Origin of the sequence: Olivibacter domesticus (assembly GCF_900109575.1) — a bacterium.
In the GTDB taxonomy this organism is placed as follows: Bacteria; Bacteroidota; Bacteroidia; order Sphingobacteriales; family Sphingobacteriaceae; genus Olivibacter; species Olivibacter domesticus.
The window spans coordinates 403,700-461,370 of the sequence record NZ_FOAF01000003.1 but is presented as its reverse complement, the minus strand read 5'-3'; the positions used below and the strand labels follow the sequence as shown (position 1 = coordinate 461,370).

Genomic DNA, 57,671 nt, shown 5'->3' with positions numbered 1-57,671 from the left:
ACCATTTACAATGGCAGTTCCCAGACCAGTTTTAGCATCTAAACTTTTGGAATTAAGATCAAGCGCCTTTTGGTAGGCTTTTTGAGCATGTTGGGTGAGCGCTGGGGCAACAACAGTATCTTGAAGATTTTCATAAGCAGCAGTAAAGGCATCTCCTGCTTTTAGCCAATTTTCATATGTGGGATCTAAATTGGCGATTTCTTCATAAGAAAAACCTAAGGGAGCCGGTTTCGCAACATCATCCCAGTGGCCTGCCAATTTTTTTAACAAGGTTAAACGATCTGTACCAGTGCTTCCAGGTAACGCTTGCTCAATATCAGCTATCTGCTTAACCAAACTTGCATCCAGTCCTTGCTTTGCAACAATAGAGACCGATGCAAGATTCACTTCAGCATTACTAGCATTGTTTGTGGCTTGCTGTTCTGCCTGTTCGGCTTTATCTTGCTTAATCAACCCTTTAATAGGCTGTGCAAGTAACACACCCATAAGGGCTACTACGAGCACAATTACTATTATTTGTTTTGATTTATGCATGATAGATAATACTTAAATGATTTTAAGCAGATTATTTATTGCCGTTTTTTACTCTCTCAACAAAAACTTTTGCTGGTTTAAAGCTTGGAACGAAGTGCTCTGGAATAATGATAGCGGTGTTTTTAGAAATGTTACGAGCGGTCTTTTTAGCTCTTTTCTTTACAACAAAGCTACCGAATCCTCTAACGTAAACATTTTCACCTTCGATCATAGCACCTTTTACTACTTTAAAAAATGCCTCAACAGTTTCCTGTACGTCTACTTTTTCTAAACCTGTCTTGTTAGAAATCTCTGCGATAATTTCTGCTTTAGTCATGTTATATTCTTCTAATTGTTTTTCTTTTAACTATACGCCAGATCATTCGATTTGGGGATGCAAAAGTATTGCTTTTAAATGATTTACAAAAATAAAACATCAATTTTTCTGTAAAATATCTATAACCTATCCTTTTTAAGCAAAAAAATAAACTATTTAGCTATGTTTTAAGGGATTGCGAAACGACTAAATGTTTTCGTTTAAACGATGAGTTATGAACGATGAGTTATGAACCGTCCGATACGGCTGTCTTAGATCTTAATACTTGTGTCTTGATACCTCGTTCAATAGTTGAATCGTTAAGTAGGTCGTTAATCAGTTAAATTGTTAAGTAGTGGAATAGACAAATTGTTAAAGGAGCTTGGAGTATGACCATTAATTTAAGCGAATCAAGACCGTCATCAGAAACTAGTAAAACGAATAACTCACAACTCGTAACTAACACAGTCTTGATACTTAATACTGATATCTTGCTACTAATAACCAATAACAAACAACTAATAACTATTTTTGCCCAATGTCATTTTCACAAGAAATAATTAACTGGTACCATCCTAACAAACGAGATTTACCTTGGCGCCATACAACAGACCCCTATATAATTTGGCTTTCCGAGATAATTTTACAGCAAACACGTGTAGAGCAAGGACTCCCCTATTTTTATCGTTTTGTAGAGCAATACCCCAATATAGCCACTTTTGCTGCTGCTGAAGAGGGCGAGATATTAAGATTATGGCAGGGCCTTGGTTACTATTCTAGGGCAAGGAATATGCATAAAGCGGCGAAAATGGTTATGGACAACCATGATGGCATATTCCCTACTACTTACGACAGCTTAATAAAGCTCAACGGAATTGGCGGTTATACCGCAGCGGCTATTGCCTCTTTTTCAGCAAATGAAGCAAAGCCGGTATTAGATGGAAACGTGTTTAGAGTATTATCACGGTATTTTGGAATAGAAGAAGCCATAAATACACCCAAAGGCAAAAAATTATTTTATGAACTGGCATTAGAAATGCTCGATAAAGAACAACCAGCAATCTACAACCAGTCTATTATGGAGTTTGGTGCTTTACAATGTAAGCCACAAAATCCTGATTGCCAAATTTGCCCTTTACGCACCAGCTGTTATGCAAAACAGACAAACAAAGTAAATTCCTTACCTGTTAAAATAAAAGGCCGCATATCAAAGGATAGATACTTCTATTACTTCGTCATTATGGATGAGAAGAGCGGTAGCATTGCGATAAGAAAAAGGGGGCCAAAAGATATTTGGGAGAATATGTATGAATTTCCACTGATTGAACAGGCAGCACCTCTTTCAATAAGTGAACTAAAAAATACGAAAGAGTTTAATGAATTATTTGGAAGGGGCGCTGAATTGCACATTATAAGTACCCCTAAAAAACACATTCTAAGTCATCAGAATATTTATGCAACTTTCTTAGAAGTATCTAAAATTTCAAAAGACTCAAATAAAAAAGGCGAGTGGGATTATGTTTTGTTAAAAGATTTAGATACATTAGCTAAACCTAAATTAATTTTCGCATTTTTAAGAGATTATAATTTGCAATAACTAACACTTATAAGCTATGTCAGGAATTAACAAAGTTATTTTGGTTGGACACTTAGGCAAGGATCCTGAGGTTCGCCACTTAGATGGAAACGTATCTGTTGCAAGTTTTCCTTTGGCTACATCGGAGACCTTTAACAAGGACGGAAAGAAAATAGAACAGACTGAATGGCATAATATTGTAATGTGGAGAGGACTTGCGGATGTTGCTGCCAAATACCTTCAAAAGGGAAAACTTGTTTATATTGAAGGCAAGTTACGTACGCGCTCTTATGAAGACCGAGAGGGGGTAAAACGGTATACAACGGAGATCGTAGCCGAGAATTTTACGATGTTAGGCAGGAAAAGTGACTTTGAACCCAGCCCTGCGAATGGCGAGAACAGACCCGTTAGCGGAGGTTCGACAGACCCAAGTTCTACTACAGTAGACTTTAATGAAAATAAAGAAGATGATTTACCCTTTTAATAAAATAACAGAAAAATAAGAAGGGTTCCGGCAGACTGCCGGAACCCTTCTTATTTTATCAATAAATTTGCTAATTTTTAACCGCAATTTTCAGCTCATTTAATTGCTCCTGAGCGATAGTACTTGGAGAATCGATCATTACATCTCTACCAGCATTATTTTTAGGAAAAGCTATTACATCTCGTATCGTATCCAGTTCGGCAAAAATAGACGCAAGTCTGTCAAACCCAAAGGCAATCCCTCCGTGTGGCGGAGCCCCATAGGTAAAGGCTTCTAACAGAAACCCGAACTGCTTCTGTGCCTCCTCCTCGCTAAAGCCTAAGTGTTTAAACATCAGTTGCTGTAACTTTTTATCATGAATCCGAATAGAGCCACCACCAACTTCGGTACCATTGATCACCATATCATAAGCATTTGCACGAACCGCTCCAGGTTCACTATCCAATAGCCTTATATCTTCAGGTTTGGGTGATGTAAATGGGTGGTGCATAGCATGGTAACGAGCGGTTTCTTCATCCCACTCTAGCAAAGGAAAATCCACAACCCAAAGCGCCGAAAACTTATTTTTATCACGTAGCCCTAGTTGATTACCCATTTCAAGTCTCAATTCATTCAACTGTTTACGTGTTTTATCAACTTCACCCGCCATGATTAAAATCAAATCGCCAGGCTCGCCTCTAAAGGCCGTTGCCCACGTCTTCAATTGTTCCAGATCAAAAAATTTATCTACTGATGATTTCAACGATCCATCTTCATTTATGCGCAGATAGATCAATCCTGTTGCCCCTATCTGTGGACGCTTAACGAAGTCCGTCAATGCATCCAGCTGCTTCCGAGTGTAAGAGGCACATCCTTTCGCATTAATCCCAACAACGAGCGCGGCGTTATCAAAAACTGGAAATCCATGGCCTTTAGCAAAATCGGTTAATTCAAAGAACTCCATTCCGAAACGTGTATCAGGTTTATCAGAACCATATAAGCGCATTGCCTCCGCATAAGTCATGCGGGGGAGCCCGCCTATTTCGACATTTTTTACCTTTTTAAATAAATCGCGGATAAGTCCTTCAAAAATATTTAAAATATCCTCTTGCTCAACAAAAGACATTTCGCAATCAATTTGTGTAAATTCAGGTTGACGGTCCGCACGTAAATCTTCATCACGAAAACATTTAACTATCTGAAAATAACGATCAAACCCCGAAACCATCAGCAGCTGCTTGAATGTCTGTGGGGATTGTGGCAAGGCGTAAAACTCTCCCTGGTTCATGCGGCTTGGCACCACAAAATCACGCGCTCCTTCTGGCGTAGATTTAATCAACACAGGCGTTTCTACCTCAATAAAGGCCTCATTATCTAAAAATGCTCGAACCACCTGCGCCATTTTATGGCGTAGTATCAAATTAGACCTTACAGGATTTCTACGTAAATCAAGATAGCGATATTTCATACGCAAATCTTCTCCTCCATCGGTCTCATCTTCAATTAAGAAAGGCGGCAGCTTAGCTGCATTGAGCACTTCCAATGAAGAAACGCTTATTTCGATTTCCCCTGTAGGAATTTTCAAATTTTTACTAGAACGTTCGATGACAGTTCCTTTAACCTGGATTACATACTCCCTGCCTAGTTCTCTAGCACGCGCGCGAAGGGTTTCATCATCATCTGTATTGAAGGCTAGTTGCGTTAAACCATAGCGGTCACGCATGTCAACAAAAGTCATTCCGCCTAAGTCACGCGATTTTTGTACCCAGCCACACAGGGTAATTTCTTTACCTAAATCAGCGATCGTTAATTCTCCGCAAGTATGTGTTCTATACATATTTATATATTTAATAGCTGCACTCTAGAAACAGCAAAAAAGATTTTAGTAATTTATTTGTCGGATTGCGATGTTTCTGTAGCTACCCAGCCATGGTGCTGGTTTTATGTCCAACAGAAAACTTTTTAACCGCTGCAATGATACCGCCGGCATCGTACCCACATTCTGCCCATAATTGATTCTGCTCGCCATGCTCTACAAATCTGTCTGGAATTCCTAAACGAAGAATATTTGCTGTGTAATTATAATCCGCCATAAATTCAAGTACGGCACTTCCCATTCCTCCTTGTATACAGCCATCCTCCACCGTTATTATTTTTTTGAACTTACGAAAGACCTCATGAAGTAATTCTTCGTCCAAAGGTTTGATAAACCGTAAATCATAATGTGCCGGATAAATCCCCTCGGAGTTCAAACTTATACTTGCTTTGACCACTTCGTTACCAATATGACCAATACTTAATACGGCTAAATCCTCCCCGTCGCAAATTTTCCGTCCTTTACCGACCTTGACTTCCTTAAAAGGTCTCCTCCAGTCGGGCATAACGCCTTGTCCTCTCGGATAGCGAATCACGAAAGGCCCCCTATCTTCTAATTGGGCAGTATACATAAGGTTCCGGAGTTCCTCTTCATTCATAGGAGCAGCCACCTGCAAATTTGGGACACAGCGCATATAAGCCAAATCATAAGCTCCATGATGCGTTGGACCATCTGCACCTGCTATGCCTGCCCGATCTAAACACATTACAACATTCAACTTCTGTAAGGCCACATCGTGGATCACCTGATCATAGGCTCTTTGCATAAAACTGGAATAGATATTACAAAAGGGCACCATTCCTCGCGTCGCTAAACCAGCAGAAAAAGTGACCGCATGTTGCTCGGCAATACCTACATCAAAAGCTCTGCTAGGCATCGCTTTCATCATAATATTCATAGACGAACCAGAAGGCATGGCCGGGGTAATACCCATGATCTTGCTATTAATTTCTGCTAGTTCAACCAGCGTGTGACCAAAAACATCCTGGTATTTAGGCGCTATAGGCTTATCACTAACAGCTTTCTTTATCTCTCCTGTAATTTTATCAAACAAGCCGGGGGCATGCCACTTCGTTTGATCTTTTTCCGCTAAAGCAAAGCCTTTTCCCTTAACGGTAATACAGTGTAATAACTTCGGTCCTGGTATATCGCGTAATTCATCAATAATCTTAACCAGTCTCTTTACATCATGTCCATCTACAGGGCCAAAGTATCTGAATTTTAGCGACTCAAACAAATTACTATTCTTGAGTAGAGTACCTTTAATACTTTTCTCTATTTTCTTCGCCAAACCCAGGGCATCGGGGCCAATTTGTGATATTTTGGTTAATACCGTCGCGATGTCATCTCGGAAACGATTGTAAGGTTTCGATATGGTAATATCCGTAAGGTATTCCTTTAAAGCGCCTACATTGGGGTCTATAGCCATGCAGTTATCATTTAAGATAACCAAGAGGTTCGACTTTTCAATACCTGCATGATTTAATGCTTCAAATGCCATGCCTGCAGTCATGGATCCATCACCTATTACGGCAACATGTTGTCGATCATTTTCGCCTTTATAATGAGAAGCTACCGCCATCCCTAGCGCTGCCGAAATAGAAGTTGAGGAATGTCCCACACCAAAAGTATCGTATTCACTCTCCCCCCGTTTAGGGAAACCGCTGATCCCGTTGTATACCCTATTGGTATAAAATACGTCCCTTCTTCCGGTGAGAATTTTATGCCCATAAGCTTGATGGCCCACATCCCATACCAGCTGATCATACGGCGTATTAAGCACATAATGTAAAGCAACAGTTAGCTCAACCACTCCTAAGCTAGCTGCAAAATGGCCTCCATAAACGGAAACTACATCAACGATATATTGACGCAGTTCTTTGCAGACTTGCTCTAAATCTGACTCTTTAAGTTTTTTTAGATCAACAGGGCTATTTATGTCCTTTAGTAACGTTCCTGGTTCAAAATCCATATTTACAGGTTTTGACGAACTAACCCAAATAATCGGGCCAAATTCTTTGCATTTTAATATGCAAAATTAATCAATAAAAAATGTCTACAAAGTAAAGGATAATTATTTAGATTGTAGGATCTATTGTAGTCTAAAACAAACCATTCTCACCATTGTTTTTCCACGAACCGCTAATAGTCACTTTTTGTCCGTTTATAATTTAGCAAAAACGTCGTACCTTTGGCATATGCAAGCTGAGGGTTTTGAAATCAAATTGCCGCAATTTGAAGGTCCTTTTGACCTATTATTATTTTTTATTGAAAGGGATGAGCTCAATATCCATGAAATTCCCATTGCAAAAATAACCGATGATTTTTTAGGTTACATTCACCACATGAATGCCTTAAACATGGAGCTGGCAAGTGAGTTCATATTTGTTGCGGCAACTTTAATGCGCATCAAAGCAAAGATGTTGCTACCTAGACCAGAGCTGGATGAAGAGGGCAATGAAGTAGATCTCAAGAAAGACCTTGTACAAAAGCTTATCGAGTACAAAAAGTTCAAAACCGTATGTGAAGAGTTAAAAGCTTTAGAAGACACCCGCTTTTTAATTGAAAAAAGAGGAAATATTGCATTTAATCTATCACTCGCCTCAACTGATGCTGAGCCTGGTGAAGAATTAAACTCGTTTGATCTTTATAAGCTCATGAAGGTATATGACCGCTTAATGAATAACCATTTTAATAAGTCGAACGAGATTAAACACACTGTTATTCAATATCCTTACACCATTGAGCAACAAAAGAAAGCAATTGCATCGTTATTAACAATCAATAAAAAACTCGATTTTAAGGCCATTCAACTACACTCAGAAAATCGGGTACATTTTGTTTACAATTTTCTGGCAATTCTTGAAATGCTTCAGCAACAAATACTTGAGCTGCAGTTAGGACTTGGTTATAACAATTTTTGGGTACAAGAGAAGGCGTAGAGCAGAAAGCAGTAATTTGCATATAAAAAGCAATTTATCTAAGTTTGCGCAACTATCTAAAACTGATACTTATATCATTAATTAATGGAAAGAGACAACATCATATTTGACCTTATTAAAGAAGAGTTAGAGCGTCAAGAAGAAGGCATCGAACTTATTGCCTCAGAGAATTTTGTTAGTAAACAAGTGATGGAGGCTGCCGGCTCTGTGCTAACGAACAAGTATGCTGAAGGGCTTCCGGGAAAACGTTATTATGGCGGATGCGAAGTGGTGGATGAGGTTGAACAGATTGCTATTGATCGCGCTAAACAGCTTTTCAATGCTGCATGGGTAAACGTTCAGCCACATTCTGGTGCACAGGCCAATGCTGCAGTATTCTTAGCCATCCTTAAGCCGGGTGACAAAATTTTAGGGTTTGATTTATCACATGGAGGGCACCTTACACATGGTTCACCCGTAAATTTTTCCGGCAAACTCTATGAGGCTCATTTTTATGGTGTTGATAAAGAAACAGGATTAATAGATTACAAAGCGCTCGAGGAGACCGCTTTAAGAGAAAAACCTAAGGCGATAATTGTAGGTGCATCTGCCTACTCGCGTGATTGGGATTATGCTTTTATCCGTCAGGTTGCAGATAAGGTTGGCGCCTTAGTGGTGGCCGATATTTCTCACCCTGCGGGTTTAATTGCGCGTGGCTTACTAAGTGACCCTCTTCCTCACTGCCATATTGTGACGACTACCACTCATAAAACACTGAGAGGTCCTCGAGGTGGTATGATTATGATGGGTAAAGATTTCGAAAATCCATGGGGCTTAAAGACGCCAAAAGGTGAAATTCGTATGATGTCATCCTTATTAGACATGGCTGTTTTCCCAGGTACCCAAGGCGGGCCTTTAGAGCATATTATAGCGGCGAAAGCAATTGCCTTCGGTGAAGCATTAAGTGACGATTATTTACATTATGTTGTTCAAGTAAAGAAAAATGCAGCAGCAATGGCTGACGCATTTGTCCAAAAAGGATATCAAATTATCTCTGGAGGAACAGACAACCATTCCATGTTGATTGATTTACGCAACAAAGGGATAAGTGGTAAGGCAGCTGAAGCGGCACTAGGCCAAGCAGATATTACCACCAACAAAAACATGGTTCCTTTTGATGATAAATCACCCTTTGTTACTTCCGGCATCCGTATGGGAACAGCAGCAATCACCACCAGAGGTTTAAAAGAGCCCGAAATGGTAGAAATTGTGGAATTGATTGATAAGGTGATTACAAACCCGGAGAACGAAGAAATATTAGAGGAAGTACACGAAGATGTACTTCAATTAATGGCAAAATTTCCTCTTTATAAATAATATTTATAATTATCACCTACATCAACGGGCATTCTCTGGTGGAATGCCCGTTTTGTTTACCGTTATATCGTTTTATTCTCCGCTGACTTCCTTTACTCCATACTCGTACTATCTTTGATATTAATTATGTATTTATATAGTGGTAAGCTAGTATTTATAGGGAGTTAACAGAGGTATTACCTTTGTTAATACTTTGTTTAATATGGAAGGAGATACGGAGATGTCCCGAACCAGAGGCGAAGTTTACTCGTCCTGTAGCTGAAGATGTCCGCACAACTCCTGAAGCATGCCGCATGCATCGACATTAATAGCTTTAGCTATTAAAAAGAGCTCGTCGGCCCGAAGTTTAGCCGTATCATTTAATGTTAATTCATTTATGCGCGGTTTACTTAATCCTGTTCGCCTTGCTACCATGGATTTATTAACCGACCGTCTGGCCAAATATTCTCCTAGTCTAGTCATAATATATAGTTCATCAATACATATGTACAGATAAATATGACTATTGTGAATAAATTCTTTACAATAATTTTGCATTTACACTTCTATTCTATATGTTTGTATAGAAAATCTATACAAACAATGAATCAAATTTATGAAAAGTCAACAGGAAGCCCTTGAAACATTTAGCTACGAAGCTAACATTTGCAGATTTAATGTAGATGTCGTGTACAGAGCACAACGATTTACATGAGTAATCGTATTATTAACTATTTAGTATAAGCCAACGTAACTACACTCACCTTCACATCAGGTATTTCTAATAATTTATTAGCGCAGGCCTCAATAGTAGCCCCGGTAGTCAACACGTCATCGACTAGCAATACATGTTGGCCCTTTAATCTCTCTGGATGGTTTATCTTAAAAATTGATCGCATATTTTCGTAGCGCTCATAACGTTTTTTAGTTGTTTGAGATTCTGTCAATGTATGACGAACCATGTTCTCCACATCTAAAGGGATATTCATAGATGTACTAAGTCCTCGTGCAAAAGATTCGCTTTGGTTATATCCGCGCTTTTTTAATTTTTTCGGATGGAGCGGTACGGGCATAATAATATTAACGGCATTGAAATCCGAGTCTTTTAACAATAATCCGTACCGTTCACCAAGTACAATTCCAATTTCTGCTCTCGAAAAATATTTTAGATGGTGCATAATTCTCTGCACGATGGATTCTTTGGCAAAATATAGATATGATGCAGTGCGTTCCAAATTAACTCTTCCCCATAACTGTTTAGCGGCAGCATTCTCTTCATCCATGTGGAAATTAGTAACAGGAAGGCTATACCAGCAATAGGAGCAGAGAAAAGTTTCATGCTTATACAGGGATCTACTACATCCTAAGCAAAGCGGGGGAAATAACAAGGAAAAGAAATCATTCAAATAGGTTTTTAAGCTCATTTGGATTGGCTATTGTCAATTGGCTATAAATATTCATATCGCGATACAGGAATTAGTATCACGATTTAGGTATTATCACTAATAATTACTTTAGCCTGCGACCGCCTGCTTCTCCTTAACCGCCAACTGGCCACAAGCGGCATCAATGTCTTTACCCCTGCTTCGCCTTACATTGGTAATAATTCCTTTCTTTTTTAGATAGGCTGCAAAACGTTCAATCTTATCTCCTTCTGCATTTTCAAAATCGGCAAACGAAATAGGATTATATTCAATTATATTTACCTTGCAAGGTAGATGTTTACAAAAAGCGGCTAATTCAGCTGCATCCGATAATTCATCATTGAAATTATTGAATACAATATATTCATAGGTAACAGGGTTTTTAGTTTTAGCAAAATAATACTTAAGTGATTCAGCCAATGCTTTCAATGAATTTTGTTCATTAATTGGCATAATTTCGTTGCGTTTAGCATCGTTGGCTGCGTGCAGGGATAATGCCAAATTAAATTTCACTTCATCATCACCTAATTTTTTTATCATTTTGGCAATACCCGCAGTTGAAACTGTAATTCGCTTAGCAGCCATGTTCAATCCGTCTGGTGCAGTAATTCTTTCAACTGATTTCAAAACATTAGCATAATTAAGTAAGGGCTCCCCCATTCCCATATACACAATGTTGCTTAAGGGCATTTGATAATTTTCCTCTGCCTGTTTACTGATAAGCACTACCTGATCATAAATTTCATCTGCGTTCAAATTTCGCTTTCGCTCCATATAACCTGTTGCACAGAATTTACAGGTAAGGCTACATCCAACCTGTGAACTTACACAGGCAGTCATCCGTTCAGGTGCAGGAATTAACACTCCTTCAATGAGATGATCATCAAAAAGTCGAAAGGTGCTTTTTATAGTTTTATCAGCGCTGAACTGCGATTTATTAACAGTTACGGCATGAATGATATAGTTTTCGTTTAGTTTATCACGTAAAGATTTACTGAGATTGCTCATTTCATCAAAACTTGTGCACGACTTTTTCCAGAGCCATTCATAAATTTGTTTTGCCCGAAATTGCTGCTCCCCTAGTTCTCTAAGCTTTTCTTTCAACTGATCTAAACTTAAAGACCTGATATCTACTTTCTTTACAATATTATTCACGGTGCAAATATACCTCTTTTTTAACACAATTAATCATAATCCTTTGTTGTTCAAGTGTATTATTAAATAAAACAAATTTCGTAAGTTTCATATTTTTTCATAACATTGCCCATTATTATTAAAAAAAGTAGACTAATTCTTTATAACTTCATTGAATTTTAGGCGTCATGGTGAACTACTACTCGGCAGACTATATTCTTCCCGTTTCTGATAAACCCATTCAAGGAGGTGTGATTGGGGTAGATAATAACGGTGAGATTATAGGTGTATATGAACCAAATGCTAAAGAAATTTCCGACAAATCCATTAGTCGACATAAGGGTATTATCACACCCGGATTCATAAATTCCCATTGTCATCTTGAACTTTCACATTTAAAGGGAAAACTTCCCAAAGGCATAGGACTCATTCCTTTTATTGAATCTGTGATAAAAGAACGTGGAGCAAGTGATGAAGAGATCGAAAGAGCTATGGAAAAAGCGGATCAAGACATGAAAGCAAGTGGCATTGTGGCTGTTGGAGATATCGTTAACAAGTCTTTATCTAAGAACATTAAAAGGCAAAGTGCGCTTCATTATCATACTTTCGTTGAAATCTTATGCTTTGACCCCGAAAAAGCGCAAGAGGCATTTAGAGAAGGTTTGACTTTATGTGAGGAATTTGATAAACTGCCGTCGTCTATCACACCGCATGCACCTTATTCCGTTTGTAAAGAAATCTTCCGATTTCTTAAACAGCTGCATAATCCGGAGGGGAATTTATTAAGTATCCATAACCAGGAGTCAGAAGAAGAAAATAAGTTTTATAGATACAAATCTGGAGGGTTTGTTGATTTTTATAACAAGCTAAATAGAAATATCGATTTTTTCAAAGCACAAGCGAGAGATTCCATACAAACTATTGTCCCACTACTACCTAAAAAACAGCCTGTCATGTTTGTACATAATACTTACACGAACATGAAAGATATTTACTTTGTAGATCGATTTGGGGGAAAAGTCACCTGGTGTTTATGCCCTAATGCAAACCTGTACATTGAAAATAGATTGCCAAAAATTGATATCTTCCTGAATCAGGATAGCCCGATTGTTTTAGGTACTGATAGCTTAGCTTCCAATGACAAGCTATGCATTCTGTCTGAGCTGATTACTTTGCATGAGCATTTCCCTTACTTAAATCTGGAAAACACCATTAAGTGGGCTACCATAAATGGAGCAACCTTTTTTGGTATAAATGACAGGTTCGGAAGTATTGAAAAAGGCAAAAAACCAGGTTTGAATTTAATTACTAATACCTCAGGCCTTAAAATTAATAAAGATTCGCAGGTAACACCTCTATTTTAAAATCTGAGAAATAGCCTTCTTTACGATTTAAATTATTAATACGTCATCCCATTCTCTCTTAGGTCTCCATTCCATACAATAATATCTCCAAGAGAACTTATCGCCATGGGCCTAAATCTAAATAAGGGAAATCTATCCTTTATTTTATAAAGGATTTTTAGGTTTGCCAGCTTAAATTTGCACTTTTGTGCAAAAGAGATAGAAGAAGGCGCTATCAATACATCAATAAGATTACAAGAATGAAGCATTTAAATATTACGATTTATGGCAAGGTGCAAGGAGTATCTTTCAGGATTACTACAAAAGCTGTGGCCAATCAACTTGGTGTCACTGGTTTTGTAAAGAATCAGGCTGATGGTAGCGTATATGTAGAGGCCGAAGGTCAGGACTTCGAATTAGATAATTTCGTTGATTGGTGCAATGAAGGACCGGAAGGTGCACAGGTAGAAAAAGTCGAAATCTTTCACGGCGAATTACAGAACTATCGTAATTTTGAGATTGCTAAAAGGTAATATTCATCAAATTAAAAAAGAACTTGTCTACACTTCGTAAATTTGCAGGGCAAACGATCATATATGGTTTAAGTACTATTATTGCTCGTTTAGTAAATTTTGTACTGACTCCCTTGTTTTCCCGGAAATTCCCTACAGCCATTATGGGCATTTTTACTACCATGTATAGTTATGCGGCGCTTTTAAATGCGTTGCTGGCATTTGGTATGGAGACTACCTTCTTTAGATATCTTCAAAAAAAAGAAAATAATCAGCAAGCTGTATATAATAATACTTTTATTATAGTATCCATTATTTCGATCTTATTTCTTATTAATGTATTACTTTTTAATCGGCAGATCGCAGCATTCATTAATATCGCTGATAAAGACGCATCAAAATATATTACATATTTTGCCCTAATCTTGGTATTAGATGCGCTAGCGGTAATACCTTTCTCAAAAATAAGAGCAGGCGGCCGTCCTTTTAGATACGGCCTCATAAAAATCATTAACATCTCGATATTCGTGGGAAGCAATCTGTTTTTGATAGTCTTTATTCCCTTTGCTCTTAAAAATCATTTTTCATTTGCGGATTTTTTTTTGGATTGGTACAAAAGCCAGTGGATTGGTTATGTATTTATTTCTAATTTACTGGCAAGTGCCGTAACCTTACTACTCTTAACACCTGAGTTATTAACCTTACAATTACGCTTTGATAAGAAACTTGCCGCCGAAATGTTTTCTTATAGTTTCCCTATCCTAATAGCAAATTTTTCATTTATAATAAATGAAAATCTAGATAAAGTATTTTTAGGCCAGCTTTTACCTTCGGAGATTGCAAAAACACAAGTTGGTATTTATGGGCTCTCGGCAAAATTGGCTGTTTTCCTCAGCATTTTTATTCAGGCGTTTCGCCTTGGCGCCGAACCTTTCTTTTTTAGTCACGCTAAAGAGAAAAATGCGGGTCAGACTTATGCCATCATTATGGACTATTTTATCATTGCAATGTCCATTGGAATGGCAGGTCTGGTTACCAATATAGAAGTGCTGAAATATTTTATCGCGGGAGATTCTGCCGCTTCAAGCGCACAAAATTGGCAAGGTCTTACTATCGTTCCCGTTTTACTATTAGGCTACATCTTTTTAGGTATTTACATGAGTTTATCCATTTGGTATAAACTATCAGATCAAACGAAATATGGACTATATATTTCGGGAGCGGGAGCAATTGTTACCATCGTATTAAATCTTCTACTTATACCCTCTTACGGTTATATCGCCTCTGCTTGGATAACCATGTTAACCTATGCAAGTATGATGTTTATATCTTATATATTAGGACAAAAAAATTACCCAATTCCTTATCACACATTGAAAAATTTAATGTACATTGTATCCTCCATTCTAATAAGTTGGTTATCTTTCAGTATATTTAATAGAAATCTCATTATTGGAAATGGTTTATTATTACTTTTTGTTGGCATCATAATCTTCAAAGAAGGAAACCAGCTGAAAAAATTATTAAAAAGAACAAATTAATGGCCTGCACTTTGCATATATTAATGCAGGACAGCGAATAAATTGTATACAATTTATTCGATGAAAGCCGTTATCAAATACAGTAAAATGAACATGAAGTCAAAAAGCAATTTATATAGCATGCTCCTATTTTTGTTTCTTATTAGTGGAAACAAATTATTTGCACAAAACACTGCAGACAGTACACAGGTAAAAGATTTATACTATCAGGCGCTGAATGAAAAAGCCCAAGGAAATATAGACGGGGCTAAAACCAATTTAACTAAGGTTTTAGCGTTAGATCCAAAAAACGATGCTGCTTTGTTTGAAATAGCGAGGTTAGAACTTGAGCAAGAGAATTTTGGAGATGCTACGAAGCATGCAAAAAGAGCGACGGAGCTTAAGCCGGATAATGAATGGTACTGGATTTTACTAGCGGATGTTTACAAACGGAAACAAGATTTTAGGGCTCTTACTCCAATCTTTGAACAGCTTGTTAAATTAAAGCCTGAAAAAAAGGAATATTATTACGATCAGGCATATGCTTATTTCTTAAACAATCAGCTTGAGAAAGCTCTTGAAGCTTATAGTGGCATAGAAAAGAAATTTGGGTCGGACGATAATATCCTCGTTGCGCGCCAAGAAATTTATCTGAAGCAGAACCAGCCAAAAAAAGCAATTGAAGAGCTCTCTTCGCTCATCAAACAGCAACCGGATAGTTCTAAAGGCTATATCCTCTTGGCGAATCTTTATTTAAAGATGAATCAGCCGAAGGAGGCTCTCAAAATTTTGGACGACGGGCATAAACATATTCCGGGTGACCCTTATATTTCGCTTAGCAAAGCTGACGCATACCATAGTTTAAAAGATGACGAGAGGTCCAATAAAGAGCTCAAACTGGCATTTGCGAGTGATCGGATGGACTTTGAAGGAAAAATGCGTTTGCTGATAAGCCTTATGTCGGATCCTAAAAATAAGGAGATAACACCGGTTGTTTTGGATCTGGCAGATATGCTTACTATAACATATCCTACTGATGCACGTGCTTTTGCATTATATGGGGACATCTTAGCGCAGCAAAAAAAGCTCAAAGAGGCCAGAGATCAATACCTCAAAGCCATTGATCTTAACAGCAGGGTAAATACCATTTGGGAACAATTACTCCAGATTGAGTTAACATTAGGCATGCAAAAGGAAGCACTATCTCACGCATACAAGGCTTCTGCTTTATTCCCTCAGCAACCATTAACGCAATTTTTTGCCGGACATGCCTTCTTAATGGAAAAAAAATATACCGATGCAAGAAGTTGTTTCGAAGCAGCCCTTAATTTTGTCGACGAAAAAAACACCCCGCTTTTAACGCAAGTATATAGTAGTTTAGGCGACACCTATCATGCCTTAGATATGTCTAATGAGTCCGATCAAGCATACCATGAGGCATTAACTTTAGACAGCAACAATGTAGGCACCCTTAATAATTACGCTTATTATTTATCCTTAAGAAAAGCTAATTTAGATCAAGCGGCTAAAATGTCTAAAAAGTCAAATGAACTGGAACCGAACAACCCTACATTTCAGGACACTTATGCATGGGTTCTTTTTCAGCAAGGAAATTATAAAGAAGCGCTTACCTGGATTGAAAAGGCAATAGCTAATTCGGGTGAATCTTCGAGCGCGCTGTTAGAGCACTATGGAGACATCTTATTTAAACTTGGCGATATCGATAAAGCAGTTAGCAAATGGAAAGAAGCGAAGGCTACTGCCCAAAATACCGGAGAGAATGTAGAACTGTTATCAAAGAAAATAGATGCCAAGAAGTATTTGGAGCAACAATAAGCCTTTGGTTCAGTTAACTCAACATAGGTGGGCAAGCTTTCCGCTTGTTATATTTTTATGTATTTCTTTTGCTTTCCTGGTTATTTCATGTAAAAGCAAGAAGGCTTTAGTGAAGGCAAATGAACCGGAAAAAGCAGCGAGTGTTGCGGTTCCTTTTGTTGTAGCGGAGATAAATAAAAACCAGCTCTTATTCCAAACTTTTAGTGGGAAAGCGAAGTCATCGGTTGCAATAAATAAAGACAATTACGACGCTACTTTAAACATTCGTATAAAAAATGGGCAGGCCATCTGGATATCCATTACAACCGTTTTAGGTATTGAAGCAGCAAGGGTGTTGATCACGCCTGAGAGATTCAAAGTGATGAATCGATTAAACGGCACTTTCGTGGATAGACCATTTGATTTTGTTTATCGATTTGCATCAGAAGAGATATCATATGATAATCTACAATCTCTTTTAGTAGGAAACATGCTCGATCAAGCGCTTCAATATCCCGAAGCAGCAAAACAGAATAGCGTAGGATATGTATTAAATGGCATTGTTAATAATTTAAGCTTTACTATACAAACCAATGAAGCATTTAAAACAATAAACAATGAGTTAAGTGTAAATGATGGAGAAAGAACGGTGACCACCACTTATACTGATTTTGAAACGCTCAATAAAAAGCCCATCGCTAGAAGCATTTACCTCCAGGCAAATTCAGTAGCGTTAAAATTGGCTTTACAACTGAAGTATAATCGCATTGCGTTGGATGAAGCGGTGGAAATGCCTTTTACTATTCCATCGAAATACAAAGAAATAAAAGAAGCGCCTTGAACTAGTTTTAAGAGTTAGAGAATATTTATTACTTTCGTTGGCAATAAATCTGTTAAAATAACGATGTAACATATATCGGTCAAATGGTTTAAAGAAGAGAATGATTCGGATAAAAACAATTTTCTGTATAGTAGTTTTATCATGCATAGCCCTTTCTGGATGGGCACAGTCGAGTGCACAATTAAAAAAACAACGCGAAGCATTGACGCGTGAAATAGAACTACTAAATAACACCCTTCGTTCCACTTCTAAAGACAAATCGTTATCGCTTAAACAGGTAAATGCCCTCAATGCCCAAATTAATCTTCGTGTAAAAAAAATAAGTACTATCAACACGGAGATGACTTTGATAGAAAAACAGATAAACAAAAACACCAATACCATACGATCTTTACAAGCCGAGTTGGCCAAACTGAAAAAGGGTTATGCATCGATGGTACAGTTTGCATTCCGTAATCAAAGTGCCTATAACAAATTAATGTTTCTCTTTGCGTCGAACGACTTCAATCAGGCCTATAAGCGTTTAAAATATTTACAACAATTTAGTGATTCCAGAAAAAAACAGGCACAGGAAATTGAAAATACCCAAAAAAGTATCGAACAAAAAATTGCCGAATTAGCTACAAATAGAAAGGAAAAAGTTGCTCTTTTAACTGATCAGGAAAAAGAAAAGAAAACGTTAGATGGACAAAAGACGGTTAAATCCAGGGCACTGAATGACCTGACACAAAAAGAAAAGGAGTATAAGCAAGAGTTAAATAAGAAGCAGCAGGAAGATGCGCGATTAGCTCGGGCAATTCAGGCAGCCATTCGCAGGGAAATTGAAGAGGCTAGAAGAATAGCCGAAGAAGAAGCTCGAAGAAGAGCAGCCGAAGAGGCAAAAAAGAATCCAAATGCAAAAGCACCTGAGAAAACAGCAAAAACAAGCGATAAAGAGGCCTTATTATCCACACCGGAGGCAGCCAAGCTCGCCGCTGATTTCACAGGAAACCGTGGAAAGCTGCCTTGGCCAGTTGCTTCAGGATCTATTACACAAGGATATGGACAATATACATATGGTAAAGGTGTGAAAGTAAGCAGTAATGGTTTAACCATACGCACTGCTGCCGGAGCGCCAGTAAGGGCTGTGTTCGATGGGGTGGTATCGACGGTATTCCAGATGCAGAATCAATATGCTGTCATTATTCGCCATGGTAATTATTTTACGGTTTATCAAAACCTAAAGAGTGTAAGCGTTTCGAAAAATCAAAAGGTGACTGTTAAGCAAGCGATTGGCGCGGTTGCGGTGGACCCTACAGAGGGGACATCAGATCTGCATTTCGAAATATGGCAAGGTACTTCACCAATAAATCCAAGCAGTTGGTTAGCTGGCAATTAAACTGATGAGGTGTTTACAATCCGGTTTGGAATTAAAAACTCGGTATTGGCGTTTCTTCTCTATTAATTGGTTTGTATTGAAGAAGATACTTAGCAAATAATTGTGAATATTAGCAATTTTGTCTAAGTTTGTAAACTAACTATAGAGTAATTACGTATATAATACATCACAAGATAAAAAACTACTTCGGTAGATTGTATAAGAATTTAAATATTAAGTTATGTTAAACACAGTTTTGTTAGCTATGATCGGTGGGCCTGAGATAGCAATTATCGTACTAGCCTTATTATTATTATTTGGAGGAAAAAAAATCCCTGAATTAATGCGTGGACTAGGCAGAGGAGTACGTGAGTTTAAAGACGGTCAGGCTGGAACAACTAAAGATGAAGTTAAGGACGAGAAGCAATAAATTCGCCCTTTAATAACGCAATAAAGGCTATTATAGAACATATATTGGTTCTATAATAGCCTTTATACTTTTTTCTTTCCATAAAAAATTTATTTTCGCATAATATAAGTACAAGTTGAACGTTTCTTTATCATAATCTACTGTTTACCAAGTGTTCTATAGTTTATAAAAGACACTAACATAAAAAATAGATAATTAGAGCTCATTGAAATCAACAACCTATACATATAAGACATGACATTAAAAAGATTTTCGGCATTCGCCGTAAGTATGTTGTTTTGTGCTCAGTTTACGCAAGCAACAACAAACAAGGGTACCGACGAACCTTTAAGCAAAGACAGCAAAACACTTCTCTCATCTTCAGATACGACAAGCTCATCTCTTAATGCACATGACCCTTCCTGGTATCTATCTCCGCAAAACATCAAAAAGCAACTTGACACATTGCAGGGAGCTGTACCATTGACGTACAATAGTTACGTACAGTCGTACATTGATGCATATACGTCGAGTCGCTATAAGAACCATCTTTCTAAAATGAACTCTTTGGCGCAGTATTACTTCCCGATTTATGAAAAAGTCTTTACTGAATCAGATGTGCCTCAAGAGATAAAATACTTATCCATTATAGAGTCTGCGCTAAATCCACATGCGGTATCGCGCGTGGGAGCGACGGGTCCATGGCAATTCATGTTTGCCACAGCGAAAGCGTTTGATCTTAACATAGACAATTATGTGGATGAAAGGAAAGACCCATATGCTGCAACTTACGCAGCGGCAGCCTACCTTAAAGAGTCATACAATGAGTTTGGCGATTGGCAGCTAGCCATCGCTTCCTACAATTGCGGGAAAGGAAATGTGGCAAGGGCTATTCAACGTTCTGGCCTATCTAAACCAGATTTTTGGTCGATTAGGAAATACCTTCCACAGGAAACCAGAAATTACGTTCCTGCCTTTATTGCGATGACTTATGTTTTAAGCAATAGCGAGGCGTTAGGGATTACTACCCCTTCTGAAAACCTTGCCGCTAATATTGAAGGAACCGATGTTATTTTAATTGACAAGTTTGTACCACTATCTGGTGTAGCAGAGGCCCTTTCTATCGATATCGATAGATTAGTTGTTTTAAACCCGGCGTACAAAAAGAATATCATTAATGGTACGCCAGAAGCTCCCAAGAGATTAGTAGTTCCAGCTGTTGACAAAACCGCTTATGCGAGTTTATATGCAGCACTGAATAACCCATCTAACGGGCCCGTTCAGGTAATAACAGCGGCTAATAGTGACCTGAAAGCTATTTACCATAGAGTACGGAGAGGTGAAAGCTTAGCATTAATTGCAAATAAATACCACATAGAAGTACAAGATCTTAAAGCGTGGAATAATTTAAGAAGAAATGCGATTGTACCCGGACAAAGGTTAAAGATTTCTCAACCATCCGCTTCATCACGCTCATTAAACCAGACAAGAAGATCATCTGCAAGCTACATTACTTACCGTGTTAAACGAGGAGATACGTTATCTGGAATAGCACAAAAATATAGAGGCGTAACCGTACGTAACATTAAAGCAGCAAATAACATAAGTGGCAATGCGATCAAGCCAGGCATGAAGTTGAAAATTAATCAGCTTTAAAAGTAAACCCTGTATTGTATTTAAGCAGTTTTGGAAGAATTGGCGCAGAAGAAGCCAACTCAATATGTTCTGTTCTGACAAAGCCTTTAATGCAGATACGCGGCATCCTCCTCGTCTTCGTAACCTTTCAATGTTACTGATACATGTTCATTTAATATAGTAGAAAGTCTCAAGCCTGAAAAATCGCTTATTACAGGAAATTTATGATGACTTCGGTCAATCAACACAGCAGTGCGCATCTTCTTTAAAGGCACATTCAAAAATACGCCCAAGCCATACGCTAAGGTTCGCCCGCTATTAAGCACATCATCTACAAGAATTAAAACTTTATTCTCTGCATTAGATACCGGTACATCTGTACCAGCAATAAGAGTGGAACTTATTTTATCCAGGGTGATTTTTATGAGTGTTACGTTCAATTCACCTGAAATCTGGTGTAATTCTTCTTTCAAACGCTCCGCCAATATGTAACCTCTATCGGCAACACCCGCTAATACTAGCTCCGGTTCTTCAAAGTTATCTTCTAATATCTGATAAGCAATGCGACTTATCTTTTTCTTTATCTGATCTTTATCTAAGATTAACACCTTATCAGTTACCATAATCTCTATTTATTGTGTATAAAAATACTAATATTTTGGCTTCCTTAAAAGATAAATGACATAATGCAGCCGTACCCAATCACCATCGGCCAGTGATCGAACATGTGTCGAATGGCATTAGGACAAACTTAGCAGAAAAAATCCGTTGAGCAAATTTGATAAGTATTAAAAAATCAGATTAAAAAGCCTGGTTTTAGGGAAGCCGTTAAGGTTAATAAGAAAGTGAACAGAAAGCAATTCGTGCAGAACACATTAAGAATAAACAAACAGTCTTTTTACGGCCACATTAAGACTTTTCTAATTTAAATGAAGAATTTCTTCCTCTTTCGGTTCGTTCTGAGCTTTCAACATACGTCCGCCATTGAAATAATAACGTCTCCAATAAGCTTCGTCTAGATTGCTGATCATAACCCCCCTACTGGTGGAGGCGTGCGCAAACTTTCTATCACCAAGATAAACACCTACATGTGTAATAGACCTGCTTCGAATTTTAAAGAATACCAGATCGCCGGGTTTTAATTCGCTTTTATTAATGGGGTCAACCTGTGTATAAATGTTTCGCGAATTGTTGCCTATAGAAGTATTAAATACTTTTTCATATACTTCATATGCAAATTTCGAACAATCTATTCCCTTCTTCGTCTTCCCACCCAAACGATAAGGGGTTCCGATCCAGTCGTAAACAAATTGATAAAGTTTTGTATTAGTAGTAGCGGAGGCAGCGATCCCCATTATTTGAGAGAAATATTCTTTTGCTAGATTATCAGGGTCTTCAGGAGAGCCGGTTTTTTCGGTTGATGTTTGGGCTTTCAGACCTGCTGATAAACCACCCAGTAGCATGCATACTACCAAAAGCTTTTTTTTCATTCGGGTTAATTTACTTTTATGAGGTTATCAACCTTGCACTACAAGGTCTGATTAACCCTTTTAAAGGTTAACAAAATGTGTTTTCTAGCGTAAATTTCTATTCATACTCTAATAGGTTGAGTCGCAAATCTAAAGTAAAAGTTTTGCTTTGTCAAAAAAAGTAAACACAATTTTAACATTTTTTTGACACTTGTCTTGTTTAGTAGACACTTATTAAAATTTACCTTATAAAATATGAATAATAATGCACTTTCTCTTGTCTACATTCTATGAATCTCACAACAATTGATTAGATTTGCCTTCCAGTTAATTAAGTACACGAACATAAAGCAATGAGTTCAACAGCAATAACAAAAGAAACATATTTAGAGTGGTATAAGTCGATGTTACTTATGCGTAAGTTTGAAGAAAAAGCAGGTCAACTTTACGGTCAACAAAAAATACGTGGTTTCTGTCATCTCTACATAGGTCAAGAAGCCGTGGTTGCCGGAGCGATGTCTGTTTTACGCAAGGAAGACTCGATGATTACCGCTTACCGCGATCATGCACATGCCATAGCTAAAGGAATGAGCCCAAATGCTGCAATGGCAGAATTATTTGGAAAAGTAACAGGCTGTTCTAAAGGAAAAGGCGGTTCTATGCACTTCTTCGATAAAGAGAACAACTTTGCAGGTGGTCATGGAATCGTAGGGGGCCAGATTCCTCTCGGTGCCGGTCTCGCCTTTGCAGAAAAATACAACGGTACAGATAATGTTTGCGTATGTTATATGGGAGATGGCGCTGTAAGGCAAGGTGCACTAAATGAAGCCTTCAATATGGCAATGCTTTGGAAACTGCCTGTAATTTTCGTTTGTGAGAATAATGGATACGCAATGGGGACGTCTGTTAAACGGACCACCAATATGATCGATATATACAAGATGGGATTAGGTTTTGATATGCCTAGTGCACCTGTTGATGGGATGGATGTAGTAGCCGTCCACAATGCAATGGATGAAGCGGTACAACGCGCCCGCACGGGAGAAGGCCCTACCTTTTTAGAAATTCGCACCTATCGCTATAAAGGGCATTCTATGTCAGACCCTGCAAAATACCGTACGAAAGAAGAACTCGAGCAATATAAAGAACGTGATCCTATTGCAGCTGTAAAACATGCTATTTTGGAGAACAATTACGCGGATGAGCAATGGTTTGAAAAAGAAGAAGCTGAAGTAAAACGTATTGTTGATGAATCGGTAAAATTTGCTGAAGAGTCTGATTACCCCAAACCAGAAGAGTTGTATACAGATGTGTATGTGCAAAAAGATTATCCATATATATTAGATTAAGCGAAATTGCATTACAATAATTAATTTTAACAGATAAAAATATAACCCAAGATAATATTATGGCTGAAGTAGTTCGAATGCCTAAAATGAGTGACACCATGACAGAGGGTGTGATTGCTAAATGGCATAAAAAGGTAGGCGATAAGGTTAGCTCCGGAGATTTAATTGCTGAAGTTGAAACCGATAAAGCTACCATGGATTTCGAATCCTATCAAGAAGGTACATTATTATATATAGGTCCAAAAGAAGGGGAAGCTGTACCCGTAGATGCGGTGATTGCCGTGCTTGGTGAAGAAGGGGAAGATTATAAATCGCTGCTTGATGGACAAAGCGGTGATTCAGCAAAAAAGGAAGAAGCTAAGAAAGAGGAAACAGAAAAGGCTCCTCAGGAGGAGACGGCAAGTGAAGATGAAGGGGAAGAAGTTAGCGCTGAATCATTAGGTGCTACCGTTGTTACTATGCCTTTGTTAAGTGATACTATGACAGAAGGCGTTATCGCTGAATGGCATTTTAAGGTGGGTGATAAAATAAAAAGTGATGACGTTATTGCCGATGTAGAGACAGATAAAGCCACGATGGAAGTTACGGCTTATGCAGAAGGCACGCTTCTACATATAGGTGTAGAGAAGGGACAAGCGGCTAAAGTAAACGATATTATAGCCATTGTTGGCAAAGAGGGTACTGATGTTACTCCTTTATTAAAGCAAAAAAGTAGTAAGCCTGCTAAAAAGGCCGAAAGTACTGCTGAAAAAGAGGCGGAGGTAGCGACAGAAAAAGCGGCAGAGAAGGAAGTTGTAACCAGTGATTCACGAGTTAAAGCTTCTCCACTTGCAAAAAAGATAGCAAAAGAGAAAGGTATTGACCTTGCTGATGTAAAAGGATCTACTGAAAACGGTCGGATTATAAAAAAAGACGTAGAATCTTTCACGCCTGCTGCTAAAGCAAAAACTGAGGCACAAGCCCCTGCAACAAGTGGTGAGGCGAAGGCGGTTACTATTCCTCAATTTATAGGTGAAGAAAGCTATACAGAAAAACCAATAACGCAAATGCGTAAGACCATTGCTAAACGTCTTTCTGAAAGTCTCTTTACCGCTCCACATTTTTATGTTACCATTAAGGTAGATATGGACAGTGCAATTACTGCCCGTACAAAAATTAATGAAATCGCTCCCGTAAAGGTATCATTCAATGACCTGGTAATTAAAGCTGTTGCTGTTGCGTTAAAACAACATCCAAATGTTAATTCTTCTTGGTTAGGAGATAAGATACGCTATAATGAGCATGTCAATGTTGGCGTAGCCATCGCTGTGGATGAAGGATTACTTGTTCCGGTAGTTCGTTTTGCAGATGGAAAAACATTGTCTCATATTTCCGCTGAAGTGAAAGACTATGCTCAACGGGCAAAAGCAAAAAAGCTACAGCCTAAAGACTGGGAAGGCTCTACTTTTACAGTGTCCAATCTAGGTATGTTTGGTGTAGACGAGTTTACAGCCATCATTAATCCGCCGGATGCATGTATTTTAGCTGTTGGAGGTATCCAACAGGTTCCAGTAGTTAAAAATGGTGCCGTAGTTCCAGGCAATATTATGAAATTAACGCTTAGTTGCGACCACCGCGTAGTAGACGGCGCGACAGGTGCTGCGTTTTTACAAACCGTTAAATCATTGCTCGAAGAGCCAGTGAGACTATTGGTTTAAGGTTAATTAATCACTATTAAAAGGCATCCTTCATCTGGCGGATGCCTTTTTCTTTATATCAGGATAAGTATAACAGAAAAATCACATGAGAACTTCCTATTTCATCTCATAATTTACGAAGTTTGCCATCAAACAACTTATAATATGGTATTAAAACGACTTTTTATTCTATGGTGCTTCTTTAGTATTTTTGCTTTACGTGCACAGCCAAACAATTCAAAAAATGTTGAACGGCCAAAGCTAATGGTTGGCATAATGGTTGATCAGATGCGTTGGGATTATTTATATAGATATTTTGATCGATATAGTGAAGGTGGATTTAAGCGTTTATTGAACGATGGTTTCAGTTGCGAAAACACCTATATTAATTATATTCCAACAATTACCGCCATAGGCCATAGTTCTGTTTATACAGGCACAACGCCCGCGATACATGGCATCGCTGGAAATGATTTCATTATTCAAGCAACGGGCCAAAATATGTATTGTACCGAAGACGACAGTGCAATACCTGTGGGAACAGCTGTTGACAATAGCGCGGGAAAAATGTCTCCTAAAAATTTACTCGCGTCAACCGTTACTGACGAACTTAAATTGGCAACAAATTTCCGTTCAAAAGTAATAGGAATAGCAATAAAGGACAGAGGAGCAATTTTGCCTGCCGGCCATTTTGCAGATGCAGCTTATTGGTTTGATAACAGTGGTGATTGGATAAGTAGTTCATTTTATATGAAAGACTTACCTAAATGGGTAAAAGACTTCAATAAGCAGAAGCTAGCCGAGAAATATTTAAAGCAAGATTGGAACACACTGTACCCAATTGCAAGTTATAAACAGAGTATAGCCGACGATAATCCTTACGAGGGAAAATTCAAAGGAACAGAAAAGGCCATTTTTCCCGTCAAAACATCTCAATTAATTAAACAAAACGGACTAGGCTTAGTAGCTACCACTCCCTATGGTAATACCCTAACATTGGAACTCGCTAAAGCCGCCGTGGCCAATGAACAGATGGGAAATAATCCGGAAGGATGTACAGATTTTTTAGCTATAAGTATCTCCTCTCCAGATAAAATCGGTCATCAGTTTGCTATCAATTCTATTGAAGTGGAAGATAATTATCTCCGCCTTGACAAAGATTTAGAAAGCTTTTTCAAATATCTTGATCAAACTGTAGGCGAGGGACAATACACTATCTTTTTGACTGCCGATCACGGTGCAGCCCATAATCCTCAATTTTTTACAGACCAAAAAGGAAATGGTGGATATTTTAATTCAAAAACAGCACAAAAAGGTTTGAATGATTTGTTAAAGGCAAAATTTGGCCAGGAAAAGATTGTCATTAGCCTAAGCAATTATCAAGTACATTTAAATAATACCTTGATTAAACAGCAAAATCTTGATGAGGTTGCCATTCGTTCCGCAGCTATCAATTATTTAAAAACCTTGGAGGGAGTAGCTTTTGTAACAGATATGGATAAAGCATCGGAGGCGGCTATTCCAGCGCGTATAAAAGAACGTATAATCAATGGCTATAACTACAAGCGTAGCGGTGCTATTCAAATTGTACTAGAACCTCAATGGTACAGTGGCTCTCCAAAGTCTACCGGAACTACACACGGTAATTGGAATCCATATGACTCGCATATTCCCCTCGTCTGGATGGGCTGGGGTATAAAACATGGCGCTACTAACCGAGTTACCAATATGACAGACATTGCGGCAACGGTAGCCGGACTTCTTCACATACAAGAACCTAATGGAAGCATTGGTAGTCCTATCATAGAAGTCTTGAACAAGTAATGAGTTAGCTAATGGTTTATCAGGTTAATAAACCATTAGCTATTATAAACAAAATTTTCAAGCGGAAAAGATGTCGTCTCATCATATTGTAAAGGAAAAACAAGAACCTGCATTAATCGTTTCCGATGTTGAAGCGCTCGATGCGGAGCTTTTCGGACAACTTTTAGAATGGACGCCAACCATCATTGCAAATGAATCATCTGCAATCAAGTTAGCGGAACAAGGGCTGAATATTGATATCATTGTTAGCCATCATGAGACATTTACCCAACAGGACAATGTAACACTCATCTATCAGGAGGGATCTTCTTTTATAGATACTGCCTTAAACTTTCTGGTTAGACAAGGTTACCCAGCTGTTAACATTCTTTCGTCCGACCTTTCCCCCGCAAAACTTTCTCCCTACCTCGACTTAATCAATATTGTTATCTTTCAAGACGGTAAAAAAATATATGCTATAAGATCCGGTTTTAATAAGTGGGCAACAGCCAATGAAATTATAGACAGCTATGCCAGCAAACCGATTAGCACTAAAGGTCTCATGAAAATAAATCTACACCAATATAAGACTCAACAAGATGGTCTTTACGAAATTTATTTTGACGAGCCTCGCATTTTCATTGCTGAAAAAATTAATTTTTAAGCGGTGGAATTCGAGTTGGTGTATCCTTCCCTGAAATGATAGATGTTGTTCCGATAGCGATTGCCTTTATGGATGAGATGATATTTTTAATATCAAGCGTTTGGAGCTCGTCCTTTACGGTATGGTAGAATTTATCCTGATCGATTTGTGAAGTGGATGCAGTATGTGCCGGCACACCTAAAGCAGCCAATGTGGCATTATCACTTCTATAAAAAAGATTTTGATCGGGATAAGGATCTGGATGAAAAGCAAAACCGGTACGTTTCGCATTCGCTTGCATTATTTTCCCCAAATCGGACTTATCAAATCCCGTTATATATAAGGTATTGGGACCAAATTTAGAATCTTTGCCAATCATTTCGATATTAATCATTGCCACAACGTCTTTTGGGTCTAGTTGCTCGGAAAAATATTTGGATCCAAAGCCACCTGATTCTTCCGCTGTGAAGGTCACAAAAATCAAGGTCCGCTCATTATTGTGTTGTTGAGCGAAAATGTTCGCCAGACTGATTACCGCAGTGACACCCGAAGCATCATCATCGGCGCCATTGGCTATCGAATCTTGACCAACAGGTTCAATCACTCCTAAATGATCGTAATGCGCTGAAAATACGACATATTCATTCGGTCTAGATTTTCCCGGCAATACCCCTATTACATTGGAAAGCCTCCCCGTAGTGACAGCACCGGCGTAATTCACCCGAAAAGACCTAGCTACTTCATTTCTTAACACAAAAATATATGACGCTTTGCCTTCCCTTAATTGGCCGGATAGAATTCGCCCTCCTTGTATATGATGTCGTAATTGATTAAACTCTTCCGAGAAAGCTTCGTTTACATAAACGATAGCGTCCTTATTTTCACTAATTATTTCACGGTATCTCTGCCTAAAATTATCACCACTAACAATTGACTTCGTTATGATTTCCGGGTTTTCATTCCAATTTAATCCTGTTTGTTCACTTATAGCGAAGGCATTACCCTCTGGCAGCACTTCTCCATTTATAGTTATCTCGCAAATAGATGGTCTCACCTGAATAGCGTTGAACCGCTGTAAATAGGAATCGCTGTTAGGCAGCATCTTGAGTCCAGCGCTTTTGAATTCTCTCGAAATGAAATTGGCAGCACTGTCAATACCAGGTGTGAATACTCCCCTCCCAAACATCTCATCAGCGGCCAATGTGTTTATTACTTTTTCCACATGCAGTTCGTCCATAGCCAGTTGCGTATCTTTTTTTACTGCACATGAACTAAAAATCACCAAAAAACATAAGAGTAGTCTTATCATATATGTTATTATAGCTTACGATTTGCTGTTATTAATGCCCATTTTACGAAACAATTAATAGCTGAAATTTAAGTTTGAATTAGTGATAAAGTTAAACAAAATCCATAGCTTTGACGAAATAAAATTAATTCTCTTAAAAGTACGATCATGAAAGAAATAACCGTAGAAGAATTAAAGCAAAAAATCGATCAACAAGAAGATTTCCAGCTTATTGATGTTAGGGAAGAGTTTGAGTACGAAACATCCAATTTAGATGGCGAGAATATACCGTTGGCAGAAATACTGCTTGAACAGGCTAAAATAAGTAAGGATAAACCGGTAATAATCCACTGCAGAAGCGGCAAAAGAAGCGCACAAGCTATTTTACTTTTAGAAAAGGAAGGCTATACTAACCTCGCAAATTTGCAAGGAGGAATTCTTGCATGGAAGGAAACGTTCGATCCAAGTATGCCAGTTTATTAATCAGCATGGGCAAAAAAATTCTATATAACATATTTTTAAATATCGGAATCATTGTGCTGGCCTACTGTGCAGTGGCCTCCTATAATGAAAAACAATACTTAATTTTAACAGGGAGCATTATAGGAATTGCTGGCTTAATATACCTAAAAGTACGTTTGGCTAAGAACGTAAGGCAGATAATCAAAACAGGAAAAAAGTAAATTGTACTATATTTAAGTCAATATTGTAGTGATAATAGACAAATTATAAAAAATAAAAATTCGTTTTTTATAACCTTCTAAAAGTTTTATGAGACATCACATACAATCATTAAATTACTTCAATTCATTTATAACCAGCAGATTACAACAGATGAGTAAGTGCTAATTATAACCCTATTGCATAATAAATAGTGTAAAATGGCTGGTATTTTTTTTGGAATAGTATTTGCTAATGTTGCATGAATAAAACTAATAACTATTTTTGTATACAAATTATACAATTAAAACTGTTTAACCTTTAAAAAAAAACGAAGTATGAACTATTCTACAATCAAAAAAGCAGTAACTTGCTCTTTGATTGCCGCCTTAGGTTTCACTGGGGCAGCTCAAGCACAAGATGCTAAAGTATTTGGCGGAAGAAGCCAATACAGAACCTGGTCCATTGGTATCAATGGTGGTATAACTTCTCCTAATGTATTAGTGGGAGGTTCTAATGCTTTTGGTAATAAAGTTGGACTTTTCGAAGCTCCTGTTAGAGAATATTATGGAATCAATGTTCGCAAACAATTCTCTAGCTGGTTTGGTTTGCAATTAGACGCAAATAGAGGACGTATTTTTGCACATAATGAAGATGCATTCCCTACAAGAAATGCATGGGATGGTAACACTTATCAATCGGCTCAAACTGATGTTCAGTATGCAGTTAGCTTGAATGGTGTATTCCAATTCGCTACTATCGATTTCTTAAGAAGAGAAAACGCTGTTAACTTCTACGCTAGCGTAGGTTACGGTTTGATGGCTTTCAATCCTGTAATGTATGCTAACAATGACGGTACAGGTGCTTCTTGGGATAACAAAGGCAATTGGGGAGAAAGCTTAACAGACAGAGAAGCAAAGCATGACAAAGATTACACACGTGAAGCTTTCGTTCCAGTAGGTGTAGGTTTCAAGTTCAAATTATCTGATCGTGTGGCTTTAGATTTAGGTTACACCATGAACTTTGTTGACACTAAATTATTATTTGGTCCAGTTGAAGGAAGATCTAGCAATGATAAGTTCTCTTATACTCATGCTGGTCTAGAATTCTCATTAGGAAGCAAAGACAAAGAAAGCTTAACTTGGGCTAACCCAGTTGCTGCTCTTTACGATGAGTTAAAAGATCCTGAATTAAGAAATGAAGTTGATGCGTTGAAACAACGTGTAAGCGCTCTTGAATCTACTGTTCAAGCTTTAAGTACTGACTCTGACGGAGATGGTGTTGCTGACAAATTTGACAAATGTCCTAACACTCCTGCTGGTACTCAAGTTGACGGTTCTGGATGTCCTATTAAATTCCCTGAGCCAGATACTACTGCTTTATCAACAGGTTCTTATTCAAACATTCAATTTGAGTTTGATAGCTCAGTATTAAAAACTAGCTCTTACCCTACTTTAGATCAAGTATCTGCTGACTTACGTTCTAGCGGTGCTACTCTTAACTTAGAAGGTAATGCATCTGAAGAAGGTACTACTGAATACAACTATCAGTTGGGTCTTGACCGTGCTAACTCTGTAAAAAATTACTTAGTTAACTCTGGAGTACCTGCTGCTCAAGTTAATGTAACGAGCAATGGCGAAACTAAACCAGTAGCTTCTAACGCTACAGAAGAAGGTCGTCAATTGAACCGTAACGTACAATTCAAAAAATAATCCTGTCTATTAAGCAGGTTATTATAAAAACCGCGGAACAAATGTTCCGCGGTTTTTTTTTGATATTTCGGCAATCAGTACTAACTTCGTGTTATGTACTTTTTTAGAAAAAAAGACCCTCATAAACCGCAAAGCTTTAATCTTAAAGTGATGCATATTATCAATACAGTAGCTATCTCGCTATTTATATTAGGAATTTTGTACAAACTGGTCGACTGGATCTTTTTCAGTTAATCACTTGCATCAAAGCAGCACTGTTTTTAAAACACCTATACGTATAAGTTAATATTATTTTAGTAACAACATTTAAGTTGAACAACAATAAAAAGATGAAAGAAATAATTAACACAAATAGCGCTCCAGCTCCGATCGGCCCTTATAACCAAGCTATTAAAGCCGGAGGAACATTATATATCTCCGGACAAATTGCACTGTCGCCAAGCACTAATGAGCTAATCTCCGGAAGCATTGCTGACGAAGCGAAACAAGTCCTTGAAAATTTAAATGCCATCCTTAGGGAAGCAGGCTACTCCTTTACAGATGTTGTAAAAACAACTATCTTTTTAACTGATATGGCTAATTTTTCTACGGTGAATGAAGTATATGCAACATACTTCACGGAGCATGCACCTGCCAGAGAAACGGTGGCCGTTAGAGGACTTCCTAAGAATGTTAATGTAGAAATCTCACTTATTGCGTGGAAGGGCTAGGTCACCATAAATTCAGATCTAGCCATTTAATTAGAACAAATCCGTGATTGAATATACATTACGCTCCCCCATCGAATATTTAAAAGGCGTTGGCCCCCAGAAGGCCGACCTTTTGAAGAAGGAGCTTAATATATTCACTTTTGACGATCTAGTCCATCATTATCCCTTTCGTTATCTTGATAGAACGCGCTTCTATAAGATAAACCAGCTTCAGCCAGAGATGTCGAATGTTCAGATTCTCGGGCGCTTGATCAACATCGAATTGATTGGCCAGAAAAAGGGAAAAAGGCTAGTTGCTCAATTCAAAGATGAAACAGGCGAATTGGAACTCGTTTGGTTCCAAAGTATCAGGTGGTTAGAAAAAAGTCTCACAGTAGGTGCCGTTTACATTATCTTTGGGAAGCCTACCTTATACAATGGGCAATTTTCGATGACACATCCAGAAATGGATCTGTATAATCCCGCTAAAAAAAATATAGGAAATCTAAGTCTACAACCGGTTTACAGTTCGACCGAAAAATTAAAACAATTTTATCTGGATACAAAAGGAATTCAACGCCTTCAGGAAGGTTTAATCTCCTGGGCAGTAAAAAAGGTAGAAGAGTCGTTACCGGAACATATACTAAAGAAACATCGTCTTATTACAAAAACGGAAGCCCTTTTAAACATTCATTTCCCAACAAACCAGCAAGATTTACAAACCGCTCAGAGGCGTTTAAAATTTGAAGAGCTTTTTTTCATACAACTTAAGTTACTTAAAAATAAGCTTCTACAAACCCATAAATTCAAAGGTCATATTTTTGAAGAAGTTGGTGACAATTTTAATATTTTTTATAGAGAAAAGTTACCCTTCCCGCTCACCAATGCACAAAAAAGAGTATTGAAGGAAATACGGCACGACACCCATACAGGAGCACAAATGAATCGCTTATTGCAAGGGGATGTTGGCAGTGGCAAAACGGTAGTTGCCCTTATGACAATGTTATTAGCGGTCGACAATGGGTGCCAAGCATGCATGATGGCTCCAACAGAAATATTAGCTCAACAGCACTATAGTGGATTGATAAAGTTAATTGATGGCTTGCCATTAAGCATAAAAATCTTAAGTGGTTCCACTCCAAAAAAGGAGCGTAGATTAATTCATGAAGCCTTAGAGAATGGAGAGTTAAATATCCTTGTTGGTACACATGCCTTAATAGAAGACACGGTGAAATTTAAAAATCTAGGGTTAGTTGTTATTGATGAACAGCATCGCTTTGGAGTAGAACAACGAGCCAAACTATGGCGGAAAAATCATCTTCCTCCACACATGCTGGTCATGACAGCCACCCCAATTCCTCGAACATTAGCCATGACCCTATATGGGGATTTAGATGTATCGGTAATTGATGAGTTACCTGCTGGCCGAAAACCAATTAAAACACTCCACCTCTTCGAAAGTGGCCGATTGAGAATGTTTGGCTTTATGCGAGAAGAAATCGAAAAAGGCAGGCAAGTTTACGTTGTATATCCACTCATAAAAGAAAGTGAGAAATTAGACTTAATGCATCTCGAAGCAGGTATAGAAAATCTAACCCGTGAGTTTCCTCTACCAAAATATAGAATAAGTATTGTTCACGGCAAAATGCCTGCAAAAGATAAAGATTTCGAGATGCAGCGCTTTGTGCGGGGGGAAACGCAAATTATGGTAGCAACAACGGTAATAGAGGTAGGGGTCAATGTACCTAATGCGACCGTCATGATTATAGAAAACGCCGAGCGTTTCGGTTTGTCACAACTTCACCAATTAAGAGGACGCGTTGGAAGAGGAGGAGAACAGTCCTTTTGCATATTGATGTCTTCCAATAAACTAAGTAATGATGGGAAACTCCGATTAAGCACCATGGTACGCACAAACGATGGATTTGAGATTGCAGAAACAGATCTACAACTGCGTGGCCCTGGAGACATTGCAGGTACCCAACAAAGCGGAATACTTGATCTAAAATTAGCGGATTTAACGACAGATCAGGAGATTCTTCAGGAGGCCAGAAATTCGGTCATCCATATCTTCGAAGAAGATCCAACACTCAGCACTCCTAAAAATGCATTACTCCGAAATACCCTTATACAGAAGAATCCCGGGATTAGTTGGGATAAAATCTCTTGATTTTTTTATAATATAAGATAAATATCTTATATTTGCATCCTAAAAATTCAGAAAAGCAATTATTAACAGTCATGTAATACCCTTTCAGCACTTCATTATCGCTATATAGAACCTCATATTTTGCGATTAGTGCGTATATTTGGGTAATTTCAATTTTTTAAATCCGTGGGCTCTTGGCAAATACTTGGTTAGATAGTAGAAGAGGACCCAATTAATTTATACTAATATTTATATTAGTAATTTCAATACCATTAAAATATATATATGGCCATCAGAAAATATTATGACACCGCAATAAAATCTGAGCGTGCAGTTCTAGTTGGGATCATTACACCTAACGAGACCGACGAACAGGAAAAAGAATACTTAGAAGAATTAGCCTTTTTGGTAGAAACGGCAGGAGGAGAAACTATTCAAATATTTACACAAAAAATGCTTAAAGCAGATCGGGCAACGTTCGTTGGAAGTGGAAAGCTAGATGAAATCAAGGCTTATGTTGAGGCCGAAGAAGCCGATATGGTCGTTTTTGATGACGAACTGTCCCCTTCCCAACTAAGAAACATTGAAAACGAGTTGAAGGTTAAGATACTCGATAGAAGTAATCTTATATTGGATATTTTTGCCAGTAGAGCACAAACTGCACAGGCTAAAACCCAAGTCGAATTAGCACAACTTCAATATCTTTTACCCAGATTAACAAGGATGTGGACGCACTTAGAACGACAAAAAGGAGGGATTGGGATGAGGGGCCCTGGAGAGACGCAGATTGAAAGTGACCGGCGGATGATCTTGGCTAAGATTTCACTCTTGAAAGAAAAGTTAAAGCAAATAGATAAACAAAATGAAACACAACGCAAAAACAGGGGGCAGTTAATACGTGTTGCGTTAGTGGGGTATACCAATGTTGGTAAATCGACCATTATGAATATGATTTCAAAGTCGGAAGTTTTTGCAGAAAATAAACTTTTTGCTACGTTGGATACAACCGTACGAAAAGTTGTTATCGAGAATCTTCCTTTTTTATTATCGGATACCGTTGGTTTTATTAGAAAGCTGCCTCACCACTTAGTTGAATGTTTCAAATCAACTTTAGATGAAGTACGCGAGGCTGATATTCTAGTACATGTAGTAGATATTTCTCATCCCAATTTTGAAGATCATATTGCCACAGTTAATGAAACATTAAAAGACTTAGGAGTCATTGACAAGCCTGTTATAACGGTATTCAACAAAATCGATGCGTACAACCCTGGGGAAATAATCGAAGATGATCCAGCGCAATACGAAGAAATAACCAAAACGATTACAATAGATGACTTTAGAAATAGTTGGATGGCAAAGAATAGCAACCCAGCAGTTTTTATTTCGGCAGCCAAAAAGGACAATATCGAAGAGTTTAAGCAGTTATTATATGATAAGGTTCTTAAGATTCACACTGCCCGTTATCCTTATAATAATTTATTATATTAGGGAAAGTTTAATTAGATCACCCATCAAATCACATTTTTATGGCCACAACAGAAAGTAAAAGGCAACAACGGTTTGCAAGTGTTATACAGCAAGATTTAGCGGATATTTTTCAGCGTGAAGGAAGTGCGTGGGCTCCTGATACTTTGGTTACTGTTACCCGTGTAAGAGTGACGCCGGATTTGGCCATTGCTCGCATTTATTTAAGCCTTTTCAATGCTAAAAACAAACAACTAACAATCGCAAACATCAAAAGTCATGCAGGAGAAATCCGTTATAAATTAGGCGCTCGCATAAAAAATCAGGCAAGGATTGTTCCACAATTGGAATTCTTTATCGATGATACAAATGAATATGTTGAGCATATGGATAAACTTTTTGAAAAAATAAGTAAAGAACCTCGCCAAGAGGATTAAAGTCAAGGAGGTTATTTATGAAGACCTTGCATCTTCGACATTTTGAGCAACAAAGAACGTTTAATAGCTAAAGCTAATAAAAATGCTTTTCCAATTAGATGAGAATGACATTTGGTTTCCAGACCCATCGCTTGCCGATAGTGATGGGTTGCTTGCTGTTGGAGGCGATTTGAGCATCGCAAGGCTTGAGCTTGCCTATGATAACGGTATATTTCCATGGTATGACGATCGGACGCCGATTTTATGGTATGCCCCTCATGAAAGGTTTATTCTCTTGCCCAGTGAACTAAAAGTAAGTAAGAGTATGCGGAAAATTATCCGTTCAGCTATTTTTACTGTTACCTATAATACAGCATTTCAAGATGTTATTTCAACTTGTGCAAAAGTTAAAAGGTTTGGACAGGAGGGTACCTGGATTACAAAAGAAATGCAAGAAGCTTATCTCCGTTTAAATAAAGAAGGAATTGCAATATCTATTGAAGTTTGGCAAAATGCTCAGCTCTGCGGAGGATTATATGGCGTAATCTGCGGGCAGAAACACCATGTCTTTTGCGGCGAGAGCATGTTCTCTTTACTACCCAATGCAAGCAAATTAGCCTTGATATATCTCTGCAATTTGAATAAATTTGAATTAATTGATTGCCAGATAGATAGTGAACATTTAAGGTCGATGGGCGCAAGAATGGTAAGCGGGGAGTATTATCAGAAAATTTTACATGCTAACCATTAAAACAAAATCATATATAAACCTAGGGATTCTTTATGGATTTGCTTTACATTATAGATTTAATTGGTGTTTTAGTTTTTTCTATTTCAGGAACGATGGCTGCCGAAGACAGAGATATTGACGTATTCGGAGCTGCCTTTACCGGCTTTGTTACCGCGATTGGAGGTGGGAGTTTACGTGACGTTTTTTTAAACACACGCCCTGCTTGGGTTGATGATGGCAATTACCTTCTCGCGATTTTGATTGGTGTAATAATCGCCCTTATAACGCATAAGTCGTTAGGAAAACTCCGCAGAGCGCTTTTTATGTTCGACGCTATCGGGATAAGCTTTTTTACAATTGTAGGCCTTCAAAAATCGTTGGCTGCAGACAGCAGCGCCATTGCAGCAATTGTATTAGGAATGTTCTCTGCAGTAATGGGAGGTGTCACCAGAGACACGCTCATGAATGAAACGCCGCTTATTTTTAGACGTGAAATTTACGCAACCGCTTGTTTATCGGGTGCTATCCTATTTATTGTGCTTGCTAATTTAGGCGTGAATGAAAATACAAACGCCTTTATAAGCGCAAGTGTAATATTCCTCATCCGGATTATTTCTGTTCGTTATAAACTTTCTCTTCCTCTTGTAGGCGGTTAAGCAAATTAACGCTTTCTTTTTTGTGCAGGAAACTTCATTTTATAATCTACCTTTATTAGTCCCTTACTGATGGCATCAAGTTTTGATTTTAACATTGCTTTACGCAACACACTCAATCTATCGGTAAATAATTTCCCTTCGATATGATCGTACTCATGCTGAATCACCCTGGCCGCTAAGCCGTCATAGGTTTCCTCGTGTTCCTTCCAGTTTTCATCGTAATATCGGATATATATTTTTTTATGCCTGCTCACATCTTCTCTCACATCCGGAATGCTTAAGCATCCTTCATTAAAATCCCATTTGTCTCCCTCCTCTTCAAATATTTCAGCATTGATGAAAACCTTCTTAAAATCTTTCAGTTCAGGCGCATCGTCCTCCGCAAAAGGGGAAGCATCAATAACGAACAAGCGGATAGATAAACCAATTTGAGGCGCAGCAATACCTACACCGTGTGCTGCGTACATTGTTTCAAACATATTTTCAATAAGACTATCCAGTGCCGGATAATCCGCTTTTATATTAGTCGCTTTTCTCTTTAAAACAGGATCGCCGTAAGCTACTATTGGTAATTTCATTCGTCAGTATAATTTAAAAAATGAACCATCGCCAAAATGGTTCCAAATATTCTCTCACTAAAATTGGCATTAAACACTCTTAAGCAAATTATAAGCGTTTCTTCCGTTAAATGGATATCGGTGCCAAAATAGATAAAATTGTCTATTTCTGCAATTATCCCTCTTCGGGTTCGAAGTTAAGCTCGCTTAAGAGGCGTTCATCAAAAACTTCATTCGCAATCACGAATACTTCATTTGCGGTGACAGCATTAATTTTCTCCACCACCTCTTCCAAGGTATTAACACGGTCATAGTCGAGTATATTTTTGGCCATAGAAATAAGTACCCCCATACGATTTTCTTCCCCAAGAGCTATCTGTCCGATAAATTTATTTTTCGCTTGATGAATCTGCAGAACACCCAGCTTCTCCTCTTTAAGTTTTTTTAACTCCTTTTGCACTAATTTTTTGGCTTTAGTCGCCTTATCGGCATCCGTTCCATAGTAGATGGAAAAAATACCCGTATCGGTAAATGGTGTATAGTTTGACTCTATTGTATAGGCGATACCGTATTTTTCTCTTATTTGCAGGTTTAACCTAGAGCTCATTCCCATTCCACCAAGTAAATTGTTAAGTACCATTAAACCTGTCTTCCTTGAATCATACAGATCATAAGCAATATTTCCTAGCGTAACGTGTGTTTGTACAATTGGTTTTACTACTTTTAACTGTTGCGCTTGATAACTTAACAGTAGCTTTCTGGTTCTTCCTGATAAATTTGCCGGTAACTTAGCAAATATAGTTTCCACTAGCTGATTAACTTTTTTAATTGAATAGTTGCCTGTTATGGCGACAACTATTTCATCAGTACAATAGTTCTTTTCTAAGAAATCAGAAATATCTGCTCTGCTAAAAGCCTTAAGTGTATTTTCAGTTCCTAAAATATTGTGACCCAGCGCGTGCCCGCTGAAAAGCAAATCTTCAAAATCATCTGCAATAGCATCTTCCGGACTATCCTGATAAGAAGCGATCTCATCTAAAATCACACCTTTTTCTTTCTCCATCTCGATTTCTGGAAATTGGGAATGAAAAACAATGTCTTCAAACAGGTCCAGGACTCTTGCCAAATGCTCTTTTAAGAAAGAGGCATGAATACATGTATATTCTTTGGTGGTATAAGCATTTAAATCAGCCCCCACCAATTCTAACCGATTCAGGATCTGATTGGTATTTCTACGGGCAGTTTTCTTGAATAACAGGTGCTCAATAAAGTGCGCCATTCCGAATTGATGCGGCAGCTCATCGCGCGTACCTGCATTAATTAAAATACAGGCATGTGAAACAACGGTATTATCCGGTTTTAACACTACACGAATACCGTTGGACAGATTAATAATATGATGGTCCATTGTGGAAGGCAAACTTAGCTAAAATTGCTGTTTTATTAAAATCCTCCTGATCGGCCTCCCCGTCCACCGCCCATCGGCCTATCACCCCTATCCCATCGTCTAGGTCCGTCGTCTTCCGGCAATGCAGCACCCGCCTTTCCTGCAAATTTCTGAAAACGATAGGTAAACGACAGCATAAAATACCTTGCCAATCTGTTAGTACGACTATCGGTAATTCTATTTTCAACTACTGTCCGCGAAACATTTACCTGTTCGTTTAGCAAATCAAAAGCCTGCAATCTTAACATTCCATTCTTATTTTTAAAGAATTGTTTCTCTAAAAAGGTGTTTATAATTAAAGGATTGGCCTGCACGCTACCAACGTAACCGTTGTTGCTGGTTTTTGCTACGTCAAAGTTCCACAATAAGGTCGGCGTAATAAAAATATTGCCATACATAGAAGCAGCCCACGTGGAGATATTTTGATTGCTCCTACTTTGTAAGCTATTTTTTGTGGTGTTATAAGTAAAATCAATGCCAGGTCTAAGCTCCAGCCAATCTTTGGGATTTACCTGTACATTAATTCCTTGCATTAAGACCCAGTTCTTCGCAACGTTTTCTATTGAATTCGCATAAGCGACATTATTGTTAAAATTAGCCGAGCCTCTTAATGAAACAACATACTTACGATTATTAAAAGGTTTAGCATAATGATAGAAACCCCTTGCATTGTAATTCCCACTCGTATTTAGATATCTTGTTTCCTGAACAAGACCTAAGCTATCCGTTTGATAGCTTATTCTATCGGTAGCTATTTTATCTTGCGTCATGTTCGCGTTGATGACAGCAAAGAAAATATTACCTGATTTAAAATCAAAATTACGATAACGCGCACTTAATGTATGATTGAATTCAGCAGCTAGGTTTGGATTTCCAGTAACGGGGAACTGTGGGTTGGAGATATCTGTTACAGGCTGCAATTGTGAGAAGCTAGGTTCACTAGCATTGCCCCGATATTCCACATTAAACGACCGGGTTCGTGAAACTTTGTATTCAAAACGAGCCACAGGGATGAAATAGAAACCACTACGGCCAAAGGAGAGGTCCTGACCGCCTAAATTGGTATGCCCCTTTAACCTTGTCGGCAATACAGTTCCCCCTAACTGATAAACAATTTTATCTGTTCGGTAACGATACGTTAATCCGGCTTTGTGGGTTATAAATGAGTAATCGTACTGATTGCTCAAAGATGGATTAGGAATGCTGTTCCCGAGGATATCCAGAGAATTCGCCTGACGATCGTTATCATAATTCGCAAAATTAAAGTCGTAACTAAATTCCAGATTGCTTTTTTCAGTGAGTGGTTCTATATAGGAAATAGAAGAGCCTCCATTAAAGCCTTTATTATTCAAATCAACCAACTGCTTTTGATAGATACTATCGGGGTTATCCGTAGCATAGTTTATCGTATTTATAATTCTATCCTGATCTTGTTCTGTTTTAGAAGAATTTAATGAAAAATTAAGAAAAACATTTCGTCCTTTTTCATTCAATTTATAGTTGAACAAACCACTCATGCCATAACTAGGTGTAAAAGACTTATCGTTATTGATATTCTCTATGTTATTACTAGGTGCGTTATTTATTAGTTGTTCGGTAAAAGAATAGGCGCTGGAATTGTTATTGCCGATACTTAATGTAGGTGATAATTTAATAAACGCCTTTTCATTGGGTTTATATTCTACATTCCAATCGAAGCGATGGTTATTACTGATAGCATTGGTATTGGAGCTACTGTTTCTTAAAATCTGTTCATCTGAAAATATATCCTGGATATAGTCGCTACTAACTACCGTATTATCACTATGATTGTAGCTATAGTTTCCGTAGGTCGTCAGCTTATCATTAAAATCTTTACGATAATTAAATCCTAAGGAATAAGAATCAGTCAAGCCGTTGCTTCCGCTACCAAATCCTCCAGACCCTCCAAATCCTCCTCCCATTCTCCTTCCGCCACCACCCGGCATTCTTCTAGCGCCACCTCCACGTGTGTTAAAGTCAAATGCCTGGTTGTTATTATTATTCATATTTCCCAAAACAGAAAACTGTCTTGACCCAGTAAAAGAATTATACATACCACCCACTTGATATCTCTGACCATCAACACCATCCGGCTTGGTACCTATCCCTGCTCCAAATTGACCAAAGTTCCCATTATTATTACTTTCAGCAATAGTAATATTTAGTACTTTCTCCGGTTCACCCGTTCTATTTCCAGTCAAATTTGCCTGGTCGCCATAATCATCAACAATCTGAATTTTTTCAATGATGTCTGCCGGTAAATTTTTTGTAGCTGTTTTTACATCTCCTCCAAAAAAATCTTTTCCATTGATCCTTACTCTTGCAACACTTTCCCCTTGCGCCTGTACATTCCCATCCTTGTCTACTTCTACGCCGTCCAACTTCTTAATAAGTTCCTCTGTCATTGCATTAGGCCGCACCCTGTAATCCTTTGCATTATATTCAATAGTATCTTCCTTCATGGTTACCAAGGTACCTCCTGTTACATTTACTACATCCAATAATTTCGACTCAAAGCCCATCGTAATAGGTTGCAGGTCTAGCTCGTTCTTACCATCAAAAGAAAAGTCTTTACTTAAGGGCCGGAAACCTAAACTTGTGATAAACAAGTTAAAATTAGTCCCCTTTACATTTTTAAAGGTAAATCTTCCATCAACATCACTACTTGCCTGCAAGGTATCCACAGACGAAATAAGCTTAACAGAAGCGGCTATAACGCTTAGCCCAGTGCTATCTCTCAGCACGCCGTTGACAGATTTACCTGTTTGCGCAGCTGCCGGTGTACAAAATCCCAAAACCAACAAAACGATTATATGCGTAGCGCAACAGGTTTTCTTTAGGCCCTTTCTTTTAGAAGTCATTTAAATAGGATATTAAATTGTTTTAGTATCTGATTGTCTTTTTCATGGTTTGGCCAGTTTTAATAAGAGCCATTGACCTGGTTCTTTTCGGGCTTCTTTCCTTGTCGGTCGATTTCCATAATATCCGTAGGGATCTCTGTAACCATAGCCCCTATACCTACCCATAGGCATTGATCCGCCGCCGACCGTCCGCATAATAAGACCGTTTATCTTGACGTTAAAAGCCAATTCCGATTGATCTTTAGTACTTATACCAAGTCTTTCAAATGGAATCACCGCTTCATACGACACAGCATTCGTATCAATTTTTACTGCCGTTTTTATTTTGTAACTGTTTTCCAGTGAAATGCCCCCATCTACTACGTCTACAAGCCCCTTGACATAGATTGCACGCGCAGCACCCAGAACAGCTTTGCGAACATCACTCGACTTTTCTTCCCTATCTTTTGTGGCTAAAGCCCTTAAAGATTCACGATCTGGAATTGGAAACGTGATTTCCATTCCATCTTTTTTCTTACCTTCTTTATTTATGATGAGATTGAATCCCTGATGTAGCGCTTGCATCTGCCACGAGCTATCCATCACGCGCATAGCTACATAAATATTCCTATCGTCATTTGCTATCTCATATTGTAATAATTGCTTCTCATAACGGTATCTTAAAGAATCGCCCCAATCTGCCAGATCCCCATCAACCTTTATTTGTGGTTGGTAATTTATTACCCGCTGTTCTATTGAGTTTAATTTCTGCGCATTGACGCTAAAAAATGGGACGATCAACAAAAATGAAAAGGTTAATCTGTTCAATACGTTCATTAGTCTGCTGTAATTGAATACGTTTGACTCCATAATACTATATGGGTTTAATTGTAATAGAAATATTATAGGAGTATCTGATATTATTCTAAATGCCTATAGGGAATTATATGATTTACAATGTACAAGCTTATACAATTTTTATAACTTTGTAAGCAGATGTTATTATCCGCATTTCAGCATGATTATATAGAAGCCGGTTGCGATGAGGCTGGCAGGGGCTGTTTGGCTGGTCCTGTTTTTGCTGCTGCCGTTATTTTTCCTTCCACATTTAAGCACGAAGTGCTGAACGATTCTAAAATACTCTCCGTAGCTCAGCGCTATGACTTACGTAGAATCGTAGAAACGGAGGCTTTAGCTTTTGCAATAGCAAGTGCCAGTGCAGAAGAAATCGACCAAATAAATATTTTAAATGCTTCTTATCTTGCCATGCACCGCGCTTTAGACGCTTTGCAAATAAGCGCTCAGTATATATTAGTTGATGGAAATAGATTTAAAACATATAAGAACATTCCACATCAATGTATTATAAAAGGGGATGGCAAATATCTTTCTATAGCGGCTGCATCAATCCTAGCAAAAACATATCGAGATGACTACATGCATCAGCTAGCAGGGGAACATCCAGAATACGATTGGCTAAGTAATAAAGGATACCCCACCGTAAAACACCGTAACGCGGTGTTAAAACACGGCTTAACCCCACATCACCGGAAAACATTCAGGATAACAGACCCGCAATTGAAACTAGATCTCATTTAAGAATCTTAATCAAACAAATAGTTGATGAACATGACTATTTTATCTAAGTTTGCGGCGACGTTTAAATCATTTATTAATTCTTATGAAGACTACTGCTCTAACGGATTTACATATTGCATTAGGAGCCAAGATGGTGCCTTTTGCGGGTTATAATATGCCCGTTCAGTATACTGGTATCAATGACGAACACGAAACTGTTCGTAAAAGCGTTGGCGTTTTTGATGTAAGCCATATGGGTGAGTTCATCTTAAAAGGAGAAAAAGCATTAGATCTAGTGCAGAAAATCAGTTCTAACGACGCCGCTAAACTTTATGACGGAAAGATTCAATACGCATGCATTCCAAATGAAACCGGTGGCATTGTAGATGATTTTCTAGTGTATCGCATTGATGCGAACACTTTCTTTCTAGTAGTAAATGCTTCTAATATAGAAAAGGACTGGGATTGGATAAGTAAGCACAACATTTACGGAGTGGAAATGAAAAACATTTCTGACAAAACCTCTCTCTTTGCCGTACAAGGTCCAAAGACAACAGAAGCCCTACAAAGTCTTACGGACATAGACCTGGGAGAAATGGAATACTATACCTTTAAGAAAGGTGTATTTGCTGGTGTAGAGAATGTACTGATTTCTGCCACAGGTTATACAGGGGCAGGCGGTTTTGAGATATATGTAGAAAACAGCCATGCCAAGCAAGTATGGAACGCCATCTTTGAAGCGGGTAAATCTTTTGGCATCAAGCCCATAGGCTTAGGGGCACGGGATACCTTACGTTTAGAAATGGGTTTTTGCCTGTATGGAAATGATATCGATGATACGACGTCACCGCTAGAAGCAGGACTTGGCTGGGTCACTAAATTCACAAAAGATTTTGTTAATGCAGATGCACTGAGAAAACAGAAAGAAGAGGGCGTTTCACGTAAGCTTGTTGGAATTGAAATGATTGAGCGCGGTATTCCACGCCATGGTTACGAAATTGTTGATGCGGCCGACAACCTTTTGGGGGTAGTCACTTCCGGTACTCAGTCTCCTAGTCTTCAAAAATCAATTGGATTGGGCTATGTTAAAAAAGATTTTAGCAAAGAAGGTACTGAGATTTTCATTAAAATCAGAGATAAAAAAATAAAAGCGGTAGTCAGTAAACCCCCTTTTATTAAATAATTAGGTTCTTTGAAAGTATTCTTTTTTGCCATTTTGATGTAACTTCCTTTAGCTTTAAAATCGACAGGTCTCTCCTTTTCGGTATGCTAGGATCAAAATGGCGTAAAGGAACGACTTTTAGACACCCGTTTATCAGAAATCGATAGAAATAGAGATTGAATAATATTTAATAATAAATAAATTGAATTCGTTTTGCTTGATACCACAAGAAAAATAACTGTTTGCCTTAGTCCTGCTCTACTCCCTTTGCACGACATCAAAAATAGTATCGTTGTTGTTATCGATATTTTTAGAGCTTCCACCTCCATGTGCTATGGGATTGCGAATGGCGCGGAAGGTATAATTCCAGTGGCGGAAGTTTCCACTTGTGCCATTTATAAAGATCACGGTTATCTACTAGCTGCCGAGCGAAATGGAGAGGTCGTTGATGGTTTCGATTTTGGGAATTCTCCTTTCTCGTATGTAGAAGAAAAAGTCAAAGGAAGAACCATCGTACTCACCACCACAAATGGCACAAAGGCCATACATTTATCTCGAGAAGCAAAGAAAGTAGTAATTGGTTCCTTCTTAAATCTAAGCATCCTTTGTGATTGGTTACAAAAACAAAAAGAAGATATCCTTTTAGTTTGTGCAGGATGGAAAGATAATTTTAATTTGGAAGACACTATATTCGCAGGAGCTGTTATAAACAAGCTAAAAGCGAGTCATCAGAAAGAGGATGATGCCTCTATTGCTGCTGAAACGCTATACAATTGTGCACAACCTGATATAAGTACTTACCTAGCAGAAAGCGCACACAGTAGACGCTTACAAAATTTAGGAATCCAGAAGGATATCGATTTTTGTTTACAAGTGGATACACTTAACGTAATCCCTGTATTAGAAGGAGACCGGTTAGTGGAATTGAAGGAGTATTAGGCCTTCAATTCCTTTAATAATATTTCGCACCTTTTTGCTATCATGATATAAACGGAATCAAACAGGTCATCGTCATAATAAGGATCAGGTACAATATCGTTTCCAAGAAAAAGCCTCACTTTCGCTTTTTCGTCAGCATTTTCAGTCATGTCTAACACATCTGCAAAGTTCTCATGATCCATAACTAAAATATGGTCATATAACTGAAAGTCATTTTTGTTAAACTGCCTGGCCCTTTGGGTGCTGATATCGACGCCGTAATTTTTTGCAATGGCAATAGATCTTCTATCGGGGCATTGTCCAACGTGCCAGTTCCCCGTACCAGCTGAATCTATTTCCCAATTCAAATGCTCCTCTTTAGCCATATGAGCAAGTATACCATGCGCCAATGGTGATCTACATATGTTACCCAAACAGACCATTAATATTTTCATTTTTATTACTTTTAATTGTGAAGATTCCTAATAGGAGTGCTTGTGGCTAGCTTATATTACGCGCGCAATAGCTTAAAACTGTAATGTAAAAACACTCCCTTTTCCTTCCTCCGATTGAACCGTGATATTGCCTTTATGCATTAACATAATCTGCTTGCTTAATGTCAATCCAACACCACTACCACTCTTACGGGTTGTAAAGAAAGGGATAAATATATTCTCTAGCAATTCTTGAGGTATACCCCTACCATTATCTGTTATTTTAATCTGCGGGCTTCCATTATTAGCTAAGGCTTGCAAGCTTATATAAGGTCCCTCTCCATCTTTCACCGCCTCAATGGCATTCAATAGTAAATTGATTAATACCTGTTCTATCAAATTGACATCCAACGAAAGTTGAAGTCTTGGATCCTTTAATATAATATCCAGCACAATACTTTTCTGTAACAGCGTCGGCTCCATTAATTGATATAAATTTTCAAAGAGTTCTGCGGCATATACAATGGATACCTCTGGCTGTGCTATTTTGTTTAAACTTCGATAAGTACCCGCAAACTTTAACAGGCCCTCGCTCCTACGTTTTATTGTTTCGGTACCTAAACGTATATCGTCCAATTCTTCACTATTGGGTAGCACCTCCAAACGGTTTTTTAGTGTATCAGCCAATGAGGATATAGGTGCAATAGAATTCATAATTTCATGCGTTAATACACTCAATAGCTTTTGCCAAGCCTTTGATTCTGTTTCATCCAATGCTTCATTGATATTTTGAAAAGCAAGCAGGCGATAATAGCCTTCCGGTGTTTGAAAACTACTTGAAGAAAACTGTAGTTTTAGCATTCCTTTACTGGGGGTGGGCACCGTGAAAACACTAATTTCGCCGGGGGGCATATCAATAACTCTGTGATATAAATCCGGATTACGCTTATTCAAGCCTGATATGATGGATAGGTAAGGAATATTAAACAGTTCTTTAAATGCTTCATTCATCCAAATTACTTTCCCTGTATTCTCTTCATAGGAAAGAATGGCCGTATTTACCAGTTCCAAAATCTTTTGAAGATATTGATACTGCGTTTCACGTTCGCTACTTATTTTTTTAAATACCCCATTAATCTCATTAAAGGCCCCGCGTAAAGGCCTTATCTCTGGGCCTGCATTCTGCAAGGGGAAAAACCTAGTAAAATCGCGATAGCGGGCTGCTTCGGCGAATTCTTCAAGTTCGCGATATGCTCGCAGCTGCGAACGAAAATTTAAGGTCAGCATCCAAAGACATATCGGAAAAACAATTAAAGAATATAAAAAATATCCTTTTAATATTAACCAACACAGTAAAGATACACCTACAAAAAGTAAAAAGGCTCTAAAAATTATGAGTAAGCGGAGTCGGTTCATTAGATATTATACTTGCTCAAACGTCTATATAGTGCTGTCCGCGTTAAACCCAACTCCTGCGATGCTTTGCTTATGTTGCCGTTGTGCTTTTCTATTACTTTCATAATGGTGTTTTTTTCCATTTCTGTTAAGTTATATTCATCTTGCTCTGCACTACTGCCGCTGCTTCTTTGTTCAATTGGCGAAAAAATAACATCCTCTGGGGTTAAAGCTCCCCCTTCTGCCATAATTGTTGCTCGTTCAATGCTATATTGTAGTTCACGTACATTTCCCGGATAATGGTAACGTAGTAGCTTTTCTTCTGTTTTCTTTTCTAAATCAGGTATTTGTTTTGCGTATTTAGTTGCGTATTTTTCCATAAAATGACGTGCCAATAGTAAAATGTCATTTCCCCTCTCCCGTAGCGGTGGCACCTGTACTTCAACTGTGTTGATCCTATATATTAAATCTTTCCGAAAACGGTTTTCATTAGCAAGTACCGCCAAAGGCACATTTGTTGCACATAATAAACGAATATCTACGTTTGTAGGTGTATTACTGCCTAGCGGTATTACCTGTCTATTTTGCAAAACACTCAGCAATTTTGCCTGTTGTTGCAAAGAAATATTTCCTATTTCATCTAAAAAAAGCGTCCCCTTATCAGCGGCTTCGAACCTACCAACCCTATCTTCTCTTGCGTCTGTATAGGCGCCTTTTTTATGCCCAAAAAGCTCACTTTCAAAGAGCGTATCCGTTAAAGCCCCAACATCCACTTTTACATAAGGCATCAACACCCTTCTCGATTCTCGATGTATGGTGTCAGCTATTACATCTTTCCCTGTGCCATTCTCTCCCAAAATAAGAATATTTGCATCAGTGGGAGCGATCTTACTTATCTTATACAGGAGATGTTTCATCACATCGGACTCACCAATGAGATTACTGTTTACAGTCGGTATCTCTTCTTTTCTTTTCCCCTGTTTCTTGGTTAAAATATCACCAATAACTTTCAATAAATGTTCATTCTGCCAAGGCTTAACAATGAAATCGGTAGCCCCCTGTTTCAGTGAGTTTACTGCTAAATCGATTGCTCCATAGGCCGTAATCATTATTACAGGTAAATCAGGACGTAAAGCCTTTACTCTGTTAAGCCAATAAAGTCCTTCGTTTCCTGTATTGATAGCGCTTTTAAAATTCATATCTAAAAGGACCAAATCTACCGGTTGCCGGGAAAGGATTGCTGGAATATTTTCCGGGTTTTTATCAGCAATGACTTCGTTAACTTCTCTTTTTAATAAGAGTTTAACAGCTGTAAGAACATCAGGGTCATCATCGATTATCAAAATACGCGAATGTTTCATTCTTTTTTTATTAGAGTTGATTTGATAAATTGTTAGCTTAAAGCAGTTACACACCTAAAGTTAATGTCTAACGATTACATTTTTGTAAATCTACAACTATACCATTACTTTTAAAAGGTTGATAATCAGAAAAAGTATATTCTGTTCCAATGAATCAATCTGTACGCAAGCGCACATAAAGTGTCCGATATCGAACAGTATAAAAACCGTAAAAACACGTAAAACATTGATTATTAACAGCCTATTTTTATGGCACAAGCTTGTATAGTTATTAAGCACAGGAAACACCTGTAATGTCGAAGTATAAAATAAAAAAATGGACAGAGCACTACCAAAAAAGAAATGGAATAACAAACGGATTGCTACCGTAGTTGGGATTGTGGGCATTGGTGCCTTGATTTTCTCAAGCTATTATTTTACCTCAGGAAAATCAAAATTAAATGTTGATGCAGAAAGAATAACTATATCAGAAGTTTCAGAAGGTCCTTTTAGAGAATTTATACCCGTAAATGGCATGGTAATGCCTATTAGTACCATCTATTTAGATGCCTCCGAAGGAGGCCGTGTGGAAGAGCGATTTGTAGAAGACGGAGCGATTATGAAAAAGGGGGATCCTATTATGCGCTTATCAAATACCGATTTAGAATTGAGTTTAGTCAATCAAGAAACGCAAGTGTTAAACTTACTTACCCAATCTCAAATTTCTCAAACAAATGCCCAACAGGCTTCTATCTCTACCAGAAATCAGATGGCGGAAGTGGAAAATGGCTTTAAAGAGGCGACACGAGAATATAACCTAAAAAAACACTTATATCAACAAAAAGCGATAGGACGTCAGGAATACGAGAAAGCGTTAAATGAATATAACTACCAGGTTGAGCGAATGAAATTAAGTCGAGAAAACCTACTTACAGATTCTATACGTACACAACAGTCTCTTAAGGAAAGTCGTGAGACCTACGAACGTACCAGAAGCGCTTTAGATCTAATGAGACGTAAGGTTGGTGATTTGATTGTACGTGCACCGGTTGATGGGCAATTAACCGCCTTTGATGCAGAAATTGGCCAAAAGAAAAGTCCAGGTGATCGTTTTGGTCAGTTGGATGTATTGAGTGGATTTAAGGTAAAGGCAGACATTGACGAGCACTATATTTCACGTATTTATCCCGATCTTGATGGCGAGTTTACACTTTCGGGCAAAAGTTATAAGCTAAGAGTTAAAAAGGTATATACGCAGGTGGCTAATGGTCGTTTTCAAGTAGACATGGAATTTGATGGTGCCGTTCCAAAAGGTATTAGAAGAGGACAAACACTCCAAATTCGATTGGCCTTAAGTGATGAAACGAAAGCTGTTCTGCTCCCTAAAGGCGGTTTTTATCAGCAAACGGGAGGAAACTGGGTATTTAAACTCGGGTCTGACGGCAAAACAGCCTATCGGGCAGATGTACAACTTGGTAGACAAAACCCGGACTACTATGAAGTTATCCAAGGGTTAAAACCAGGAGAAAAGGTCGTAACTTCAAGCTATGAAACATACGACAAAGTGCAGGAATTGGTAATTAAGTAAAAAACTAGATAAGGACAAGGTATCATTTAAGATGGTGTATCTAGGCGATACCAAAACACGAAGAAAACAATGTCTAATATAGCAATCAAAAGTTTAAAATACAGCGATCAAACAACAAGGATCGCTTAATAGCTAATAAAAATATGATCAAAATAACTGAACTTCAAAAATACTACCGTACAGAGGAAGTAGAAACGGTAGCGCTTAACAGCCTTAGCATTGATGTGCAAAAAGGCGAGTTTGTAGCTGTAATGGGTCCTTCTGGTTGTGGTAAATCTACCTTATTGAATATCATAGGTCTTTTAGACGATTTAGATGAAGGCAGTTATAAATTCAATGACATTGAGGTGGCCAAATTCAATGAACGGAAGCGCTCTGATCTTCGCAAACATAATATCGGTTTCGTGTTTCAAAGCTTTAACCTAATAGATGAATTAACCGTTTTTGAAAATGTGGAACTACCGCTCATTTATACCAAAGTGCCTGCAGCGGAACGCAAAAAACGCGTGGAAGAGGTATTGGAAAAAGTGCAGATCATGCACCGCCGGAATCACTTTCCACAGCAATTATCGGGTGGTCAGCAACAACGTGTGGCCGTAGCCCGAGCAGTTGTTAACAACCCAAAGCTTATTCTCGCGGATGAGCCTACCGGTAACTTGGACTCTAACAATGGTAATGAAGTGATGCAGTTGCTTACGGAACTAAATGATCAAGGCACTACCATTGTAATGGTAACGCACAGCGAACATGATGCTCGTTATAGTGACCGGATTATCCGGATGTTGGATGGACAGGTCGTGATGACGACTGTGGGGTAAATTAGTTACCCGCTGCGAGTTGCCAGTTACGAGCGAAAACCTATAGCAATTCACAACTCACAACGCATAAAATGTTGAGGAACTATTTTAAAAGCGCTATCAGGAATCTGGTTAAAAACAAACTATATTCCATCATTAATATTATAGGCTTGTCTGTTAGCCTTGCTGCTTCCATCCTACTACTCTTATGGGTATGGGATGAATTGAATTTTGATAAGATGCATAGCAAGGGCGATCGGATCTTTCGTACTGCCGCTGCTATGGGAAGCACTAAAGACAGGGTATGGGAACATACCTCCGCTCCATTGGCTATCTTCGGCAAAGAAGAGTTACCGGAAATAGAAGACGCTTGTCGAATTCAGGAATACAATAACTTTTTATTGTTCACTTATCGAGATAAAAAATTTAATGAAAAAGCGACTTATGTTGATCCCAATATCTTTACGCTCTTTAGCTTTGAACTCCTTGAGGGCAATCCCAAAAAGCCTTTCACTGATAACCGATCAATCATCTTAAACGAAACGTTGGCTAAGAAGTACTTTGGCAGCGAACCTGCTATCGGAAAACTACTGCAAATAAAAAACGGAGACAGCTACAAAGTAACGGGCATTATGAAAGACATGCCTTCCAATTCTTCCTTGCAATATGACTTATTACTACCTTTTGATATACTTGCCGAAAACAGGCAACATAATCCACTGAACAGCGATTGGGGCAACTTCGATTATCAAACTTACTTCCTGTTACGTCCCGGCGCCTCTCCTGAAAGGGTTGGAAAACAGCTCGCGGTTATCCATCGTAGGAATCAACCCAGCGATTTCTTTAAAGACTTAATCTACCTATTGCAACCGTTAGAAAAAATGCACTTGTATGATGTCTTAGGGCACGAGCAAGGTATGCGACAAGTTAAAATCTTTCTATTGGTAGCTTTTGTTATACTGCTTATCGCTTGCATTAACTATGTCAACCTAGTGACGGCCCGATCAAGCCGACGAAGTAGGGAAGTAAGCGTTCGCAAAGTTGTCGGCGCCAATAAAAGTCATTTATTCTGGCAATTTTTAACGGAATCTTCGGTTATTTTTCTACTCTCAATCATTATTGCGATTGCGTTGATTTTTATTTTTATGCCCTTATATAATGACTTGTCAGGCAAGCAAATGATCTTTAGTCTATTTGATGCTAAGGTATGGTTCTTATTTGGCTGCACAATGATCGTCATATTAGGGGCAGCGGGCATCTATCCGGCCCTTATGCTCTCTAAATTCAATCCAGCACTCGCTTTAAAGGGCATTCTTCCCGGCTTAGGCAAAAACAACGGTTTTCGAAGGCTACTTGTAATAATTCAATTTTCCTGTTCAATTGTTCTGATCATCTCTACCTTGATAATTGGCAGGCAATTAACCTATATTAGAACTGCAGATTTAGGTTATACGAAGGAAAGTGTTTTTACTTTCTCTGCATTCAATTTTACTAAGAACTACGAAGCGATTAGAGATGAACTTCAACGGCAACCCGGTGTATTAGGCGTTACAACGGCTAGCCAATCGGTTATGAATTTAATGAGTTCAACTGGTGATTTTAATTGGGATGGTAAGCCTGCGAACATGAGCAACTTCATTATCAACCAATTATCCATTGATCGCAATTTTCCAGAAGTGATGGATATGAAGCTAGTTGACGGAAAGGGTTTTACCGGTACTGCGGCAGATAGCGCGCATTTCATTATAAATGAAACTGCTCTCAAGCAAACTGGCCTACAAAATCCCGTTGGAAAAACCGTTACTTTCCATGATCAACCTGGAACAATAGTAGGGGTTGTTAAAGATTTTCATTTCAAGGACATGAAAACCAGAATTGAACCTTGTATTTTGTTCATTAACCCTTATTGGGGATGGAATACCATATATATTAAGACAAGCGGAAAAGAAGCACAAGCTGCACTTAATAGCGTAGAAAAGCTTTGGAAGCAATATAATGCGGACTATGAATTTAATTATAAATTCATGGATGATTCGTTCGATGAAATGTATCGGAGTGACATCCGATCAGGAAAACTCTTTAATCTTTTTGCCAGCATTGCCATTTTATTATCCTGCTTGGGTTTATTTGGTTTAGTGACCTTTACGGCCGAAACCAAAGTAAAAGAAATTGGCATTCGAAAAACATTGGGGGCGAGCGTAAATCAGATTATTTTATTGATCTCAAAGGATTTCCTCCGACTGGTGGGTGTATCCTTTCTGGTAGCCTTCCCCCTTGCTTGGTGGATGATGAGTAAATGGCTAGAGAATTACGTTTATCGAACAAATATACACGCTTGGGTTTTTATTGTGGCTGGTTTAACTGCCTTTATTATTGCAGCAATTACCGTCTGTGGCCAAGCCTTAAAAGCAGCACAAAGTAATCCAGTGAAATCATTGAGGAGCGAGTAACATTAGTTACGAGTTACCTGTTGCCAGTTATGAGATTAACCAAACTCGAAACTTATAACTTATAACTCATAACTATAAGAGAATGATAAAACCATCCCGATCACTATCGGGATAGCTGAAGCACCATAAAAGACAGACACGATGCTGAAAAACTACATAAAAATCGCTTGGCGTAATATTTGGAAAACAAAGGGTTTTTCAACGATTAATATTTTAGGGCTCGCTGTAGGGATGACGGCTTGCTTCCTCATCGCTCTTTATGTCAATTTCGAGCGGAGCTATGATCGTTACCATAGCAAGGCAGACCGCATTTATCGTTTGGTGTGCGATATCAAAACTCCAACAGAAACGATCAATGCCAATATTACCTCTGGCCCTATGGCCATGTACGCCGCAAAAGATCTACCTGAGATAGAGAACTTTGCCCGATTGCTGCCCAACAGTCTGTTAATAAGAAAAGATAATATCAAATACCAAGAAAGTAAGTTATTCTTTGCAGATTCTACGCTCTTTCAACTATTTGACTTTCCTATGGTTGCAGGCAATCCAGCAACCGCATTAAAAGAACCTTTCAGTGTGGTCTTATCCGAGTCGGCCGCTAAAAAATATTTTGGAAAGGAAGATCCGATGGGTAAAAGTTTGTTGCTAACTGACGACAGCTTTAACAGTAAAGTAACAGGCGTGATAAAAGATATTCCTGAAAACTCCCAGTTTAAGGGTGACGTCTTTGTATCTATGGTCACGTTAATTAAAATGGCTAATTTTAAGTTTGATGAGCAATGGGGGAATTTTGGTTTTACTTCTTATGTACTTACGAAACCAAACACAGACCCCTCACTATTAACCACAAAATTCCCTGCCTTTTTGACCAGTCGTGTAGGCAAAGAGATGGATCAAATGAAAATGCATTATAGCCTTTTTCTAGAACCATTAAAAGAAGTTTATCTCTACTCAAAAAGAGGCGGATTTGAAAGTGGCAACATCAATAATGTATATATTTTTGCTATTGTAGCGCTATTCATCCTACTTATTGCCTGCATTAATTTCATTAACCTTTCCACCGCTAGGGCTATAGAAAGGGCTAAAGAGGTAGGTATTAGAAAGGTGGTTGGTGCCTATCGCATGCAAATTACCAGGCAATTTATCAGTGAATCTGTATTGATCTGCCTCTTAGCCTTTATCATATCACTATTACTTTGTTTAGTACTTATTCCCTACTTCAATTATTTAGCTGGCAAAGAGATTAGCGGAGGTATATTCTTTCATCCCATTTATATCATCATCTTATTCTTACTAGCCTGCCTAATTGGCCTACTCGCAGGTATCTATCCTGCTCTTGTATTATCTTCATTTAAACCCGTGACGGTATTAAAAGGGAAGTTTTCATCCAACGCGAAGGGACTGCTATTAAGAAAAACCTTAGTGATTGTGCAGTTTGTAGTATCTATCGCCCTCATTGCCGGAACCTTGATTGTGCATCGTCAGCTTGGATATATGCGAAATCAGAACTTAGGGTTCAACAAGGAGCAAATGCTGGTTCTGCAAACAAATGGCGACGCTAAAAGTAGGATTTTAAAAGACGCCGTAGCCAGCGTTCCAGGTGTATTATCAAACTCCGTTTCGGGAGCTGTTCCGGGCGGTGAAAATCCTGTAGCCTATTCAGAAATTGAGAATAAGCAAGGCGATATGCAGATAGCGAATCTACCCGTTTATTTTGTTGACTACAACTATATTCCGCTTTATAAAATCAAACTGGTAGCCGGCCGGATCTTTTCACCTGACTTTGGAACCGATACTGCTCAGGCTATGATTTTAAACGAAAGTGCTGTTAAACTTTTTGGCTATAGCAAACCGGAAGACGCCATCGGCAAAAAATATTCCCAATGGGGAAGTGAAGGCAAAATCATTGGTGTCATTAAAGATTTTCACTTTAAATCCCTACAATCGAAAATTGAACCCCTAAGCATGCGTTATGGTCAAGGAAACGGAGGTGGCTTGGTATCAATTAAAATCGAGGGCCAACATATCAACGCGGCCTTGCAAGCTATTGAAAGAAAGTGGCACGACATCATTCCAAACCGCCCGTTTGAGTATTTTTTTGCGGATGAGTTTTTTGATCGGCAATACCGAGCCGAAAATCGCTTTGGCGGTCTCTTCTTAAATTTTGCGGTCTTAGCCATTTTCATCTCTTGCTTAGGCTTATTCGGATTGGTATCTTATAATACCACACAACGTTATCGTGAAATTGGCATCCGGAAAGTTTTGGGAGCCAGTGTCTCTACCATCGTACAGCTGCTATCTATCGATTTTTTGCAGCTTGTTTGCATATCGATCCTCGTTGCTTCACCATTAATGTGGTTCTTCATGAGTAAGTGGCTGGCTGATTTTGCATACCACATCGATATTAGTTGGTGGATTTTTGCCATTGCTGGCAGCATTGCAGTGGGAATCGCCTTAGTGGTGATCACCTCACTAACTATTAAAGCTGCTATGGAAAATCCCGTAAAATCGTTGAGAAGCGAGTGATCTTAGTTGCGAGTTACCGGTTGCCAGTTATGAGCAAGCTCGCAACGCCTAACTCACAACTCATAACTATAAGATGATAAAACCATCCACCGGCTGGCGAATAGCTGAGATGCCTTAAAAATAAACACGATGATAAAAAACTATTTTAAAATTGCCTGGCGGAATGCAATTAGAAATAAAACGCAAAGCTTAATTAATCTTTTAGGCCTTACCATCGGTTTGACCTGCGTGGTGTTAATAGCGCTTTTCATTCGGAGCGAACTCCAATATGATAGGCAATTTTCTGATGCAGATCGTATCTTCCGCGTTAATATGAACGGCAAGATGGGCGAAGAGGCATTTTATGCTGGTTATACCCCTCCTCCTGCCGGTAAAGCACTGATGGATAATTTTCCAGAAATAGAAAGCTATACACGCATTTATCGATCGGGAGCAAAAGTAATACGTGCCAGTACCACCTCTGCACAACAAAAGATTTTTACGGAAAATCAAATCTTAAGCGTTGATTCGAACTTCTTACAACTATTAGATTATCCTTTAAGTCAAGGTGATCGAAATAGCTGCTTAATTAATTCACATAGTATTGTCATTTCAAATACGATGGCCCAAAAATACTTTGGAAAGAATAACCCCATCGGCAAAACGTTAGAAATCGAAGGAGACAATAACCCATACCTGATTACAGCCGTTGTAGCAGAAAATAAAACCCCCACTTCATTAAGATTCGATTTCCTCATTCCAATTTCAAATGAAAAAGATGTGACTTATTTTGACTGGAGCTGGGTTTGGCTGAATGTGGCTACCTATGTTAAATTCAGTCCGCACGTCGCGCACGATATCGCTGCAATTCAACGTCTGGAATCCAAATTTCCAGCGATGATGAAACAACAGGCGGCCAGC

Annotated in this window: 51 protein-coding genes (2 of these 51 running past the window's edge); 34 read left to right on the top strand and 17 right to left on the bottom strand. The window is 38.4% G+C overall.

Annotated features, from left to right (window positions below; translation table 11 throughout):
• Both BMY50_RS16195 and BMY50_RS16190 read right to left on the bottom strand, forming a co-directional pair.
• On the bottom strand, window positions 1-534 hold the 5' portion of the coding sequence (locus tag BMY50_RS16195) for a tetratricopeptide repeat protein (RefSeq protein ID WP_093326434.1). It extends 312 nt beyond the left edge of the window; only the first 534 of its 846 coding nucleotides appear in the window; the start codon lies at window positions 532-534; the stop codon falls past the left edge of the window.
• 31 nt (window positions 535-565) lie between these two features.
• Window positions 566-850, bottom strand: coding sequence for an HU family DNA-binding protein (locus BMY50_RS16190; RefSeq protein WP_093326433.1), 285 nt, complete (start codon window positions 848-850; stop codon window positions 566-568).
• A gap of 517 nt (window positions 851-1,367) precedes the next feature.
• Here BMY50_RS16190 and mutY point away from each other — a divergent pair.
• A complete protein-coding gene (gene mutY / locus BMY50_RS16185; protein WP_093326432.1) occupies window positions 1,368-2,426 on the top strand; it encodes an A/G-specific adenine glycosylase in 1,059 nt (352 codons plus the stop codon).
• A gap of 16 nt (window positions 2,427-2,442) precedes the next feature.
• Window positions 2,443-2,889 carry a single-stranded DNA-binding protein gene (locus BMY50_RS16180; RefSeq protein WP_093326431.1) on the top strand — a complete coding sequence of 149 codons (447 nt, stop codon included), beginning with the start codon at window positions 2,443-2,445 and terminating at the stop codon, window positions 2,887-2,889.
• A gap of 70 nt (window positions 2,890-2,959) precedes the next feature.
• Here the strand turns inward: BMY50_RS16180 and aspS are convergent, their stop codons facing one another.
• Together aspS and dxs are read right to left on the bottom strand one after the other, a co-directional pair.
• Complete coding sequence (gene aspS, locus BMY50_RS16175; protein ID WP_093326430.1) at window positions 2,960-4,705, bottom strand: aspartate--tRNA ligase; 1,746 nt, start codon at window positions 4,703-4,705, stop codon at window positions 2,960-2,962.
• 82 nt (window positions 4,706-4,787) lie between these two features.
• Entirely contained in the window at window positions 4,788-6,716 is a 1,929-nt protein-coding gene (dxs, locus tag BMY50_RS16170; protein ID WP_093326429.1) for a 1-deoxy-D-xylulose-5-phosphate synthase, read from the bottom strand.
• Between the two features lie 226 nt (window positions 6,717-6,942).
• Between dxs and BMY50_RS16165 the strand changes: the two genes are divergently transcribed.
• Window positions 6,943-7,686 carry a segregation and condensation protein A gene (locus tag BMY50_RS16165; RefSeq protein WP_093326428.1) on the top strand — a complete coding sequence of 248 codons (744 nt, stop codon included), beginning with the start codon at window positions 6,943-6,945 and terminating at the stop codon, window positions 7,684-7,686.
• Window positions 7,687-7,770: 84 nt separating this feature from the next.
• The gene (glyA, locus tag BMY50_RS16160; protein ID WP_093326427.1) at window positions 7,771-9,042 is read left to right on the top strand and encodes a serine hydroxymethyltransferase; all 1,272 of its coding nucleotides are present in this window, start codon (window positions 7,771-7,773) and stop codon (window positions 9,040-9,042) included.
• A 243-nt stretch (window positions 9,043-9,285) separates the two neighbouring features.
• On the opposite strand, the gene BMY50_RS16155 is transcribed toward glyA, so the two are convergent.
• The 3 genes from BMY50_RS16155 to rlmN form a co-directional block, all read right to left on the bottom strand.
• The gene (locus BMY50_RS16155) at window positions 9,286-9,504 is read right to left on the bottom strand and encodes a helix-turn-helix domain-containing protein (RefSeq protein ID WP_093326520.1); all 219 of its coding nucleotides are present in this window, start codon (window positions 9,502-9,504) and stop codon (window positions 9,286-9,288) included.
• Window positions 9,505-9,752: 248 nt separating this feature from the next.
• Window positions 9,753-10,445, bottom strand: a complete 693-nt coding sequence (locus tag BMY50_RS16150; protein ID WP_093326426.1) for a ComF family protein — start codon at window positions 10,443-10,445, stop codon at window positions 9,753-9,755.
• A gap of 90 nt (window positions 10,446-10,535) precedes the next feature.
• Window positions 10,536-11,600 carry a 23S rRNA (adenine(2503)-C(2))-methyltransferase RlmN gene (rlmN, locus tag BMY50_RS16145; RefSeq protein WP_377533852.1) on the bottom strand — a complete coding sequence of 355 codons (1,065 nt, stop codon included), beginning with the start codon at window positions 11,598-11,600 and terminating at the stop codon, window positions 10,536-10,538.
• A gap of 167 nt (window positions 11,601-11,767) precedes the next feature.
• On the opposite strand from rlmN, the gene BMY50_RS16140 reads away from it, so the two are divergent.
• From BMY50_RS16140 to BMY50_RS16100, 8 genes are all read left to right on the top strand, one after another.
• Window positions 11,768-12,943, top strand: coding sequence for an amidohydrolase family protein (locus BMY50_RS16140; protein WP_093326425.1), 1,176 nt, complete (start codon window positions 11,768-11,770; stop codon window positions 12,941-12,943).
• 239 nt (window positions 12,944-13,182) lie between these two features.
• On the top strand, window positions 13,183-13,455 hold the full coding sequence (locus BMY50_RS16130; RefSeq protein ID WP_093326423.1) for an acylphosphatase: 273 nt from the start codon (window positions 13,183-13,185) through the stop codon (window positions 13,453-13,455).
• Window positions 13,456-13,478: 23 nt separating this feature from the next.
• Window positions 13,479-14,975: a lipopolysaccharide biosynthesis protein gene (locus BMY50_RS16125; protein WP_238383794.1), complete on the top strand. Its 1,497-nt coding sequence runs from the start codon at window positions 13,479-13,481 to the stop codon at window positions 14,973-14,975.
• Window positions 14,976-15,062: 87 nt separating this feature from the next.
• Complete coding sequence (locus BMY50_RS16120) at window positions 15,063-16,790, top strand: tetratricopeptide repeat protein (protein WP_162276610.1); 1,728 nt, start codon at window positions 15,063-15,065, stop codon at window positions 16,788-16,790.
• Window positions 16,762-17,610, top strand: a complete 849-nt coding sequence (locus BMY50_RS16115) for a DUF4292 domain-containing protein (protein ID WP_093326421.1) — start codon at window positions 16,762-16,764, stop codon at window positions 17,608-17,610. The genes BMY50_RS16120 and BMY50_RS16115 overlap by 29 nt, the downstream gene beginning before the upstream one ends.
• Window positions 17,611-17,710: 100 nt before the next feature.
• On the top strand, window positions 17,711-18,988 hold the full coding sequence (locus BMY50_RS16110; RefSeq protein WP_093326420.1) for a murein hydrolase activator EnvC family protein: 1,278 nt from the start codon (window positions 17,711-17,713) through the stop codon (window positions 18,986-18,988).
• 220 nt (window positions 18,989-19,208) lie between these two features.
• Window positions 19,209-19,397, top strand: coding sequence for a Sec-independent protein translocase subunit TatA/TatB (locus BMY50_RS16105; RefSeq protein WP_093326419.1), 189 nt, complete (start codon window positions 19,209-19,211; stop codon window positions 19,395-19,397).
• Between the two features lie 234 nt (window positions 19,398-19,631).
• Window positions 19,632-21,032: a LysM peptidoglycan-binding domain-containing protein gene (locus BMY50_RS16100; protein ID WP_093326418.1), complete on the top strand. Its 1,401-nt coding sequence runs from the start codon at window positions 19,632-19,634 to the stop codon at window positions 21,030-21,032.
• A gap of 86 nt (window positions 21,033-21,118) precedes the next feature.
• On the opposite strand, the gene BMY50_RS16095 is transcribed toward BMY50_RS16100, so the two are convergent.
• Together BMY50_RS16095 and BMY50_RS16090 are read right to left on the bottom strand one after the other, a co-directional pair.
• Window positions 21,119-21,634, bottom strand: coding sequence for a phosphoribosyltransferase family protein (locus BMY50_RS16095; protein ID WP_093326417.1), 516 nt, complete (start codon window positions 21,632-21,634; stop codon window positions 21,119-21,121).
• Window positions 21,635-21,931: 297 nt separating this feature from the next.
• Window positions 21,932-22,501 (bottom strand): C40 family peptidase, encoded by a 570-nt coding sequence (locus BMY50_RS16090; RefSeq protein WP_093326416.1) that lies wholly within the window; start codon window positions 22,499-22,501, stop codon window positions 21,932-21,934.
• Window positions 22,502-22,833: 332 nt separating this feature from the next.
• Between BMY50_RS16090 and pdhA the strand changes: the two genes are divergently transcribed.
• From pdhA to BMY50_RS16070, 4 genes are all read left to right on the top strand, one after another.
• Window positions 22,834-23,829, top strand: coding sequence for a pyruvate dehydrogenase (acetyl-transferring) E1 component subunit alpha (gene pdhA, locus BMY50_RS16085; protein ID WP_093326415.1), 996 nt, complete (start codon window positions 22,834-22,836; stop codon window positions 23,827-23,829).
• Between the two features lie 59 nt (window positions 23,830-23,888).
• Complete coding sequence (locus tag BMY50_RS16080) at window positions 23,889-25,526, top strand: pyruvate dehydrogenase complex dihydrolipoamide acetyltransferase (protein WP_093326414.1); 1,638 nt, start codon at window positions 23,889-23,891, stop codon at window positions 25,524-25,526.
• A gap of 144 nt (window positions 25,527-25,670) precedes the next feature.
• A complete protein-coding gene (gene pafA / locus BMY50_RS16075) occupies window positions 25,671-27,329 on the top strand; it encodes an alkaline phosphatase PafA (protein ID WP_093326413.1) in 1,659 nt (552 codons plus the stop codon).
• Between the two features lie 70 nt (window positions 27,330-27,399).
• Window positions 27,400-27,972 carry a hypothetical protein gene (locus BMY50_RS16070; RefSeq protein WP_093326412.1) on the top strand — a complete coding sequence of 191 codons (573 nt, stop codon included), beginning with the start codon at window positions 27,400-27,402 and terminating at the stop codon, window positions 27,970-27,972.
• Here BMY50_RS16070 and BMY50_RS16065 read toward each other — a convergent pair.
• Window positions 27,962-29,260 carry a M20/M25/M40 family metallo-hydrolase gene (locus BMY50_RS16065; RefSeq protein WP_093326411.1) on the bottom strand — a complete coding sequence of 433 codons (1,299 nt, stop codon included), beginning with the start codon at window positions 29,258-29,260 and terminating at the stop codon, window positions 27,962-27,964. The two genes, BMY50_RS16070 and BMY50_RS16065, sit on opposite strands and share 11 nt — an antisense overlap.
• 147 nt (window positions 29,261-29,407) lie before the next feature.
• Between BMY50_RS16065 and BMY50_RS16060 the strand changes: the two genes are divergently transcribed.
• The 10 genes from BMY50_RS16060 to BMY50_RS16020 all read left to right on the top strand — a co-directional run bounded on the left by BMY50_RS16060 (window position 29,408) and on the right by BMY50_RS16020 (window position 37,718).
• Entirely contained in the window at window positions 29,408-29,722 is a 315-nt protein-coding gene (locus BMY50_RS16060) for a rhodanese-like domain-containing protein (RefSeq protein WP_093326410.1), read from the top strand.
• Window positions 29,683-29,922 carry a DUF6358 family protein gene (locus BMY50_RS28735; protein WP_394332932.1) on the top strand — a complete coding sequence of 80 codons (240 nt, stop codon included), beginning with the start codon at window positions 29,683-29,685 and terminating at the stop codon, window positions 29,920-29,922. The genes BMY50_RS16060 and BMY50_RS28735 overlap by 40 nt, the downstream gene beginning before the upstream one ends.
• A gap of 315 nt (window positions 29,923-30,237) precedes the next feature.
• Entirely contained in the window at window positions 30,238-31,611 is a 1,374-nt protein-coding gene (locus BMY50_RS16050) for an OmpA family protein (protein ID WP_093326408.1), read from the top strand.
• 93 nt (window positions 31,612-31,704) lie between these two features.
• Window positions 31,705-31,845: a DUF6728 family protein gene (locus BMY50_RS28675; protein WP_317040846.1), complete on the top strand. Its 141-nt coding sequence runs from the start codon at window positions 31,705-31,707 to the stop codon at window positions 31,843-31,845.
• 95 nt (window positions 31,846-31,940) lie between these two features.
• A complete protein-coding gene (locus tag BMY50_RS16045; protein ID WP_093326407.1) occupies window positions 31,941-32,321 on the top strand; it encodes a RidA family protein in 381 nt (126 codons plus the stop codon).
• A gap of 43 nt (window positions 32,322-32,364) precedes the next feature.
• On the top strand, window positions 32,365-34,470 hold the full coding sequence (gene recG, locus BMY50_RS16040) for an ATP-dependent DNA helicase RecG (protein ID WP_093326406.1): 2,106 nt from the start codon (window positions 32,365-32,367) through the stop codon (window positions 34,468-34,470).
• Window positions 34,471-34,734: 264 nt separating this feature from the next.
• Entirely contained in the window at window positions 34,735-35,940 is a 1,206-nt protein-coding gene (hflX, locus tag BMY50_RS16035) for a GTPase HflX (protein ID WP_093326405.1), read from the top strand.
• Between the two features lie 38 nt (window positions 35,941-35,978).
• Window positions 35,979-36,353: a 30S ribosome-binding factor RbfA gene (gene rbfA, locus BMY50_RS16030; protein ID WP_093326404.1), complete on the top strand. Its 375-nt coding sequence runs from the start codon at window positions 35,979-35,981 to the stop codon at window positions 36,351-36,353.
• A gap of 82 nt (window positions 36,354-36,435) precedes the next feature.
• Entirely contained in the window at window positions 36,436-37,083 is a 648-nt protein-coding gene (aat, locus tag BMY50_RS16025) for a leucyl/phenylalanyl-tRNA--protein transferase (protein ID WP_093326403.1), read from the top strand.
• Between the two features lie 32 nt (window positions 37,084-37,115).
• On the top strand, window positions 37,116-37,718 hold the full coding sequence (locus BMY50_RS16020; protein ID WP_093326402.1) for a trimeric intracellular cation channel family protein: 603 nt from the start codon (window positions 37,116-37,118) through the stop codon (window positions 37,716-37,718).
• Between the two features lie 5 nt (window positions 37,719-37,723).
• Here the strand turns inward: BMY50_RS16020 and def are convergent, their stop codons facing one another.
• From def to BMY50_RS16000, 4 genes are all read right to left on the bottom strand, one after another.
• Window positions 37,724-38,296 carry a peptide deformylase gene (def, locus tag BMY50_RS16015; RefSeq protein WP_093326401.1) on the bottom strand — a complete coding sequence of 191 codons (573 nt, stop codon included), beginning with the start codon at window positions 38,294-38,296 and terminating at the stop codon, window positions 37,724-37,726.
• A 154-nt stretch (window positions 38,297-38,450) separates the two neighbouring features.
• Complete coding sequence (locus BMY50_RS16010) at window positions 38,451-39,683, bottom strand: M16 family metallopeptidase (protein ID WP_093326400.1); 1,233 nt, start codon at window positions 39,681-39,683, stop codon at window positions 38,451-38,453.
• Window positions 39,684-39,718: 35 nt separating this feature from the next.
• A complete protein-coding gene (locus BMY50_RS16005; protein WP_093326399.1) occupies window positions 39,719-42,604 on the bottom strand; it encodes a TonB-dependent receptor in 2,886 nt (961 codons plus the stop codon).
• Between the two features lie 42 nt (window positions 42,605-42,646).
• Window positions 42,647-43,453 carry a hypothetical protein gene (locus tag BMY50_RS16000; protein ID WP_139202275.1) on the bottom strand — a complete coding sequence of 269 codons (807 nt, stop codon included), beginning with the start codon at window positions 43,451-43,453 and terminating at the stop codon, window positions 42,647-42,649.
• A gap of 126 nt (window positions 43,454-43,579) precedes the next feature.
• Here BMY50_RS16000 and BMY50_RS15995 point away from each other — a divergent pair, with 126 nt between their 5' ends.
• The 3 genes from BMY50_RS15995 (at window position 43,580) to BMY50_RS15985 (ending at window position 46,262) form a co-directional block, all read left to right on the top strand.
• Window positions 43,580-44,182 carry a ribonuclease HII gene (locus tag BMY50_RS15995; protein WP_093326397.1) on the top strand — a complete coding sequence of 201 codons (603 nt, stop codon included), beginning with the start codon at window positions 43,580-43,582 and terminating at the stop codon, window positions 44,180-44,182.
• An 82-nt stretch (window positions 44,183-44,264) separates the two neighbouring features.
• Window positions 44,265-45,344, top strand: a complete 1,080-nt coding sequence (gene gcvT, locus BMY50_RS15990) for a glycine cleavage system aminomethyltransferase GcvT (RefSeq protein ID WP_093326396.1) — start codon at window positions 44,265-44,267, stop codon at window positions 45,342-45,344.
• Between the two features lie 192 nt (window positions 45,345-45,536).
• A complete protein-coding gene (locus tag BMY50_RS15985; protein ID WP_093326395.1) occupies window positions 45,537-46,262 on the top strand; it encodes a 2-phosphosulfolactate phosphatase in 726 nt (241 codons plus the stop codon).
• On the opposite strand, the gene BMY50_RS15980 is transcribed toward BMY50_RS15985, so the two are convergent.
• The 3 genes from BMY50_RS15980 to BMY50_RS15970 form a co-directional block, all read right to left on the bottom strand.
• Window positions 46,259-46,696, bottom strand: coding sequence for a low molecular weight protein-tyrosine-phosphatase (locus BMY50_RS15980; RefSeq protein ID WP_093326394.1), 438 nt, complete (start codon window positions 46,694-46,696; stop codon window positions 46,259-46,261). The genes BMY50_RS15985 and BMY50_RS15980 overlap by 4 nt on opposite strands.
• Before the next feature lie 72 nt (window positions 46,697-46,768).
• Window positions 46,769-47,962: a sensor histidine kinase gene (locus BMY50_RS15975; protein WP_238383793.1), complete on the bottom strand. Its 1,194-nt coding sequence runs from the start codon at window positions 47,960-47,962 to the stop codon at window positions 46,769-46,771.
• Window positions 47,963-48,090: 128 nt separating this feature from the next.
• A complete protein-coding gene (locus BMY50_RS15970) occupies window positions 48,091-49,431 on the bottom strand; it encodes a sigma-54-dependent transcriptional regulator (RefSeq protein ID WP_093326392.1) in 1,341 nt (446 codons plus the stop codon).
• A gap of 316 nt (window positions 49,432-49,747) precedes the next feature.
• On the opposite strand from BMY50_RS15970, the gene BMY50_RS15965 reads away from it, so the two are divergent.
• From BMY50_RS15965 to BMY50_RS15945, 5 genes are all read left to right on the top strand, one after another.
• Window positions 49,748-50,998 carry an efflux RND transporter periplasmic adaptor subunit gene (locus BMY50_RS15965; RefSeq protein WP_093326391.1) on the top strand — a complete coding sequence of 417 codons (1,251 nt, stop codon included), beginning with the start codon at window positions 49,748-49,750 and terminating at the stop codon, window positions 50,996-50,998.
• A gap of 143 nt (window positions 50,999-51,141) precedes the next feature.
• Window positions 51,142-51,816, top strand: a complete 675-nt coding sequence (locus BMY50_RS15960) for an ABC transporter ATP-binding protein (protein ID WP_093326390.1) — start codon at window positions 51,142-51,144, stop codon at window positions 51,814-51,816.
• 71 nt (window positions 51,817-51,887) lie between these two features.
• Window positions 51,888-54,245, top strand: coding sequence for an ABC transporter permease (locus BMY50_RS15955; protein ID WP_093326389.1), 2,358 nt, complete (start codon window positions 51,888-51,890; stop codon window positions 54,243-54,245).
• A 141-nt stretch (window positions 54,246-54,386) separates the two neighbouring features.
• On the top strand, window positions 54,387-56,771 hold the full coding sequence (locus BMY50_RS15950) for an ABC transporter permease (RefSeq protein ID WP_093326388.1): 2,385 nt from the start codon (window positions 54,387-54,389) through the stop codon (window positions 56,769-56,771).
• 129 nt (window positions 56,772-56,900) lie between these two features.
• On the top strand, window positions 56,901-57,671 hold the 5' portion of the coding sequence (locus BMY50_RS15945) for an ABC transporter permease (protein WP_093326387.1). 1,701 nt of this gene lie beyond the right edge of the window; the window shows 771 of its 2,472 coding nt (coding positions 1-771); it begins with the start codon at window positions 56,901-56,903; its stop codon lies beyond the right edge, outside the window.

What these genes read in the sequence shown, in the direction of transcription:
- BMY50_RS16060 (WP_093326410.1), top strand. Translation starts at nt 29,408, where the DNA reads ATGAAAGAAATAACCGTAGAAGAATTAAAGCAAAAAATCGATCAACAA.
- BMY50_RS16155 (WP_093326520.1), bottom strand. Translation starts at nt 9,504, where the DNA reads ATGACTAGACTAGGAGAATATTTGGCCAGACGGTCGGTTAATAAATCC.
- BMY50_RS16140 (WP_093326425.1), top strand. Translation starts at nt 11,768, where the DNA reads ATGGTGAACTACTACTCGGCAGACTATATTCTTCCCGTTTCTGATAAA.
- BMY50_RS16020 (WP_093326402.1), top strand. Translation starts at nt 37,116, where the DNA reads ATGGATTTGCTTTACATTATAGATTTAATTGGTGTTTTAGTTTTTTCT.
- BMY50_RS15950 (WP_093326388.1), top strand. Translation starts at nt 54,387, where the DNA reads ATGCTGAAAAACTACATAAAAATCGCTTGGCGTAATATTTGGAAAACA.
- BMY50_RS16105 (WP_093326419.1), top strand. Translation starts at nt 19,209, where the DNA reads ATGTTAAACACAGTTTTGTTAGCTATGATCGGTGGGCCTGAGATAGCA.
- BMY50_RS16165 (WP_093326428.1), top strand. Translation starts at nt 6,943, where the DNA reads ATGCAAGCTGAGGGTTTTGAAATCAAATTGCCGCAATTTGAAGGTCCT.
- BMY50_RS15975 (WP_238383793.1), bottom strand. Translation starts at nt 47,962, where the DNA reads ATGCTGACCTTAAATTTTCGTTCGCAGCTGCGAGCATATCGCGAACTT.
- BMY50_RS15955 (WP_093326389.1), top strand. Translation starts at nt 51,888, where the DNA reads ATGTTGAGGAACTATTTTAAAAGCGCTATCAGGAATCTGGTTAAAAAC.
- BMY50_RS16080 (WP_093326414.1), top strand. Translation starts at nt 23,889, where the DNA reads ATGGCTGAAGTAGTTCGAATGCCTAAAATGAGTGACACCATGACAGAG.
- BMY50_RS15970 (WP_093326392.1), bottom strand. Translation starts at nt 49,431, where the DNA reads ATGAAACATTCGCGTATTTTGATAATCGATGATGACCCTGATGTTCTT.
- BMY50_RS16130 (WP_093326423.1), top strand. Translation starts at nt 13,183, where the DNA reads ATGAAGCATTTAAATATTACGATTTATGGCAAGGTGCAAGGAGTATCT.
- BMY50_RS16050 (WP_093326408.1), top strand. Translation starts at nt 30,238, where the DNA reads ATGAACTATTCTACAATCAAAAAAGCAGTAACTTGCTCTTTGATTGCC.
- BMY50_RS15980 (WP_093326394.1), bottom strand. Translation starts at nt 46,696, where the DNA reads ATGAAAATATTAATGGTCTGTTTGGGTAACATATGTAGATCACCATTG.
- BMY50_RS16150 (WP_093326426.1), bottom strand. Translation starts at nt 10,445, where the DNA reads ATGAGCTTAAAAACCTATTTGAATGATTTCTTTTCCTTGTTATTTCCC.
- mutY (WP_093326432.1), top strand. Translation starts at nt 1,368, where the DNA reads ATGTCATTTTCACAAGAAATAATTAACTGGTACCATCCTAACAAACGA.
- BMY50_RS16095 (WP_093326417.1), bottom strand. Translation starts at nt 21,634, where the DNA reads ATGGTAACTGATAAGGTGTTAATCTTAGATAAAGATCAGATAAAGAAA.
- BMY50_RS28675 (WP_317040846.1), top strand. Translation starts at nt 31,705, where the DNA reads ATGTACTTTTTTAGAAAAAAAGACCCTCATAAACCGCAAAGCTTTAAT.
- pafA (WP_093326413.1), top strand. Translation starts at nt 25,671, where the DNA reads ATGGTATTAAAACGACTTTTTATTCTATGGTGCTTCTTTAGTATTTTT.
- BMY50_RS16010 (WP_093326400.1), bottom strand. Translation starts at nt 39,683, where the DNA reads ATGGACCATCATATTATTAATCTGTCCAACGGTATTCGTGTAGTGTTA.
- hflX (WP_093326405.1), top strand. Translation starts at nt 34,735, where the DNA reads ATGGCCATCAGAAAATATTATGACACCGCAATAAAATCTGAGCGTGCA.
- BMY50_RS15960 (WP_093326390.1), top strand. Translation starts at nt 51,142, where the DNA reads ATGATCAAAATAACTGAACTTCAAAAATACTACCGTACAGAGGAAGTA.
- glyA (WP_093326427.1), top strand. Translation starts at nt 7,771, where the DNA reads ATGGAAAGAGACAACATCATATTTGACCTTATTAAAGAAGAGTTAGAG.
- BMY50_RS16000 (WP_139202275.1), bottom strand. Translation starts at nt 43,453, where the DNA reads ATGGAGTCAAACGTATTCAATTACAGCAGACTAATGAACGTATTGAAC.
- BMY50_RS16045 (WP_093326407.1), top strand. Translation starts at nt 31,941, where the DNA reads ATGAAAGAAATAATTAACACAAATAGCGCTCCAGCTCCGATCGGCCCT.
- rbfA (WP_093326404.1), top strand. Translation starts at nt 35,979, where the DNA reads ATGGCCACAACAGAAAGTAAAAGGCAACAACGGTTTGCAAGTGTTATA.
- BMY50_RS16065 (WP_093326411.1), bottom strand. Translation starts at nt 29,260, where the DNA reads ATGATAAGACTACTCTTATGTTTTTTGGTGATTTTTAGTTCATGTGCA.
- BMY50_RS16180 (WP_093326431.1), top strand. Translation starts at nt 2,443, where the DNA reads ATGTCAGGAATTAACAAAGTTATTTTGGTTGGACACTTAGGCAAGGAT.
- BMY50_RS28735 (WP_394332932.1), top strand. Translation starts at nt 29,683, where the DNA reads ATGGAAGGAAACGTTCGATCCAAGTATGCCAGTTTATTAATCAGCATG.
- BMY50_RS16070 (WP_093326412.1), top strand. Translation starts at nt 27,400, where the DNA reads ATGTCGTCTCATCATATTGTAAAGGAAAAACAAGAACCTGCATTAATC.
- BMY50_RS16110 (WP_093326420.1), top strand. Translation starts at nt 17,711, where the DNA reads ATGATTCGGATAAAAACAATTTTCTGTATAGTAGTTTTATCATGCATA.
- BMY50_RS15995 (WP_093326397.1), top strand. Translation starts at nt 43,580, where the DNA reads ATGTTATTATCCGCATTTCAGCATGATTATATAGAAGCCGGTTGCGAT.
- BMY50_RS15965 (WP_093326391.1), top strand. Translation starts at nt 49,748, where the DNA reads ATGGACAGAGCACTACCAAAAAAGAAATGGAATAACAAACGGATTGCT.
- BMY50_RS16090 (WP_093326416.1), bottom strand. Translation starts at nt 22,501, where the DNA reads ATGAAAAAAAAGCTTTTGGTAGTATGCATGCTACTGGGTGGTTTATCA.
- BMY50_RS16120 (WP_162276610.1), top strand. Translation starts at nt 15,063, where the DNA reads ATGAACATGAAGTCAAAAAGCAATTTATATAGCATGCTCCTATTTTTG.
- gcvT (WP_093326396.1), top strand. Translation starts at nt 44,265, where the DNA reads ATGAAGACTACTGCTCTAACGGATTTACATATTGCATTAGGAGCCAAG.
- aspS (WP_093326430.1), bottom strand. Translation starts at nt 4,705, where the DNA reads ATGTATAGAACACATACTTGCGGAGAATTAACGATCGCTGATTTAGGT.
- BMY50_RS16115 (WP_093326421.1), top strand. Translation starts at nt 16,762, where the DNA reads ATGCCAAGAAGTATTTGGAGCAACAATAAGCCTTTGGTTCAGTTAACT.
- BMY50_RS16005 (WP_093326399.1), bottom strand. Translation starts at nt 42,604, where the DNA reads ATGACTTCTAAAAGAAAGGGCCTAAAGAAAACCTGTTGCGCTACGCAT.
- BMY50_RS16100 (WP_093326418.1), top strand. Translation starts at nt 19,632, where the DNA reads ATGACATTAAAAAGATTTTCGGCATTCGCCGTAAGTATGTTGTTTTGT.
- pdhA (WP_093326415.1), top strand. Translation starts at nt 22,834, where the DNA reads ATGAGTTCAACAGCAATAACAAAAGAAACATATTTAGAGTGGTATAAG.
- dxs (WP_093326429.1), bottom strand. Translation starts at nt 6,716, where the DNA reads ATGGATTTTGAACCAGGAACGTTACTAAAGGACATAAATAGCCCTGTT.
- def (WP_093326401.1), bottom strand. Translation starts at nt 38,296, where the DNA reads ATGAAATTACCAATAGTAGCTTACGGCGATCCTGTTTTAAAGAGAAAA.
- BMY50_RS16190 (WP_093326433.1), bottom strand. Translation starts at nt 850, where the DNA reads ATGACTAAAGCAGAAATTATCGCAGAGATTTCTAACAAGACAGGTTTA.
- aat (WP_093326403.1), top strand. Translation starts at nt 36,436, where the DNA reads ATGCTTTTCCAATTAGATGAGAATGACATTTGGTTTCCAGACCCATCG.